Raw genomic sequence first — 57,061 nt, 5'->3', positions numbered from 1 at the left:
CTAGAGCTTTGAGTTGTCCTTCCAAGGAAATTCGCTGCGACGTTATGGAAACAAGTTCCGCAGCCGCGGATGAGTAGTCCTGCTCAGCGTCTCGTAAAGGCTGCTCCATCGCCGCTAGATCAATTTCGGCGGCGGTGATAGCCGCGCGCTGATGTTCGATCGCCTCGCCGGCATGCGGGTCGTTTGTGGGTCGATGCCCCTTTTCAATGGGACTGCCGCAAACGGGGCATGTGTTCATGTAAAGTTTGGCAACGACACGCTCCGTTGCTTCAGGGGTTTGCGTGCCACACACTAAGCAACCAGCGCCCGCCTCGAAATGGGCCAAAAGATACCGCGCTGGGCTGTCCAGTTGCGGAAAGAATGATTCATAGAAGCTGTTCAGCTGCGTGGCCAGGGCTGAGCGACCATCGTGGATCTCTTGTCGGCGGTTTTCTATTTGCTCGCGTAGTTGGTCGCGCGTCTGGGCCGACTCATTCTTACGGGCCACAAGTGCTTTCATGTCCTTGCCGCGCTCCTCGATCAACTGGACGAGCCTTTCGAGTTGACCGCCTTCAATGGTGCTCGTCTGCTTATTGAACTCCTTACGCCGCTTGTAAACGACTGCATGAACGTTACGGTACTCACTGTCCTTGCTAAGCAGTTCGTTAAACAGTTCGACATACTGCCCACGGCGTTCGCCTAGTTCGTCGACTAAAATTCCCAATACGTCGCCCTGCGCCGCTGCATCCCAAACAAGACTGCGTCGATCCTCTAGATAGAACACGATGTAGCGCAGCAAGAACACGAAGTCCTCGAATGAGGACAGGCCCGATGCGGTCATCACTTGCTCGCGATAGGCTGCCTCCATTTCGACGCCGCGCGATGCAGGAAATGGCTGTTGGTCTACAGAAAGCTCAACCACATCTAGGTTCGCTAACGACCGCGTCACTTCGAAGTGGTGATCGCCTAAAGTGAACCAGATGGTTACCTGCGCATTGACCGCATCATCAGGTGCCCGCTTGCGAAACCAGAACCGGTCTACTGGAACAATCCGGCGTCGTTTGTCGCCTAATTCGTCATCCCCAGGGACATCTACGGCGCCCGAAAGGGCGCGAAGTAGCATGGTCAGCAAGGTCGTTTTACCAAGACCATTAATACCGACGATGACGTTGACGCCCGGGACAAAGCAGTGATCCAGTCCAGGCTGTGCGTCGGTGCCAGCGTATAGAGCGAAATTTGAAACCTTAACCCGCTGAAGGACCGGAAAGTTGATCATTTGGGAGTGTTGAGATACGTCACGGCGATGTTGTGATCGCGCTGCTCGAACAAGGCCAACATGTCGGGACACAGGCCTTTTTCCACTCGCAGCTCATTGATGTTCGATGTCGGTATGCACAAAGGGTATAGCGGTTGCGGTATTGAGCGCTAGGTCCGCAGTGAGTGTGTAGGGCCGCTAGTTCTAGTCGGTTGAAATCGTATTTGGCGGCGCCACTGATCGTCCATCGTGATTGGTTCTGAGCCCTGTCTGTGAAGCCCCGAAATAGAAGCCAATGATCAGTGTGACCATGGGGGGAATAATTTTGACACAAGCATCAAAAATTACCTTGCCAGGAGATTCGGTCGAGGGCGGCGTCGCGTCGGGTCCCAAAGCGTACAGAATCGCTGCGAGCATAAATATGAACGCTAGAAAAGCAAGAACAGAAGCAGCAAAGTACATTTTGCTCTTCTCTATTTCTTTCATGGTACCCACTGCAAACATGCCTCGGGCGACGTAAGCAGCTAGCACACTTATCACTATAAGGGTTACCAAAAACAAGATTTCTCGCGACATAGCTTCCTGCCCGTTGGTCAAAGATGTACGTTGTGAAAAATCGTAACTGTCATCCTGTTGGATGGCAACTGAATATTTGCACTCTAGCGTTCACAGCTTATGCCAGCTCCTGAGGCCTTTGGGGCCAGCGCCTAACGCACCCAATAGCAGCAAGTTTCGGCCGCAGGCTGCAAGCGGCCTTGTGGCTTTTGCCAGCCGCATTGCGCTGGACCGAAACGGTTTTTCATTGAACCCACTTCAAGGAGGACAGCACTTCATGGGAATGGGGACCTGATGACAGGTAGGAGGGCGCGGGGGCTTGACGCCTTGGTTGATGGCACGGAGTTAGGCAATGATGCCGGCTATGTACTTGACCCTGCGCGATATGGCTGCGACGGGGCATGGGGTGTTTCGTTGGCTCGCCTGAGGCTGCGGTCGCGTCGGCATTGCTGCGGTGAGAATATGGCAATGAAAAGGCCGCGCCCTGTGAGGAGCGCGGCCTTGATATGCGATGACCCGCCAAGTGGGCCGGGGCATGAACAATCAATACCCCAACGTCTTCCCATCCGGATTCCGCGGATCCGAGTACCCATACAGCGCCCCACCGCGCAGCTGAATCGTCTGCGTGCGCCCCATCGACGGCTTCACCGCGATGTTGTGCCCGCGCTGCTTGAGCAGTGCCAGGGTGTCGGGCGACAGGCCCTTTTCCACACGCAGTTCATCAGGCGTCCACTGGTGGTGCACACGCGGTGCAGCAGCAGCTTCAGCAGGGTTCATGCCGAAGTCAATGGTGTTCACCACCGTCTGCAGCACCGTGGTGATGATGCGCGCGCCGCCGGGGCTGCCGGTCACCAGGGTGGGCTTGCCGTCCTTGAGCACCAGGGTGGGCGTCATGGAAGACAGGGGGCGCTTCTTGGCGGCCACGGCGTTGGCGTCGCCGCCGACCAGGCCGTAGGCGTTGGCCACGCCGGGCTTGGCCGAGAAGTCGTCCATCTCGTTGTTGAGCAGGATGCCCGTGCCCTTGGCGACGATGCCGCTGCCGAAGTTGGTGTTCAGCGTGTAGGTCACGGCCACGGCGTTGCCGGCCTTGTCCACCACGGAGTAGTGGGTGGTCTGGTCGCTCTCATACGGCTGGGGCTGGCCGGGCTTGATGCTCTTGCCGCTGCGCGCGGTGTTGGCGTCGATGCCCTTGGCCAGCGATTCGGCGTAGCGCTTGGAGGTCAGGCCCTTGAGGGGGATCTTCACAAAGTCCGGGTCGCCCAGGTACTCGGCGCGGTCGGCATACGCCAGCTTCATGCTCTCGGCCATGTAGTGGATGGTCTGGGCGCTGTTGGGGCCCCACTGGGCCAGGGGCAGGGGCTCCAGCATGTTCAAAATCTGCACCAGGTGCGGGCCGCCGGAGGAGGGTGGCGGCATGGTCACGATCTCATGGCCGCGGTAGGTGCCGCGCGTGGGCACGCGCTCGGCCACCTTGTACTCGCGCAGGTCCTGCAGCGTGAGGGCGCCGGCGTGCGGTGCCATCTCGGCGGCGATCTTCTGGGCGATCTCGCCTTCGTAAAACGCCTTGGCGCCCTGCTGGCCGATGAGGCGCATGGACTGGGCCAGGTCTTTCTGTACCAGCGCGTCGCCCACCTTCAGGGGCGCGCCGTTCTTCCAGAAGATGGCCTGGGTGGCGGGCCACTTGCCCATGTTCTTCTTTTCCTGGTCCAGGATCTTGGCCAGGGTTTCGCTCACGGGGAAGCCTTTGTCCGCCAGCTCGATGGCGGGGGCGATCACGCGCGACAGGGGCAGGGTGCCCCAGGTCTTGAGCGCATGCTCCATGCCGGCCACGGTGCCGGGCACGCCCACGGCGTAGTGGGTGTACAGCGACTTGCCGTCCACCACGTTGCCCTTGGCATCGAGGTACATGTCGCGCGTGGCCTTGTTGGGCGCCACTTCGCGGAAGTCCAGGGCCACGCTCTTGCCGGTCTTGGCGTCGTGCACCATCATGAATCCGCCGCCGCCCAGGTTGCCCGCATTGGGCAGGGCCACGGCCAGCGCAAAGCCGATGGCCACGGCCGCGTCCACCGCGTTGCCGCCGGCTTTCAGGATATCCAGGCCGATCTGCGAGGCCAGCTCCTGCTCGGTGGCGACCATGCCGTTGCGCGCCACCACGGGGTGGAACACGTCCATGTCGAAGTCATAGGCGGCGCTGGCGGCCTGGGCCGCTGCCGTCTGCTGTACTGCCGGGGCGGATGCCGGGACGGCAGTTACGGCCGTCGGGGCGCTGCCGCAGGCGGTCAGGCTGGCCAGGGCCAGCGCGACGCTGCTGGCCAGCAAGGTGTGGCGGATGCTCATTGGGTAGGTGCTCCTCTGTTATCAGTCTTTTGGGTGTGCCCGTCCGGGTGTCGGAATGACAAACGGGCGCATCCCTGGTGGAATGCGCCCGCAGCAAGTGTAGGTCGGGTCGGCATGGCGGTTGGACTCCGCGCCATGCCGATCTGTAAGCGAGTTATGCGAGCAAGTCCTTCAAGGTGCGCGCAATCACCTTGGTCGCGCGGCGCAGGTCCTGCAGGTCCAGGCGCTCGTCGGCGCGCTTGGCGTGCGATTCGAGCACGGTGCGCGGGCCGGCGCCGTAGATCACGCCGGGAATGCCGCGCTCCACGTACAGGCGCACGTCGGTGTACAGGGGCGTGCCCAGGGCCGGCTCGGGCTCGCCCAGCAACTCTTGCGCGTGCTTCTGGATGGCATCGACCAGCGGCTTGTTGCCGGCCAGCGGCGTCATGGCGTTGGCCAGCAGCAGGCGGCGGATGTCGACCGAGATGCCGGCGCGCTCAGCCGCTGCCTGCTCGATCACGCGGCGGATGTTGGCTTCCACCTCCACCGGGTTCTCCTCGGGGATCATGCGGCGGTCGAGCTTGAACGTGACCTTGCCGGGCACCACGTTGGTGTTGGTGCCACCCTCGATGCGGCCCACGTTGAGGTACGGGTGCTTGATGCCGGCCACGTTGGAGGTGACCTTGAGGTATTCCTGGTTCTGCGCATACAGCGCGTTCCGGATGTGCACGGCGCCCTGGTGCGCGTCCACGCCGGTGTGGGGCACGGCAGCGTGCGCCATCTTGCCGTGCACCGTCACCTCCATCTGCAGGCAGCCGTTGTGGGCGGTGACCACCTCGTACGAGAAGCCGGCCGCGATCATCAGGTCCGGTTTGGTCAGGCCCTTTTGCAGCAGCCAGCCGGGGCCCAGTTCGCCGCCAAACTCTTCGTCGTAGGTGAAGTGCAGTTCCACGGCGCCCCGGGCGGGCTTGGCCACGGCCTCCAGCGCGCGCACGGCATAGGTGAAGCTGGCGAAATCGCTCTTGCTCACGGCAGTGGCGCGGCCATACATCTTGCCGTCCACGATCTCGGCGCCGTAGGGGTCGTGCGTCCAGCCCTCGCCCGGGGGCACCACGTCGCCGTGGGCGTTCAGGGCAATGGTGGGGCCCTGGCCCTCGTTGCCGTACTTGCGTCGCACGATCAGGTTGGTGATGGACTCCATGCCGTAGGCCTGCACGTCGGCGGCGGGCACGGCGTGCTTCTCGGCCTCGTAGCCAAAGTCACGGAGCAGCTCGGCCGTGCGTTCGGCGTGGGGCGCGTTGTTGCCCGGGGGCGTGGCGGTGGGCACGCGCACCAGGGCCTGCAGAAAGCGCACTTCCTCGTCGAAGTGCTGGTCGATCCACGCATCCAGGGCGGCGTAGTCGGTCGTTGGGGTGGTGGTCATGCGGGGGTTTCCTCGGAGAGCTGTTGCAGCACGTGCGTGAAAGCGTCCACGGCCAGCTGCATGTCGTTGTTGGTGGTGGATTCGAGCGGGTTGTGGCTGATGCCGGCGTTCAGGCCGCGCACGAAGAGCATGGCCTGGGGCATGATCTCGTGCAGCTTCATCGCATCGTGCCCGGCGCCGCTGGGCATGCGGAACACGGGCACGCCCAGGGCGTCCACCGCGCGTTCCCAGCGCTGCTGCCAGGCCGGGGCGCTGGGGGCAGCGGCGGCGCGCATGGATTCCTCCAGCGTGTAGCGCATGCCGCGGCGCGCGGCGATGCGGGCCAGCTCGTCCAGCACGTCCTTGACCATGGCGTCGCGCTGCGGGTCGGTGGGGGCGCGCAGGTCCAGGCTGAACTGGCAGCGCCCCGGCACCACGTTGATGGAGCCGCCGGGCACGTTGAGCAGGCCGATGGTGCCCACCGAGTCGCCGTCCTTGGCGGCGCGCTGCTCGATGTACAGGGCCAGCTCGGCCACAGCCACGGCGGCATCGCGGCGGCGGTCCATGGGGGTGGTGCCGGCATGGCTGGCCATGCCGATCATCTCGCCCACGTAGCGCACGCCGCCGTTGATGGAGGTGACCACGCCCAGGGGCAGGTCCAGCTCGTTGAGCACCGGGCCCTGCTCGATGTGCACCTCGATGAAGCCCAGGTACTGCGCCGGGTCGCGCTGCAGCTTGGGGATGTCGTCGATGCACAGGCCGGCATGCTGCATGGCCTCGCGCATGGTCACGCCGTCGGCGTCCTTCTGGTCCAGCCAGGCGTGGTTGAAGTGGCCGATGAGCGCGCCCGATCCCAGGAAGGTGGCCTTGTAGCGCTGGCCTTCTTCTTCGGCAAAGCCGATGACCTCGATACCGAAGGGCAGGCGCTTGCCCGCGCGGTGCAGCTCGCGCACGCAGGCCATGGGCACGAAGATGCCCAGGCGCCCGTCGTACTTGCCGCCGTTGCGCACCGTGTCGTAGTGCGAGCCGGTCATCAGGTACTTGCCCTGTGCCGAGCCAGCAGCAGGGTGGTAACGCCCCACCACGTTGCCCACGGCATCGATCTCGACCTCGTCGAAACCGCAGTCGCGCATCCAGTGGCTGATGCGCTGGGCGCAGGCGCGGTGCGCGTCGGTCAGGTAGGTGACGGTGAGCTGGCCCTTTTCGGCAAAGCCGGGGTCCGAGTGCTGGGCCAGGTTCTCCTGCCAGTCCCACACGTCGTTGCCCAGCACGGGCTCGGCGTCGAACTTGTCGTTCAGGCGGATCTCGGCGATGCGGTGGATGTTGCGCAGCGCCTCGGCCTGCTCGAAGGCGGGGTGGTTGTCCAGTCGGCGCGCAAAGGTGGCAATGATCTCCTGCCGTGGCAGGCCCGCGCCGCGCGGCCCGCGCACCGCCAGGATGAAGGGAAAGCCGAAGCGCGCGTTGTAGTCCGCATTGAGCTGCTGGATGCGCGCGAACTCCTCGGGCGTGCACTGGGCCAAGCCCGCCTTGCTCTGCTCGTTGGTCGACTCGGCCGTGAGGCTGTTGGCCACCATGGCCTTGCCGGCCAGCTCCGGGTGGGCGCGGATCAGGGCCAGTTGCGCATCCTGCGGGGCATTGCGCACGGCCTGGGCCAGCGCGTGGCGCAGGTGCGCCAGCGAGCGGAAGGGGCGCTGGGCCAGCGCCTGCTCTGCGATCCAGGGCGAGTGCTCGTACACGCCGTCCAGCCACTGCAGGGCCTCGGCCGGGCTGGCCGCGTTGAGTTGGGTGATGGTGAGTGCCATGGTGGTCAGGCCTTGCTGGTGGCGGGGGTGGTGTCGTTGAAGGTGTGCACCTGGGCCCAGTGGCGCGCAATGTCCACGCGGCGCGCCACCCACACCTTGTCGTGCTGGGCGATGTGGTCCAGAAAGCGCTGCAGCGCCGTGATGCGGCCGGGGCGGCCGAGCAGGCGGCAGTGCATGCCGATGCTCATCATCTTGGGCGCGTTGTCGCCATCGGGGTCGCCTTCGGCGTACAGGGCGTCGAAGGTGTCCTTGAGGTACTGGTAGAACGGGTCGGCGTGCGAGTAGCCCTGGGGCAGGGCAAAGCGCATGTCGTTGCAGTCCAGCGTGTAGGGCACGATGAGCTGGGGCGCCACGCTGCCATCGGTGCGCTGCACCTTCATCCAGAAGGGCAGGTCGTCGCCGTAATAGTCGCTGTCGTATTCGAAGCCGCCGAAGTCGGCCACCAGGCGGTGGGTGTTGGGGCTGTCGCGCCCGGTGTACCAGCCGGTGGCGCGCTGGCCGGTCATGCGCTCGATGATGGCCATGGCCTCGGCCATGTGGGCGCGCTCCACCTCTTCGGGCACGTTCTGGTAGTGGATCCACTTGAGGCCGTGGCAGGCGATCTCGTGGCCGGCCTGCACGAAGGCCTGGGTCAACTCGGGGTGGCGCTGCAGCGCCGTCGATACGCCGAACACCGTGAGCGGCAGTTGGCGCTTGTCGAACTCGCGCAGGATGCGCCACACGCCGGCCCGCGAGCCATATTCGTAGATGCCCTCCATGCTCATATGGCGCTCGGGGTAGCTGGCGGGGTTGAACATTTCCGAGAGGAACTGCTCCGATCCCGCATCACCGTGCAGGGTGGCGTTCTCGCCGCCCTCTTCGTAGTTGAGCACGAACTGCACGGCAATGCGTGCCTGGCCCGGCCACTGGGCATGGGGCGTGTGGCGGCCGTAGCCGACGAGGTCGCGGGGATAGGGGCGGGTGGCGTCGTAGATCATGGGCGAAAAAGGCAGTGTCAGTTGCCTTGGGTGGCGGTGACGGGCGCGAGCGCCATGGCCAGGTCGCTGGCAGGGCGCTTGCGGTCGAAGGTGAGGCTGGCCTCGACGTGCTCGAGGTGCGACTGCATGAGGGCCACGGCCTGGTCTTCGTCGCGCGCAGCCAGCGCGGTGACGATCTCGCCGTGTTCTTCATGCGAATGTTCTGCGGCGCTGGCCGACTGGTACATCAGCGTGATCAGCGCGCAGCGCGAGATCAGATCGCCCAGCAAGTGGGCCAGCACCTCGTTGCCCATGAGCTCGGCCATGCGCACGTGGAAGTCGCCCAGCAGCTCGGTGCGGCTGCTGGCGTCGGCCGTGCCCATGGCGGCCTTCTCGCTGGCCACATGGGCGCGCAGGGCCTTGATCTTGGCGGGCGTGACGCTGCGCACGAAGGCGCGGGTCATCTCGGTCTCGAGCATGCGGCGCACGGCGAACACCTGGCGTGCCTCCTCGACCGAGGGGGTGGAGACAAAGGCGCCGCGCGCGGGCTCCAGCGTGACCAGCTTGTTCTGGGCCATCTGGAACAGCGCCTGGCGCACCAGCGTGCGCGAAACCCCGAAATGGTCGGCCAGCTTCTGCTCGGCCAGCTTGGTGCCCGGCTGCAGGCGGTGTTCGACGATGGCGCGGGTCAACGCCTCGACGATGGCACTGGTGGATGAAGATTCCATGGCGACATGATAGGAGGATTGGCGAAAAGTGTATACACTTTTAGTCTACAGATTGCATTTTTTCGGTCACCACCCTTTCAGGAGAATCCCTATGGGCTTGAGCACGCATGTTCTGGACACCATGAATGGCTGTCCCGCCGCCGGCATGGAAGTGGCGCTGTATTCCACCCACGGCGACGCCGCCACGCTGATCAAGCGCCTGGTGCTCAACCACGACGGGCGCACCGACGCGCCGCTGTTCGACAACGCCAGCCTGCGCGCCGGCACCTACCGGCTGCGCTTCGATGTGGCGGGGTATTTCAAAGCCAAGGGCGTAGCTTTGCCCGAGCCGAACTTTTTGAACCAGGTGAGCCTGGACTTCGGCATTGCACACGAAGACCAGCACTACCACGTGCCCCTGCTGGTGAGCCCGTGGAGCTACTCCACTTACAGGGGCTCGTAGGCCTTACAACTGGCCTTCAGTGAGGGTATCGAGTTGGAACTTGCCGCTCTTGTCCCACAGCCAGGTCTCGGTGTAGGTCACCTTGCCCAGGCGCGTGGGCACCGGGTAGGGGGCCGCGGCGCGCACCGTGCGCTCGATCTCCTTGACCACCTCGGGCGCATGGCGCGGCGCGCGCAGCCAGTTCACGCGCGTGACCTTGCCGGTGCGGTCGATGTCCACCTCGATCACGCCGATGGCGTAGAGCTGCGGCGGCAGCTTGCCCTTGAAGATGCGCTCGGCGTTCAGCCCGTAGAGGTGGGTGGCGCCGTCTTGCCGGTAGGCGCGGGGCGTGGCGGCCGCCGATGGGCGGGCCGAGCCGGCAGTGGCCGGCACGGGGCCCTTGACGCCCTGGATGTCCGGGGTGGTGGGAGGGCGGGTCTCCGGCGTGGCTGGCGCGGGCGTGGGTTCTGGCGCAGACTTGCAGGCAGCGATCAGGGCGGCACCAGCGGCCATGATGCCTGCCAGCAGCCAGTGGCGGCTTTTGCCGGGGCGGTGGTTGGGCGGTGTATCGGACATGGTGGGCTGGTGTAAGGAAAGGACGGCGGCAGTGGAAAGCTACTTGCGTTTGTTGCTGGAGGGCCTTGCGGCCGAACCGGCATGCCTGGTGACCGTGGAGTCTACCCAAGGCTCCGTGCCGCGTGAATCGGGCGCGTGGATGGCCGTGTTCGCGGGCAGGTTGGTCGGCACCATCGGCGGCGGCCACCTGGAGCACCAGGCCATTGCCGAGGCGCGCCGCCGCCTGGCGGACCCCGGCGCCGCCAATGACCCGGCGCCCATGCGCTTTGCCTTGGGCCCGGCGCTCGGCCAGTGCTGCGGGGGCGTGGTGTTCCTCGAATTCGAATGCGTGGCCGCGCAGAACGCGCCCGCTTTGGCCCGGCGCCTCACGGCCGATCTGCACCCCGTGGCCCTGTTTGGCGGCGGCCATGTCGGCCATGCCCTGGCGCGTGTGCTGGCACCTTTGCCCTTTGCGCTGACCTGGATCGACAGCCGCGACGGGATCTTTCCCGACGCGCCTCCCCCCAATGTGCACTGCGAGCATTCCGAGCCCGTGCAGATGGCCGTGCCCCTGCTGGCGCCCGGCTCGCGCGTGCTCATCATGAGCTTCAGCCACGCCGAGGACCTGGACGTGGTGGCCGCCTGCCTCAAGCGCCAGCGCGAGCGGGGCGATCTGCCCTTCATCGGCCTCATCGGCAGCAAGACCAAGTGGGCCACCTTCACCAGCCGGCTTACGGCACGCGGCTTCAGCCCGCGCGAACTGGCGCGCGTGACCTGCCCCCTCGGCGTGCCCTGCATCCCGGGCAAGGAGCCCGAGGTGATTGCGGTGGCCGTGGCGGCACAACTCTTGCAATCAGTGGCGGCAGTCCAGGTGGCGGCAATCCCACAGCAAGGGTATTCCCAGGCCTGATTCGATCATTGCTGGACTGGAATTGAAAACAGTTTTTGCATACACTTTCACCCGGGACATTGCCGGCCGTTGCGGCACCGGTCCCATGGGTCGCAGCGGTGCCCCGGCAAGCCTGGCTTGCCATGGTGCGCGACCCCATCTTCTGCTCAGAGCGCCCGCAGTGGTGAGCAGGTTGTTCAGGCGGTGTGTCCCCCCACGCCGCCGAGGTTGAGAAAAAAATGGAACACTACCTTCTCGACTGGGCCAACCTGCTCTTGCGCTGGGTCCACGTCATCACCGCCATCGCCTGGGTTGGCTCCTCCTTCTACTTCGTCTTCCTGGACAGCAGCCTCACGCCGCCCGAGGACGAAGACCTCAAGAAGCAGGGCGTGAGCGGCGAGCTCTGGGCCGTGCACGGCGGCGGCTTCTACCACCCGGTCAAGTTCGCCGTCTCCCCGCCCGAGCTGCCCAAGCACCTGCACTGGTTCTATTGGGAGAGCTACAGCACCTGGCTCAGCGGCTTTGCGCTGTTCACCTTGTCCTATCTGTGGAGCGCGGGCACCTACCTGATCGACAAGTCGCGCATGGACTGGGCACCGCCCGCAGCCATCGGCGCGGCGCTGGCCTTCCTGGTCGTGTTCTGGCTGCTGTATGACGGCATCTGCCGCATCTTCGGGCAGAAGAAGAACGGCGACGCCATCGTCGGCGGCCTGGTGCTGGTGCTGGTGTGCATCGCCTCGTGGCTGGCCTGCCACCTGTTCGCCGGGCGCGCGGCCTTCCTGCTGGTGGGCGCGATGATCGCCACCTCGATGAGCGCCAACGTGTTCTTCTGGATCATCCCGGGCCAGCGCACCGTGGTGCGGCAGATCCGCACAGGGCAGAACGTGGACCCGATCCACGGCAAGCGCGGCAAGCAGCGCAGCGTGCACAACACCTACTTCACGCTGCCGGTGATCTTCGCAATGCTGAGCAACCACTACAGCTTCCTGTGGAGCCATGCGCAGAACTGGCTGGTGCTCATCGTCATGATGTTCGCGGGCGCCGCCATCCGCCAGTTCTTCGTGATGCGCCACGGCTACAAGCTCGGCCGCAACCCCAATCCGCTGCCCTATGCCTTGGTGGGCGTGGCGGCCCTGGTGGGCGCCATCGTCTGGATGAAGCCCGCACCGGCACCTGCCCCCGAGCCTGTGGCTGCTGCCAAGCCCGCCGCCACCACGGCCACCCCCGCTGCACCGGCAACGGCCCCCGCGTCGGGCGTTGCAGCCACCCCTGCTGCGGCCGCTGCCCCAGCGGCGGCCCCGGCCAACGACTTCGCTGCCGTGCAGTCCGTGCTGGAGCAACGCTGCTATCTGTGCCATGGCGCCCAGGTGCAGATGAAGAACCTGCGCCTGGATTCGCCGGCCTCGGTCAAGCAGCATGCCCAGGCGGTCTACCAGCAGGTGGTGGTGCAAAAGCTCATGCCCATGAACAACGCCACGCAGATGACCGACGCCGAGCGCGCCCTGATCGGCCGCTGGTTCCAGGACGGCGCAAAGACCCCTTGATGAATGAGGCGCCGCCTGGGGCGGCGCTGGATCAGGCCGCCAGCACGCTTTGCAGCGCACGCAGGGCGTTGTGCGGCGGGCCCGGCAGTTCGCCGCCATGCAGCACCACGCCGGTGGATGCCAATTTGGCCTCATGCTTGGCCACAGCCGCCAGGTTGGCCACCTCTTCGGCATGGCGGTACATGCCGGGCTGTATGCGCACCGCGCCGATGGCCAGCGTGGTGCAGGGGAAGAAGCGGCGCACGCCGTGCCGGTCTTCCGAATGGATGCCGCCCATGGCGCGCGCGCCTTCGTCGAACAGGGTGAGCGCCTCGCGCGCGAACTCGTCCACGATGTTCTTGCAGCGCTGCAGCCAGTTGCTGCTCTGGAAGATCAGCATGAAATCGTCGCCCCCCACATGGCCCACGAAGTCGCGGCGTGCGTCGCAGTGCGTGGTGGCCAGGCGCGCCACCAGGCGGATCATCTGGTCGCCGCGCCAGTAGCCGTAGTGGTCGTTGAAGGGCTTGAAATTGTTCAGGTCCGCATAGCAGGCCACGAACTCGGTTCCGCTCTCCAGCAGGCGCTGCATGTGCATGCTGATGGGGATGTTGCCGGGCAGAAAGGTCAGCGGGTTGGCATGTCGCGCGGCCTCGATGCGCGTCTCGGTCACCGCGCGCACCAGCTGGTCGCCGGTGCCCAGGCCCACGTAGCGGCCGTTGTCGGTGACGATGTAGCCATCGCTCAGGTAGCGCTGGTCCTGCGAGGTGAGGATGCCCACGAGCTGGTCCACGTCGCAGTCGAGTTCCACCACGCGTGGCGTGTTGTTGGCAAAGCCGACGCAGGGCTTGCGGCCATGCACTTCGCGGAAGTACAGCGTGGCGTAATGGTTCATGAACTGCTGGCGGTTGATCAGCGCCACAGGGCGCGTGCCATCCACCACCGCCAGCGCATGCAGGTCGGGGCGCCCCTGCAGCACGGCGGCCACCTCGTCGTTGCTGGTGGCGGGCGCCACCGTGGGCGCCTGCACCACCATCAGGCTGCGCAGGATGCCCGGGCGCGCGGTCTGGCCCAGGTGCGGCAGCACGGCCACGCGGCGGTCCTGCAGCACATCGAGCGCCGGGCCATCAATGGCCTCGCGCGGGTTGCGCGCGGGGCGCCCCAGCACCCAGCCCTGGCCGTAGGGGATGGCCAGGTCGCGCAGGGCGCGCAGGTCGTCGCGCGTCTCGATGCCCTCGGCGATCAGCGTGGTGCCGAACACGTCGGCAATGCCCTTGATGGCCTGCAGCATCTGCAGGTTCTCGGGGTGGTCGCTGATGTCGTGGATGAAGTAGCGGTCGATCTTCACGAAGTCGGGCTTGACCTCGGACCACAGGCGCAGGCTGGAACGCCCGTCGCCGAAATCGTCGAGCGCCAGGCGCGCGCCGCAGGCATGTACCTCGCGGATGGCCTCGCGCAGCGCGGGCATGTCGGTCACGCGCTCGTGCTCCGTGATCTCGAACACCAGCATGCGCGCGCTCACGCCGAAGGCGCGCACCGTCTCGCCCAGGCGGCGCTCGCCGCACAGGGCCACGGCATGCACCAGGGCATCGGCGCTGATGTTCACGAACAGCCGGCCGGGCGCACCATGGTCGCCCCAGTTGGAGAGGGCCGTGAACACGCACACCAGCTCGAAGTCCTGCAGCAGGCGCTCGCGCCGGGCGGTCTCCAGCAGCACGTCGGGCGTGTGCAGGGCCGAGCCCTCGGGGCCGCGGATCAGCGCCTCATGGGCAAAGATGCTGCCCTCGCGCAGGTCGCCCAGGGGTTGGAAGACGCAGTGCAGCCCGCCCTCGCGCATGAGCTTCGCCAGCGCTCCCGATCCCAGCCGCGCCGCAGGCGACAGCAGCGCCAGCATGCGGTCGAGACGTTCTTGCTTGGGATGCACCATGGTTGCAATTTGTCACTTCTAGGGGGCTCACGATACTGGCCGGCCGTGACAAGTGCGTTACAGCGGGCCGGCGCCCTCCGGCGCGCCCTTGAGCAACGCACAATGTGCGCATGGCTGAACCATCTTCCTCCCCCCTTTCCTCACCGGCCGGTGGACTGCCGGATTTCCACGCCGACCCGCGCGGCTTTTTGCGCGGGCTGTTCGACACCGCGGTGCGCAGCGCCCAGCCGCTGCATGGGATGCGCGCCTGGCTGCCGGCGCCACCGCGCGGGCGCACCCTGGTGCTGGGCGGCGGCAAGGCCGGGGGCGCCATGGCCCAGGCGCTCGAAGCGCTGTGGCCGCAGGACGCGCCGCTGTCCGGCCTGGTGGTCACGCGCTACGGCCATATCCCGCCCCGGCCCGAAGGGCTGGCGCAGCGCATCGAGGTGGTCGAGGCCGCGCACCCCGTGCCCGATGCCGCTGGCGAGGCCGCCGCGCAGCGCCTGCTGGACCTGGCCGCCGGCCTCACGGCCGATGACCTGGTGCTGTGCCTGATCTCGGGCGGCGGCTCCTCGCTGCTCACCCTGCCGGGCGAAGGCATCACCCTCGAAGACAAGCAGCGCATCAACCGCGCCCTGCTCGAGAGCGGTGCCGACATCGCCGAGATGAACTGCGTGCGCAAGCACCTCTCGCGCATCAAGGGCGGGCGGCTGGCGGCGGCCTGCGCCCCGGCGCGCGTGGTCACGCTGACCATCAGCGACGAGCCGGGCGACGACCCCTCGGTCATCGCCAGCGGCCCCACCGTGCCCGATGCCACCACCTGCGCCGAGGCGCTGGCCATCCTCACGCGCTACGGCATCGACTTGCCGCACCAGACCCTGCAGGCCCTGCGCGACGGCGCGCTCGAGACGCCCAAGCCCGGCGATGCGGTGTTCCAAGGCCATTCCGTGCATTTGGTGGCCACGCCCTGGCAGGCGCGGGAGGCCGCGGCCGCGGCAGCGCGTGCGGCGGGTGTGGACGCGGTCATCCTCTCCGACGAGATCGAAGGCGAGTCGCGCGAGGTGGGCAAGGTGCACGCGGCCATGGCGCGCTCGGTGGCGCGCCGGGGCCAGCCGTTCACGAAGCCCTGCGTCATCCTCTCCGGTGGCGAAACCACGGTCACGGTGCGCCCGCGCGCGCCCGACGCACCGCGCGGCCGGGGTGGCCGCGCCGGTGAGTTCTGCCTGGGCCTGGCCAAGGCGCTGCAGGGCGAACCCTCGGTCTGGGCGCTGGCCGCCGATACCGACGGCATCGACGGTGTCGAGAACAACGCGGGCGCCTTCGTTGGGCCCGACACCCTGCAACGCGCCCATGCGGCGGGCGCCGAAATCGAGGACGCCCTGCAGCGCAACGATGCCTGGAGCTACTTCGCGGCCCTGGGCGACCTGCTGGTCACCGGGCCCACGCACACCAATGTGAATGACTTCCGGGCGATCCTGGTGGTGTAGCGTGCCGGGTCCGCCTGCGCGGCCCCGGCGTCAGAACCGGTGGCGAATGCCCAGACCAAAGCTGTTGCCGGTGGTGCGCGCCGTGATGCGGTCGTTCATCAGCATGGCATAGACGTCGGTGCGCTTTGACAGGAAGTGGTCGTAGCCCAGCGTGAAGGTCTTGCGCGACACGTCGGTGGCCGACATCTCGGTCTTGGCCCACGATGCCAGCACCTTGCCGGTGCTGAACACTGGAACGGACACACCCAGCTGCAAGGTCTTGGCCTTGTTGCTGGTGTTGTCGGCCTTGGCCTGGCCGTAGCTGGCGAAGGCCTTGGCCACGCTGAAGTCATAAGCGCCGCCCAGCATCCAGTCGCTCTTGGTGGTGCCCAGGTAGGTATTGGGCACGGCGGGGTTGCTGATCTGGTCGCGCTCGTAGAAGCCGGTCAGCGTCAGCGGGCCGTTGAAGTAAAGCGCATTCAGGCCCACGTTCTTCTTGCCGTTGTCGCCCGCGATCTCGCCGATCTGGTAGTGCGCATTCAGCGTGAGTCCGCCCAGGCTGGGCGTGCTGTAGATGATCTCGTTGGACCAGCCGGTGTCCGATGGCGTGGTCGCCGTCCAGCCGGTGCCGTTGAACAGCGGCACGTTCATGTGCAGGATCAGCGGCGCAAAGGTGAACGAGTCGCCCAGCGGGTTGGACAGGATCGAGGGCAGGAAGTTGGGCGCCAGGCCCCGGCCCACGGTCACCGTGCCGAAGCCGCCCGACAGGCCCACATTGGCATCGCGCGAGAAGAAGGTGTCGTTGACGAAGCGGCCCTGCACGCCGCTGTCCACCTTGATGAACGAGGTCAGCGCGAAGTTGGCCTTGAGGCCGCCGCCGAGGTCTTCCGTGCCCTTGACGCCGAACCACGAGGTGGTCATGCCGCCGCTGTTGACCACCGACGCACGGCCGGCGTCGCCGGCATTGCGCATGGAACCGACGAAGACATCGGTCAGGCCCATCAACTGGACCGAGCTCTGGGCCTGGGCGGCACCGGTGGCGCACAGCAGGGCGCCGCCGAGCGAAAGAGCCATCAGGTTTGTTTTCATTGTGTACTCCTGGGGGTGAGGGAAAGCCGGGGTGCCCGGCGCTTCGAATGCAGCTTCGCCAAGGGTGCACCTTGGTGCACGGGCGAAAGCAGCGGCGAGGACTTCGCAAGTTCCATGCCCTGGCGGATACAGGTGCTTACAGAGACCGGACGGGGCTGACCGGGGTGGCTTGCCTGGGATGGTTTTGATCTTGCTCAATGCACACCGGGCCCTGCCGCGGCACAGTTCGAGGCATGCTGCCCTCTTCGCTTTTCTCGCTGCCTGCACAGGTCCAGATCGCCGCAGCCGGTGACGTGCTGCGCCACCGCCACCAGACCCTGGCCACCGTGGCGCACCTGGAGCGCGGCCGTGTGCTGCTGGGGGTGTGCGAGCAAGGCCAGATGCGCCACCAGCTGGGCGTGGTGGAGGGGCCCTTCTGGCTGGACGCCGCATCGGCGCTGCTGGGCGAGCCCTGCGCGGTGGACATGGTGGCGCAGACCCAGGTGCACCTGCGCCATCTGCCGGTGGAGGTGTTCCGCAGCAGTTGCGAGGCGCTGCCTGCCGGGGTGCAGGCCCTGCTGCGCAACATGGCCACCGGTTACCTGCAGCAGTCGGGCCTGGCCGTGAGCCGCCTGGCGCAGGACGCGCAGGCGCGCTGCGCCCAGTGGCTGCTGCAGAACGCCGAGCCTGACACGGGCGGCGCCATGAGCGTCACCCTGCACCAGCGCAAGCGCCTGATCGCCGCGCAATTGGGCATCGCCCCCGAAACCTTCTCGCGCGTGATGCGCCACCTGCGCGAGCACGGCCTCGTGGCCGGCACCGGCAATGTGCTCAGGCTGCCCCAGCCCATGGCCCTGCAGTCGGTCGCTGGCGGCTGAGCCGCCCGCACGGCGGGTTCCCGCCGCGCCCGCAAGAGGTTCCCCCTTTCGGGTGAACTAGGGTTTTCCTCGGCGGGACCTGAGGGTTCCACCCAAGCCCGGGCGCGTGGGGGCTGCGTATATTTATCGGGAAACCCTGTTGTTTCCCACAGCCCATGCCCGCCCCGTTCGCCGTTCACACCTGCAGCCCTCCAGAGTGGGACAGCGCATGACCCCTCCTGCGAACCCTGTCGCTGCTGCGCAAGAGCCGGCCTTCAGCCTGCCGGGCTCGCTGGTGCTGCGGCTGATGGCGGTGGCGGCGCTGGTGGTGGTGCTGGCCAGTGCGGCGTCGGTGTGGCTGGTCTCGCGTGCGGCCGGCCAGGAGGCCATGCGCCGTGTGGTCGGCCAGCAGACGGACGAGGTGGAGGTGGTGGCCCGGCTCCTGGCCAGCAAGATCGAGCAAAGCCAGAAGGTGTTGCGCACGGTGGCCCAGGGCATCACCCCGGCCATGCTCGAATCGCCCTCGTCGCTCGATTGGCTGCTGCAGCAGGGGCTGCCCGCGGTGGGCTTCTTCGACGCGCTGCACGTGGCGCGCAAGGACGGGGAATTGCGCCTGAACATCCGCTCGGGCCAGTTGGTCAAGGCGGCCGACCTGGACCCGGCCGAGCGCGATGCCTTGCGCCGCACGCTGATCGACGGCAAGCCCCAGGTCTCGGAGCTGATCGCCGGGCGCACCAGCAACGCGCGCATCATGTTCACCTTGCCGCTGCACAGCGAGGAGGGGGCCGTGCTGGGCGTGGTCGCGGGGGCGCTCAAGCTGCAGTCGCAGGGCCTGCTGCCGCAGTCCATGGCGCTGCCGGCGCGCGACGACTCGCGCCTGGTCGTGTTCACGCGCGACGGCACCATCCTCTCGCACACCGACCCGGCGCGCATCATGGGCCAGGTGCGCGACGAGCCGGGCCTGGCGCCCGTGTTCGCCCAGTGGCTGCGCAGCGCCCAGCCCGTGGTGGGGCGCGGCACCACCGAGGTGCAGCCCGATCACATCGTGAGCGTGGCCGGCATGCCGCTGCCCCAGTGGTTCGTGGCCCGGGTCAGCAACTCCAAGGCGCTGCTGGAGCCGCTGCAGGGGGCGCAGCGCGAGGCCTGGTGGCTGGCCGCCGCGGTGATCGCCCTGGGCGTGCTGCTGCTGGCCGTGGCCATGGCCTGGATGGCGCAGCCCCTGGCCCAGCTGTGCCGTGGCGCGCTGCAGCTGCTGCGCCATGTGCAGCAGCCGCGGCAGGGTAGCCGGGACACCATCGAGTGGCCCACGGGCCGGGGCGAGGTGGGCACCCTGGTGCGCGTGTTCGACGGGCTGGCGCAGCAAAAGCGCCAGCAGGACCACCTGCACACACTGCTCCATGGCCAGTTCCAGGCCATTCTGGCCAACGCCTCGGTGGGCATCGTCATCACGCGCCATGGCGTGCTCGAGGTGGTGGGGCGCCAGGCCTGCCTGATGCTGGGATATGCCGAGAGCGAGCTGCAGGGCCGGCCGGCGCGCACGCTGTACGGATCGGACGCCGACTACGCGCGCCTGGGCGAGCGCGTGCAATCGGCCTTCGCGGCGCACGGCACCTTCGATGGCGACGTGTGCTTCGTGCGCAAGGACGGCAGCCCCGTCTGGGCGCGCGTGCAGGGCCGCAAGGTGGATTCCGAGGCGCTGGGCGGCGGCACCGTGTGGATGTTGGAAGACATCACAGCCGCGCGCGAAGCCCAGTACCAGCAGGCCTGGGAGCTCACGCACGATGCCCTCACGCAGCTGCACAACCGCTCGGCCTTCGACCACCGGCTGGCCCTGCTGTTGGCCGAGCGCTCGGCCCGCACGCCCCCCCTCGATACTGCATCGGCCGACCAAGCGCCCGACGACGGGGTGGTGCTGTTCCTGGACCTCGACCACTTCACGCTGGTCAACGACGTGGCCGGCCACGACGCGGGCGACGACGTGCTGCGCCACGTGGCCCGGCTCATCGAGACCCAGGTGCGCCAGGTGGGCTGGTCCGCGCGCCTGGGCGGTGATGAGTTCGCAGTGGTGCTGCCCGGCTGCCCCCTGGCGCGCGGCCAGGCCGTGGCCGAGCAGCTGCGCGCCACGGTGCAGGCCTGGGAGCCGTCCTACCAGGGGCGCAGCTTCACGCTGGGCGTCAGCATAGGCCTGGTGGTGCTCGATGCCCACCTGCACGACGTGGCCTCGGTGCTGTACGCGGCCGACATGGCCTGCTACGACGCCAAGCGCGCCGGGCGCAACCGGGTCGAAACCCGGCATGCGCGCGACATGACCTCCTCGGGCCGCATGGCTTTGGGGCCGTATTGAGGCCCCTCAGCCGCTGACCTTGCCCAGCGCGCGCAGCACGTTCTCGGCCGTGGCCGGGGCTGTCAGCCGCACGGGGGCCTGCGCGTTCTCGCCCGCCTCGCGCCCAGCAGCCACGGCATTGCGCAGGGCCTCGTAGACGCTGATGGCCAGCATGAATGGCGGCTCGCCCACGGCCTTGCTGCCGCCCACGTTGTCCTCGCGGTTGGCCTCGGGCCACAGGTTCACGCGGAAATGCGCAGGGATGTCGCCCGTGGCCGGGATCTTGTAGGTGCTGGGGGCGTGCGTGGCCAGGTAGCCCTTGTCGTTCCACACCAGTTGCTCGGTGGTGAGCCAGCCCATGCCCTGCACGAAGCCGCCTTCGATCTGGCCGATGTCGATGGCCGGGTTGATGCTGTGGCCCACGTCGTGCAGGATGTCCACGGCGATCACGCGGCTCTCGCCGGTCAGGGTGTCGATCACCACCTCGCTGCAGGCCGCGCCGTACGAGAAGTAGTAGAACGGCCGGCCCGTGAGCGTGGTCTTGTCGTAGTGGATCTTGGGCGTGCGGTAGAAACCATCGCTCCACAGCTGGATGCGGTTGGCGTACGCCTCCTTGACCACGTCGTCGAAGGCGCGCACCTTCTTGGGAGAGATCACCTGCCCGCCCGCGAACTGGATCGCGCCCGCGCCGCAGCCATCGAGCCCGCAGACATAGGCCGCCAGGTTGTCGCGCCCATGGCGCGCCGCGAACTGGGCCGCACGGCCATTCAGGTCGGTGCCGCTGGAAGCAGCGGTGGCGCTGGCATTGGGCACCTTGCTGGTGTCGCTGGCCGTCACCAGCACGCGCTGCAGCGGCACGCCCAGCTCGTCGGCCACGATCTGCGCCACCTTGGTATGCAGGCCCTGGCCCATTTCAGTGCCGCCATGGTTCACCTGCACGCTGCCGTCGGTGTACACGTGCACCAGCGCACCAGCCTGGTTGAACAGCGTGGCCGTGAAGCTGATGCCGAACTTGACCGGCGTGATCGCCAGGCCCCGCTTGAGCACCGGGCTGGTGGCGTTCCAGGCCGCGATGGCGGCCTGGCGCTGGCGGTAGTTGGCGTCGCGCTCCAGCTGGGGCATGAGCTCGTGCAGGATGTTGTCCTCCACGGTCATCTGGTAGTGGGTCACGTTGCGGCCCTCGCTCGCATCGCGGCCGTAGAGGTTGCGCAGGCGCACGTCCTGCGCGTCCAGTCCCAGGGCGCGCGCGATGTCGCCCAGGATGGCCTCGATCACGACCACGCCCTGCGGCCCGCCGAAGCCGCGGAAGGCGGTGTGGCTCTGGGTATTGGTCTTGCAGCGGTACGAGGCGATGTCCACGTCGCTCAGGTAGTAGGCGTTGTCGCTGTGGAACACCGCCCGGTCGGCCACGGGGCCCGACAGGTCGGCCGAGAAGCCGCAGTTGGCCGCCATGTGCAGCTTCAGCCCGGTGATGCGGCCCGTGCCGTCGAAGCCCACGTCGTAGCGGTAGGCGAACGGGTGGCGCTTGCCGGTGACCATGAAGTCCTCGTCCCGGTCCAGGCGCAGCTTGATGGGGCGGCCCAGCTTGTGCGCCGCCACCGCGGCCCACACGGCCAGGTGCCCGGCCTGCGTCTCCTTGCCGCCAAAGCCCCCGCCCATGCGCCGGCACTCCACGCGCACCGCATGGTTGTCGATGCCCAGGGCATGCGATACCCAGTGCTGCACCTCGCCCGGGTGCTGGGTGCTCGAGTACACCCACCACTGGCGCTGCTCCAGCGGCATGGCATAGGCGATCTGGCCTTCGAGGTAGAAATGCTCCTGCCCACCGACCTCGAACGTGCCTTCCAGCCGGTGCTGCGAGCCGGCCAGGCCGGCCGCCGCATCGCCACGGCGCACGAACACCGGCGGCAGCACATAGCTCTCGGCCGCCAGCGCATCCTGCACCGAAAGGATGGCCGGCAGCGGCGTGATGTCGAGCTTCACCGCGCGCACCGCGCGGCGCGCCTGCATCACCGTGTCGGCCACCACCAGGCCGATCACCTGGCCGATGTGCTGCACCGTGTCCATGGCAAACACCGGCTCGTCGTGGGCAAAGGCGGCCAGCATCTTGTCGCCTGGCACGTCGGCCGCCAGCACCACGCCGCGCACGCCGGGCAGGGCCAGTGCGGCGCTCGCGTCCACGCCGTTCAGGCGGCCGTGGGCCACGGTGGAGAGGATGGGCGCCGCGTACAGCGTGCCCTTGATCTCGGGCAGGTCGTCGATGTAATGGGCCAAGCCCGCCACCTGGGCGCGCGCGCTTTCGTGGATGTGCGAGTGCCCCATGGCGCGCAGGCCGGCGCTGGCCGGCAGCGGGGCGGGTATGGCCTCGGGCGGCACCTCCACGGGCTGGTCGGCCCGTGCGTCGGCCTCCACCACCACGGGGTCGTCCACCGCGTCGCGGCTCAGGGGAAGGGTGTCACGCTGGTTCATACGGCGGCCTCCAGTCGGAAGTTCTCCACGCTCACCGCCTCCTGGCCCAGGCTCTCCAGCCAGAAGCGCTGCAGCAGGCTGGCCAACACGGTGCGGCGGTAGGCGCCGCTGGCGCGCATGTCGGAGATGGGGCTGAACTCGGCCTGCAGGGCGTCGGCGGCCTGCTTCACGGTCTGGGACGACCAGGGCTGGCCGGTGAGGGCAGCCTCTGTCTGCCGCGCCCGAGCCGGCGTGGCGGCCACGCCGCCCGCGCCAATGCTGGCGCGGCGCACCACGCCGGCCTCGATGTCGAGGTTCACCACCAGGCACACGGCCGATATGTCGTCGTCAAAGCGCTTGGAAATCTTGTAGGCGCGCAAGGCCTCGGTCACCCCGGGGCGTGGCACGATGATGCGCACCAGCAACTCGTCCGGCGCCATCACGTTCTGGCGGTAGCCGGTGTACAGGTCTTCCAGGGGCAAGCTGCGCTCGCCGCGCACGCTGGCCAGCACGATCTGCGCGCGCAGCGCGATCAGGAGCGGCATCGAATCCCCGATGGGCGAGCCATTGGCCACGTTGCCGCCCAGCGTGCCCGAGTTGCGTACCGGCAGCCCGGCGAAGCGCGTGGCAAAGCTGTGCAAGTGGGGCCATTGGCGCACGAGCGCCGCAAACGCATCGGTCAGCGACACCGCTGCCCCGATGCGTATCTGGTGTTCGTCTTCAGCAAGCTGCAGCAGCTCGGCTGCGCGCGTCACGTCCAGCACCTGGGCGTACTGCTTGTGCATCTTGGTGACCCACAGCCCCACGTCGGTGCAGCCGGCCACCACCTGGGCGCCGGGGTGCGCGGCGCGCGCGGCCAGCAGGGCGGGCAGGGTGGTCGGGGCCAGGTAGGCCGTGCCGTCGCCCGCCGGGGCCTGCAGCTGCGCCAGTTGGCGCAGCAGTTGTGCTTCGTCCACAGCCACGGGGGGCAGGGCGGCCATCTGCTGGGCCGCGTCGAGGATGGGGCGGTAGCCCGTGCAGCGGCACAGGTTGCCCGAGAGTTCCTCCTGCGCCAGTGCGCGTGTGATGGGCTGGCCGTGGCACACATGGTTCTGGTACATGCCGAACAGGCTCATCACGAAGCCCGGCGTGCAGAAGCCGCACTGCGAGCCATGGCACTGCACCATGGCCTCTTGCGCCGGGTGCAGCGTGATGGATTTGTCCTCCGGCGCTGCCGGGCCGGCGGGGCGGATCAGCGGGTCCTCGGCCAGGTCTTCCACGGTCCACAGTGCCATGCCGTCCACCGAATGCGCCAGGCGGATGCAGCTGTTCACGGCGCTGTAGTGCAGCTTGCCGTCGCGCTCTTCGCCCAGTACCACCGTGCAGGCACCGCAGTCGCCCTCGCCGCAGCCCTCCTTGGTGCCCGTGCAGCCCAGGTCCTCGCGCAGCACTTCGAGCAGCGTGCGGTCGGGCGGTACATCGTGCAGCGCCGCGGTCTGGCCGCGGCGGATGAAGCGGAGAGGTCGGTGGGTCATCATCGTCATGCGTTGGGTGCTCAAAACGGACAACTCTTCGTACCCAGAGCGTATGCGCGCCTGCGAGGGAACGCATATGCCGGAGCGTATAACGGGGATGCCTGCCGCGCTATGGGGCGGCTCGGCTCGGCCTCTGCTGGATACACTGCCGCAGCCCCATTGTTCACCGTTTTGTCCTGCCTGCAACCGCCCATGCCCGCTGCCATGCCCCCCCGCAAATCCGCCGCTGCAAAGGCCATGCCTGCCGCCACCCTGGACCAGCCGGTCTATGAGGCCGTGCTCGACGCCGTGATGCATGGCCGGCTGCGCCCAGGCGAGCGCCTGGGCGAGCCCGCGCTGTGCGAGCGCTTTGCCGTGAGCCGCACCGTGGTGCGCCAGGCCCTGCACCGGCTGGCCGAGCTGCGCATTTTGGACATCGTGCCCAACAAGGGGGCCACCGTGGCCCGCCCCGGCCCGAAGGAGACGCGCGACATCTTCGCCGCGCGGCGCGTGGTCGAGGCCGGTATCGTGCGCATGGTGGCCGCGCGCATCACGCATGGCGAGGTGCAGCGTCTCACGCAGCGCCTGCGCGCCGAGCACGAGGCCCTGCACCAGCAGGACCATGCGCGCTGGGTGGCACTGGCGGGCGGCTTCCACCTGGCGCTGGCAGAGCTGTCGGGCAATGCCGAGCTGCAGCGCATCCTGACCGAGCTGATGACGCGCTGCTCGCTCATCGTCGCGCTGTACGAGGCGCCCGGCGAAGCCACCTGTGAGCACGAGGAGCACGAACAGCTGGTCGAGTGGCTGGCCCTGCGCGATGGCGACGCCGCCGCCGCCGCCATGGACCGCCATCTGCTGGCGCTGGAGGCCCGCCTGCGCCTGCCGTCGGATGGATGAAATCGTATACGTTTCATATCTAAATAAACTTTCTTAGGATAATTTGGTTAAAATTTTGTATACGATTTTTCATAAGACGGGCCATGGACATCGATTTCGCGCAGCTGGACGCCTACCAGCGCTACAAGCTCATGGCCAGCCTGATCGTGCCGCGCCCGATCGCGCTCATCACCACGCTGGGCGCGGACGGCACGGTGAACGCGGCGCCATTCAGCATGTTCAACATGCTGGGCGAAGACCCGCCAGTGGTCATGGTCAGCATCAACCGCCTCAAGGACGGCCTGCTCAAGGACACGGCGGCCAACATCCTGCGCAGCGGCGAGTTCGTGGTGCACATCACCGACGAGGCCATGGCCGCGCAGATGCATGCCTGCGGCGACAGCCTGCCCCCCGATGAAAGCGAGCTGGCGCACGCCGGGCTCACGCCCGTGCCCTCGCGCAGCGTGGCGCCGCCGCGCATCGCCGAGGCGCCCGTGGCCTTCGAATGCGTGCTGCACGAGACGCTGGAGACCGCCAGCCGCTACGTCTTCATCGGCCGCGTGCAATGGCTCGCCGTGCGCGACGGCCTGGTGGACACCGAGCGCTGGCGCGTGCGCCTGCAGGACTTCCACCCCGTGGGGCGCTTCGGCGCGAGCTTCTACGTGAAGACCGGCGAGCGCTTTGCCATCGGCGCCGAGGCGCCTGCGCAGGCGCGCAGCACGGCCATCGACGAGATATGAGCCCGACCGTGTTCAGCGATCAGGACCATGCCGCCATGCAGCAGGCCATCGCGGCCTCGCGCCAGGCGCTGGCTGCGGGCGACAACCCGTTCGGTGCCACGCTGGCATCGCCCCGCGGTGAGGTGCTGTTCACCGCCCGCAACAACCAGAACACCACGCAGGACTGCACGGGCCACGCCGAGATGGTGCTGGTGCGCGAAGCATCGGCTGCACTCGGTGCCGGGGCCCTGCGTGGCGCCACCGTGTTCGCCAGCGGTGAGCCCTGCGCCATGTGTGCCGGCGCCATGTTCTGGGCCGGCATCGCGCGAGTGGTGTACGCCGCGAGCCAGGACGATATTGCGCAGACGCTGAGTGGGCCGCAACTGGCCACGCCCTGCGCCGAGTTGCTGGCACAGGCGCGCCCACCCGTGGCCGTGCAAGGCGGCCTGCTGCGCGACGAAGCCGCGGCTGCATTGCGCGGAGCCTGACCCCGGGCCTGCGGGCCTGCACAGGGATTTCCAGGGGCACGCCGCAGCGGGTGTGCGGTGTACAGTGCGCCGACACTTTTTCGCCCACCCCACAGCGCCCCACAGCCCCCACCGCGCAGCGCATCGCATCCCATCGCGCAGGGCGGCATACGTGATGGCGTATGACAAGAATGCAGGCCCCTGTATGCGAGACCACGCCCTTTTCGACAAGATAGACCTCCATCTCATAAGGGTCTTGCACACCGTGTTGACTGAACGCAGCGTATCGAGGGCAGCCATCCGCCTGGGCATGCACCAGCCGGCGGTGTCGGCCGCGCTCAAGCGGCTGCGCGACCTGGCCGGCGATCCGTTGCTGGTGCGTTCGGGCGCCAGCATGATGCCCACCGACGCCGCACTGCGCATGGTGGAGCCCGCGGGCGCCATCCTGCGTTCGGCCGAGGCCCTGTTCTCCGATGCGCGCGGCTTCGATCCGCGCACCGCCACCCGCACCTTCCGCGTGGCGGCCCATGACTACCTGGACCCGCTGTTTTTGCCCCAGCTGGTGGCGCGCATCAAGGTCGAGGCACCGCTGTGCCCGATCGAGATCCTGCCCCTGTCGGGCGACACGCACTACCACGCGCACCTGGCGCAGGGCGATGTGGACGTGGTCATCGGCAACTGGCCGCAGCCCCCGGACGACCTGCACATGGGCCGCCTGTTCGGCGACGAGGTGGTGTGCCTCGTGAACCGCGACCATCCCGCGGTACGCCGTGGCTGGGACGCCGAGAGCTGGCTGGCCGCCGAGCACATCGCACCCACGCCCACCCACCCCGGCGCGCGCGGCGTGATCGACGTGCACCTCGACGGCCTGGGCCTGGCCCGCAACATCACCGCGCGCTGCGCGCATTTCAGTGCCATCCCGCCCATCGTGGCATCGAGCTTGCTTGTGATGACCACCGGGCGCCAGTTCTGCGAGCGCTATGTGGACCACCTGCCGCTGGCCATCCTGCCGAGCCCGGTGGAGTTCCCGCGCCTCATGTACTACCAGCTGTGGCATGCCCGCACGCACCACTCGGCCGCTGCCGTGTGGCTGCGCGAATGCGTGAAAGGCGTGGCTGCGTCGCTACGAAAAGAATAGCTTTGCAGTCATGCTGAACAAGCGATGGCAGGCAGTTTTATCCCTATAACGACCCACCAAACTGAGAGACAATCCCCCGCATGAGTTCACCACCTCTTTCCAATGCCCCGGGCGTGGCGCCCCGGCTGCAGCTCACAGGCATCACCAAGCGCTATCCCGCCGTGGTGGCCAACAGCGGCGTCTCCCTCACGGTGCAGCCTGGCGAGATCCATGCCGTGCTGGGCGAGAACGGCGCGGGCAAGTCCACGCTGATGAAGATCATCTACGGCTCGGTCAAGCCCGACGAGGGCAGCGTGCACTTCAACGGCCAGGCCGTGCAGGTGCGCAACCCGCAGGAAGCGCGGGCCCTGGGCATCGCCATGGTGTTCCAGCACTTCAGCCTGTTCGATACCCTCACGGTGGCCGAGAACGTCTGGCTCGGCCTGGACAAGAGCCAGGCCCTGGCCGAGGTGACCGAGCGCATCCGTGCCAAGGCGGCGGAGTACGGCCTCGATATCGACCCGCTGCGCCCGGTGCACACGCTCAGCGTGGGCGAGATGCAGCGCGTGGAGATCATCCGTGCGCTGCTCACCAACCCCAAGGTGCTGATCCTGGACGAGCCCACCTCGGTGCTCACGCCCCAGGCGGTGGAAAAGCTGTTCGTGGTGCTGCGCAAGCTCGCCTCCGAGGGCTGCAGCATCCTCTACATCAGCCACAAGCTGCACGAGATCCGCGCGCTGTGCACCGCCTGCACCGTGCTGCGCGGCGGCAAGGTCACGGGCGTGTGCAACCCGGCCGAGGAATCGAATGCCTCGCTCTCGCGCCTGATGATCGGCGCCGAGCCGCTGGCGCTCATGCACCGCGAGGTGCAGACCGGTGCCACCGTGCTCAGCGTGCAGGGCCTGTCGCTGCCGCGCGCCGACCAGTTCGGCGTGGACCTGGTGGACCTGTCCTTCGTGGTGCGGGCCGGCGAGGTGGTCGGCATTGCCGGTGTCTCGGGCAATGGGCAAAAGGAACTGCTCTACGCCCTGTCGGGCGAGGACCAGCGCGCCGCGCCCGCCAGCATCCAGGTCGCGGGGCAGAACGCGGGCCGCATGGGCCCGGCCCGGCGGCGTGCGCTGGGCCTGCATTTCGTGCCCGAGGAGCGCCTGGGCCGCGGCGCCGTGCCCACCATGGGCCTGGCGCACAACCTGCTGCTCACGCGCACCAACTCGGTGGCGCGCAGCGGCTGGATCAAGGTGGGTGCGCTCGAAGCGCATGCGCGCGTCCTCATCGAACGCTTCAACGTGAAGGCTGGCGGCCCGCATTCGCCGGCCAAGTCGCTGGCGGGCGGCAACCTGCAGAAATTCATCGTCGGCCGCGAGATCGATGCGAAACCGCGGCTGCTCATCGTCTCGCAACCCACCTGGGGTGTGGACGTGGGCGCGGCCGCGCAGATCCGGGGCTCCATCCTGGCGCTGCGCGATGCCGGCTGTGCCGTGCTGGTGGTCAGTGAGGAGCTGGACGAATTGTTCGAGATCTGCGATCGGCTGCATGTGGTGGCCAAGGGCCACCTGTCGCCTTCGGTGCCGCGCGCCGAAGCCACGGTGGAGCGCATCGGCGAATGGATGAGCGGCCTGTGGCATGCCGATGTGCAGGCCCACCTGGCGCAGGCAGAACGGGCTTCGGCCGTGGGAGGGCTGCAGCATGCTTAAGCTTGAACCCCGCCCCCAGGCCTCGCGGCTGTGGACCTTCGGCTCGCCGCTGCTGGCGCTGGCCTTCACCGTGCTGATCGGGATCCTCCTTTTTGCCGCCCTGGGCAAGGACCCCGTGCGCGCACTGCAGATCTTCTTCTGGGAGCCGATCAAGACGCCCTACGCCATCGGCGAACTCCTGGTCAAGGCCACGCCGCTGCTGCTCATCGCGCTGGGCCTGGCCGTGTGCTTTCGCTCCACCGTCTGGAACATCGGTGCCGAGGGGCAATTCGTCATCGGCGCCGTGGTCGCGGGCGGCGTGGCCCTCATGGCCGACAAGACCACCGGCCCCTGGATCGTGCCGGCCATCCTGGTGGCCGGCGTGCTTGGCGGCATGGCCTGGGCCGGGCTCACCGCGTTGCTGCGTGACAAGTTCAACGCCAGCGAGATCCTGGTCAGCCTGATGCTGGTCTATGTCGCCACGCTGGTGCTGGGCTACCTGGTCTACGGGCCGTGGAAGGACCCGATGGGCTACAACTTCCCGCAGACCAAGACCTTCGAGCGCGTGACGCAGATCCCGCGCCTGATGCAGGGCTCGCGTGTGTCCATCGGCCTGCTGCTGGCCCTGGCTGGTGCGGCCGCGCTCTGGGTCTTCCTGTTCCGCACGCGGGCCGGCTTTGCCCAGCAGGTGGGCGGTCTGGCACCAGCCGCGGCGCGCTACGCGGGCTTCTCCTCGCGCCGGGCGCTGTGGGTGGCACTGCTGATCTCCGGCGGGGCCGCCGGCCTGGCCGGCGCGCTCGAAGTGGCCGGCCCCATCGGCCAGCTCACGCCCTATGTGCCGGCGGGCTACGGCTTCGCGGCCATCATCGTCGCCTTCGTCGGGCGGCTGCACCCGGTGGGCATGGTGCTCTCGGCCATCCTGATGAGCATGTTCTACATCGGCGGTGAACTCGCGCAATCGCGCCTGGGCCTGCCCAAGTCGCTCACCGGCGTGTTCCAGGGCCTGCTGCTGTTTACGCTGCTGGCCTGCGACACGCTGATCGCCTACCGCGTGCGCTGGGTGGGTGCCAAGGGAGCCGCAGCATGAGCCACTCCCCCTCCACCACTTTCCCGACCCACAAGGAGGCTTGAGACATGGAATCCTATGCATTGCTCCTGGGCTCCACGCTGAGCGCGGGCACCGTCCTGGCCATCGCGGCCCTGGGCCTGTTGATCAACGAGAAGGCCGGCGTCGTCAACCTCGGGGCCGAGGGCATGATGCTCTGCGCCGCGATTGCCGGCTTTGCCACCGTGGTGCACACCGGCAACAGCTGGCTGGGCTTTGCGGCCGGCATGGCCGCCGGTGCCGTGCTGGCCGCCATCTTCGGCGTGCTGGTGATCTGGCTCAACACCAACCAGTACGCCACGGGCCTGGCGCTCAGCCTCTTCGGCGTGGGCTTCTCGGCCTTCCTGGGCATCAGCTACGTGCAGGCCAAGCTGCCCGAGATGCCCAAGTACGCCATCCCCGGCCTGGCCGACATCCCCCTGCTCGGCCCCGCGCTGTTCCAGCAGCACCCGGTGGTCTACCTCACCATGCTGCTGGTGGCCGCGCTGATCTGGTTCCTGTACCGCTCGCGCGCCGGCCTGGTGCTGCGCTCGGTGGGCGAGTCGCCCGAGTCGGCCCATGCCCTGGGCTACCCGGTGCGCCGCATCCGCCTGGCCGCCGTGGTGGCCGGCGGCGCGCTGTGCGGCTTGTCGGGGGCCTACATCTCCACCGTCTACACGCCCCTGTGGGTCGAGGGCATGGTGGCCGGTCGCGGCTGGATCGCGCTGGCGCTGACCACCTTCGCCACCTGGCGCCCGGCGCGCGTGCTGCTCGGCGCCTACCTGTTCGGCGGCGTGACCATGCTGCAGTTCCACCTGCAGGCCACGGGCGTGCAACTGGCCAGCCCGTTGCTGAGCATGCTGCCCTACGTGGCCACCATCGTGGTGCTGGCCCTGATCTCGCGCAATCCGGCCTGGATCCGCATCAACATGCCGGCATCGCTGGGCAAGCCTTTCTATCCCGGTTCATGACGGTGGATGCCGGGGTGGGGGGCGCCAGCAGGTGCCCCGGCTTGGATCTTGCATCCGGCTCCCCGGCGCGTCCCGTTGAAAACCTTTGGTTACCGCCCGGTAGATCGCCCCATAATCACCGTCTTCGTCCCCAACCTTGCAAACTCCTTCTTCTTATAAGGAACCGACATGACTGATCTGCAGAAACGCTCCATGCTCAAGATGGCTGCGCTGACCGCCGTTGCGGCCGCCGCGCTGGCGGGCTGTGGCAAGAAGGAAGAGCCGGCACCGGCGCCTGCTGCCGCGCCGGCCCCGGCGCCCGTGGCATCGGCCCCCGCGCCCAAGCCCGAGCCGCTGAAGATCGCGTTCGCCTACGTCGGCCCGGTGGGCGACGGCGGCTGGTCCTTCGCCCATGACAACGGCCGCAAGGCCATCGAGAAGGAATTCGGCGACAAGGTCGTGACCAGCTTCGTCGAGAGCGTGCCCGAGTCCGCCGACGCCGAGCGCGTGCTGCGCGACCTGGCCGGCCAGGGCAACAAGCTGATCTTCGTCACCACCTTCGGCTACATGGAGTCGATCCAGAAGATCGCCCCCGACTTCAAGGACGTGAAGTTCGAGCACGCCACCGGCTACAAGACCGCCGACAACGTGCGCACCTACGACAGCCGCACCTACGAAGGCGCCTACATGGCCGGCGTGATCGCCGGCGCCATGACCAAGAGCAACACGCTGGGCGTAGTGGGCTCGGTGCCGATCCCCGAAGTGATCCGCAACATCAACAGCTTCACGCTGGGAGCGCAATCGGTCAACCCCAAGGTCAAGACCAAGGTGGTCTGGGTCAACGAATGGTTCAGCCCACCCAAGGAAACCGAAGCCGCGACCTCGCTGATCAACGGCGGCGCCGACGTGCTGTTCCAGAACACCGACTCGCCCGCCGTGCTCAAGACCGCCCAGGAAAAGGGCAAGCGCGCCTTCGGCTGGGACAGCGACATGACCGCCTACGGCCCCAAGGCCCACCTGGCATCGGCCGTGATCAACTGGGGCCCGTACTACATCAAGGCCACCAAGGACGCGCTGGAAGGCACCTGGGCCACGGGCCAGAGCTGGTGGGGCGTGAAGGAAGGCGCGATCGACATCGTCTCCATCGCCGAAGACGTGCCTGCAGACACCAAGGCCAAGGTGGAAGCGGTCAAGAAGGGCCTGGCCGACGGCAGCTTCCAGATCTGGAAGGGCCCCATCGTGGGCCAGGACGGCAAGGAAGTGGTCGCCAAGGACACCGTGGCCGACGACAAGTTCCTGAGCGGCGTGAACTTCTACGTCAAGGGCGTGGAAGGCAAGATCCCCGGCGCCGAAAAGAAGTAAGCCAACAACCCGCCAAGCAGCCCGCGGCCCTGTGCCGGCGGGTGCCGCCGCAACAAAGGGCCGCTCCGTGCGGCCCTTTTCTTTTCAAAAGCGCCACAGTCGGTGCATCATGCCTGCATTACGACGCGCGGACGAATCCGCCCTGGAGCCCACACGATGTTCAAAGTCCCACCCATCCCCGCGGCCCGCATTCCCGAGCTCCTGCGCGCCATGCCCAAGGCCGAGTTGCACATCCACATCGAGGGATCGCTGGAGCCCGAGCTGATCTTCGCGCTGGCAGAGCGCAATGGCCTCAGCCTGCCGTACCCGAGCGTGGAGGCGCTGCGCAGCGCCTATGCCTTCACCAACCTGCAGAGCTTTCTCGACATCTACTACGCGGGCGCCAGCGTGCTGTTGCACGAGCAGGACTTCTACGACATGGCGCGCGCCTACCTGGTGCGTGCCGCGGCCGACAACGTGCTGCACACCGAACTCTTCTTCGACCCGCAGACCCATACCGAGCGCGGCGTGGCCATGGAAACGGCGATCAACGGCCTGCACCGCGCCTGCGTGGATGCGAAGGCGGACCTCGGGATCAGCGCCACGCTGATCCTGTGCTTCCTGCGGCACCTGAGCGAAGAGTCGGCCTTCGAGACCCTGGAGCAGGCCCAGCCCTTCCTGGGCAAGATCGTCGGCGTGGGCCTCGATAGCAGCGAGGTCGGCAACCCCCCCGAGAAGTTCGCGCGCGTGTTCGCGCGCTGCCGAGAGCTGGGCCTGCACCTCGTGGCCCACGCGGGCGAGGAGGGGCCGCCTGCCTACATCTGGAGCGCCCTGGACGTGCTCAAGGTCGAGCGCATCGACCACGGCGTGCAGGCCGTGCACGACGCCGCCTTGATGCAGCGCCTGGCGCAGGACCGCATCGCGCTCACCGTCTGCCCGCTGTCCAACCAGAAGCTGTGCGTGTTCCCCAACCTCGCCGACCACAACTTGGCGAAACTGCTCGATGCGGGCCTGGCCGCCACCGTCAACTCCGACGACCCGGCCTACTTCGGCGGCTACATCAACGACAACTTCACCGAGGTGTTCGCCGCCACCGGCATGACGGTGCGCCATGCCTACCAGTTGGCGTTCAACAGCTTCGAAGCCAGCTTTGCTGGCAACGCCGACAAGCGCGTGTGGGAGCACAAGCTCAAGGAGCGCTTCGAGCGCTTCATGGAGCACGACTACTGATCCGGGGCGCAGGCACCACAGGGGTGCAAAAATTCAGGGTAAACCCTATAATTCAACTTTATGTAAGCATTCGTTGGCTCCCGTGAGGTGCTGGCACTGCTGAATGCGGCCCCTGGGGGCCGTATTTTTTTGCGCAACCCACGCCCCTTCCTGGCCGGAGCCTTCCCCATGTTTCTCAATCAGCTGTCCATCGGCAAGCGCCTGACCCTGGTGCTCGGTGTGATTCTTGCCCTGTTCCTGCTCAGTTCCAACGTGGCCGTGGTCCGTCTGGGCCAACTGGGCACCGAGATCGACACCATGGTCAACGACAACATCCAGGTCGAGCGTGCCGGTGCCGACTGGCTGCGCCACACCACCTCGGGTGTGCAGCGCGCCGCCGCCATCGCCAAGAGCAGCGATGCATCGCTGATTGCCTACTTTGCGCCCGCCACGGCCGCATCGATCAGCCAGACCAACGAGCTGCAGAAGTTCATCGAATCGAAGATGGACACGCGCGCCGAGAAGGAACTGTTCACCAAGGTGGGTGAATTGCGCAAGGCCTACCTGGCCGCCCGCGAAGAGGTGAGCAAATTCAAGCAGGCCGGCGATGCCGAGAATGCAGGCAAGGTGTTCACGGAGCGGTTCGAGCCCACGTCGCGCGACTACCTGGCCGGCGTGCAGCAGCTGGTCGATGCCCAGCGCGCCGACCTGGATGCCGCAGGCACGCGCGCCGAGGAACTGCGCTCGCAGACCACCATGCTGCTCTATGTGTGCACAGCCGTCTCCCTGGTGCTCGGTGCCCTGCTGGCCTGGCTGCTGGCTGCCAGCATCACGCGCCCGCTGCGCAAGGCCGAGGCGATTGCCGAGTCCATCGCCAACATGGACCTGACCGGCAGCCCCCAGGCCAGCTATGCCAACGACGAAACCGGCCACCTGCTGCGCTCGCTCGACGCCATGCGCAGCGCGCTGCACGGCTCGCTGCAGCAGGTGCGCGGCGTGGTGGACAGCATCTCCACGGCCAGCGCGCAGATCGCCGTCGGCAACCAGGACCTGAGCGCGCGCACCGAGCAGACCGCCAGCAACCTGGAGGAGACGGCCGCCTCCATGGAAGAGCTCACCAGCACCGTGCGCCAGAGCGCCGACTCGGCCGTGCAGGCCAACCAGATGGCCGCATCGGCCGCCCAGGTGGCGCAGCGCGGCGGCGAGGTCGTGGCCCAGGTGGTGAGCACCATGGACGCGATCAACGCCAGCAGCAAGAAGATCAGCGACATCATCGGCACCATCGATGGCATCGCCTTCCAGACCCACATCCTGGCACTGAACGCGGCGGTGGACGCGGCGCGTGCGGGCGAACAGGGCCGCGGCTTAGCCGGCGTGGCCAGCGACGTGCGCAGCCTGGCGCAGCGCAGCGCCGAGGCGGCCAAGGAGATCAAGACCCTGATCGGCCAGTCGGTCGAGAAGGTGGAATCGGGTGCCGCCCTGGTGCAGAACGCGGGCAGCACCATGGACGAGATCGTCAGCTCCGTGCGCCGCGTGACCGACATCATCGGCGAGATCAGCGCCGCGGCCTCGGAGCAGAGCCAGGGCATCGGCCAGGTCAACGTGGCCGTGAACCAGCTCGACCAGATGACGCAGCAGAACGCGGCGCTGGTGGAAGAGTCCACGGCCGCGGCCGAGAGCCTGAAGGACCAGGCCGCCCGCCTGGCGGACGTGGTGGGGGCCTTCCGCCTGGGTGCTGCCACCGGCACATTGCGCCTGCATTGAGCGCCAAAAAACGCGCAACTGGTTACAATGATCGCCCGCAAAGGCTGCTGTCCCGGCAGCCTTTTGCTTTTTCTGTCTCGGGACCATGTAGAGGACTACCATGTATAAAAACCTCGCCACCGCACTGCGTGCGGTCTGTGTGAGTGCGCTGTTCGGCGCCGTTTCCATCTCCCCCGCCTTGTCCCAATCCAGCAAGAACGCGCCTGCAGCCGCCGGCGCGGCGCCCGTCAAGGCCGGCTTTGTCTATGTCTCGCCCATTACCGAGGCCGGCTGGACGAAGCAGCACGACGAGGGCCGCAAGGCCGTGGAAGCGGCGCTGGGCAAGGACGTCAAGACCAGCTTCGTCGAGAACGTGGCCGAGGGCGCCGACGCCGAACGCGTGATCCGCGACCTGGCGGCCACGGGGCACCAGATCATCTTCACGCCGAGCTTCGGCTACATGGAGCCGACGCTCAAGGTCGCGCAGGACTACCCGAACGTGAAGTTCGAGTCCATCACCGGCTACAAGACCGCCGCCAACGTGGCCGCCGCCAACGCGCGCTACTACGAGGGCCGCTACCTCGCCGGCATCGCCGCCGGCCGCATGAGCAAGACCGGCGTGGCCGGCTACGTGGCGGGCTTTCCCATCCCCGAGGTGCTGCAGGGCCTGAACGCCTTCACCCTGGGCATGCGCTCGGTCAACCCCAAGGCGACGGTCAAGGTGGTGTGGCTCAACGTCTGGTTCGATCCGCCCAAGGAGCGCGACGCCGCCATGGTGCTGTTCAACCAGGACGTGGACGTGATCGCCTTCCACGCCGGCTCCACCGCCGTGATGGCCGCGGCCCAGGAGCGCGGCAAGATGGCCGTGGCCTACCATTCCGACATGCGCAGTGCCGGACCCGACGCACAGATCGTTGCCGTCACCCACCAATGGGGCAAGTACTACACCGAGCGCGTGCGCGCGGTGCAGGCCGGCACCTGGAAGAGCGGCACCTTGTGGGGGGGCGTGCGCGAAGGCCTGATCCGCGTGGGCGACTTCGGCCCCAAGGTGCCCAGGGCCGTGCAGGAGGAAGTGCTGGCCGCGCAGAAGGCCGTGGGCGCGGGCACGCTGCACCCGTTCCGCGCCGGCAAGGCGCCCGTGCGCGACAACGAAGGCCGCGAGGTCATCGCGGCCGGCCAGGTGCTCGGCGACGAGCAGATCCTCAAGATGAACTGGCTTGCCGAAGGCGTGCAGGGCAAACTCAGCCACTAGAGATAGAGAACAACCCCCTGAGTCGCTTCGCGCCTTCCCCCTTCTCTCGAATTGCTGCGCAATTCGGGAAGGGGGACGCCTCCAGTGCGGCGGGGCGGCCCTTGCACGGAGGCCCTCGCCTTGGCCGCGCGCTTGCTACGGTTGTTGGCGTTGTGGCGCTTTGGTGAAACCAGCGCACTGACGAGTCTCGCATACCCACTATAGGCACAAGAATATGCAGCGGGTGGCCGCTACCGCTAAGCTCGCGCCCATGCATGTCTACCGTTCTGCCCTATTGCGTTTTGCCGACGACGGCTCGGCCCTGTACGACGAAGATGGCCTGCTGGCCATTGCCCCCGATGGTGCCGGCCGCCAGCGCGTGGTGGCCTCGGGGGCCTGGAATGCCCTGGCCCTTGAATACCGGCAGGGGGTGGTCGAGCACCTGCCGGGCCGACTCATCGCGCCGGGCTTCGTCGACATGCACATCCACTTCCCGCAGACGGACGTGATCGGTGCCCCGGCCGCGGGCCTCCTGCCCTGGCTGGAGAACTACACCTTCCCGCACGAGTCGCGCTTCGTCGACCCGGCGTATGGTGCCCAGGTGGCCGGCTTCTTCGTCGATGAACTGCTGCGCAATGGCGTGACCACGGCGCTGACGTTTGCCACCTCGCACCCGGCCAGCGTGGACGCGCTGTTCACCGAAGCCCAGCGCCAGCAGCTGCGCCTGATCACCGGCAAGGTGCTGCAGGACCGCCATTCGCCCGACGGCGTGCGCGACCAGACCGAGCAGAGCCTCATCGACACCGAGGCGCTGATCCGCCGCTGGCACGGCGTGGACCGCCTGGGCTATGCCATCACGCCGCGCTTTGCACCCACCAGCACGCACGAACAGCTGAGCGGTGCGGGCGAGCTGGCAGCGCGCCACCCCGACGTGTGGATCCAGTCGCACGTGGCCGAGAACCTCGACGAAGTGCGCTGGGCGCGCGAGCTGTTCCCGGCCTCGCGCAGCTACCTGGGCGTGTACGGCGACTACGGCCTGATGCGCGAGCGCGCCGTGTACGCCCACTGCATCCATTTCGACGACGATGACCGTGCGCTGATGCGCGACACCGGCACCGTGGCCGCCGTCAGCCCGACGAGCAACCTGTTTCTGGGCAGCGGCTTCTTCGACTACGCGGGCGCCGACCGCGTGGGTTTTGGCTATGGCCTGGCCAGCGACGTGGGCGGCGGCACCAGCTTCAGCCCGTTTCGCACCATGCTGGCCGCCTACTACGTGGGGCGCGAGGGCCAGACCAAGCAGGGCCTGAGCCTGTCGCCCCAGCAGCTGTGGTGGCAGCACACGGCCGGAGCCGCCAAAGCCCTGGGCCTCGGTGGTGCGGTGGGCAACCTGCAGCCGGGCTGCGAAGGGGATTTCGTGGTCATCAACCCCGCCGCCACACCGCTGCTGGCGCGCAAGACCGCCCAGGCGCGCAACCTGGACGAACTGCTGTTCGCGATGATCGTGCTGGGCGACGACCGCCTGGTCGAGCGCACGGTGATCAGCCAGGCCCTCAGCGATTGAGTTTTTTCTCGCGGATGTAGCGCGCCAGGCCGCAGTAGCCGTCCTTGAACAGGATGTCGCTCTCGACCTTGGCGGGCAGCAGCTTTTCCTTGAGCTCGGCCGCGGCCTGGTTGCCCTGCGAGCGGCGCACGAAGCCGATGGCTTCCTCAAACTTCGACACCTCGCTGCGGCATGCGTCCTGCGCCTGTTTGGCTGCGGACGAATCGCTGGCCAACTGGGCTCGCGCGGCGCCACAGGCCAGCAGGGTCGCCGTGAAGGCCAGGGAGGTCAAGACTTGGATGGTGGGGTGCATGGCATCGATGGTCTAGGGATGCAGCGTGGTTAGCAAGAAGCATGCAAAACCTGCATGTCAGGACTGTGATTGCGGGACAAGCTTCTAAAATGCGCGCAGGAGTAAGTCAATGAGCATCAAAAGCGACAAATGGATCCGCCGCATGGCGGCCGAGCACGGCATGATCGAACCCTTCGAGCCCGGCCAGGTGCGCGAGGCCGAGGGCCGCAAGATCATCAGCTACGGCACCAGCAGCTATGGCTACGACATCCGCTGCGCGCCCGAATTCAAGGTGTTCACCAACATCCACAGCACCGTGGTGGACCCCAAGCACTTCGACGAGAAGAGCTTCGTCGACTTCCATGGCGACAGCTGCATCATCCCACCCAACAGCTTTGCGCTGGCGCGCACCATGGAATATTTCCGCATTCCGCGCAACGTGCTCACCATCTGCCTGGGCAAGAGCACCTATGCGCGCTGCGGCATCATCGTCAACGTCACGCCCTTCGAGCCCGAGTGGGAAGGCTATGTGACGCTGGAGTTCTCCAACACCACGCCGCTGCCCGCGCGCATCTACGCGGGCGAAGGCTGCGCACAGGTGCTGTTCTTCGAAAGCGATCCCGACGATGTCTGCGAAGTCTCCTACAAGGACCGGGGCGGCAAGTACCAGGGCCAGGTCGGGGTCACCTTGCCCAAGGCCTGAGCGTTTCCCGGGCGAGCGTGCCGCCCGTGGTCCTGTCCTACAGGGCCAGTGCACTTCGGCTGAAGTGCAAACGTTGGTAAGTTTCCTAGCATGGATGCACGCCTGTGGATGTCCGCGGGTCTGTGTGAAGGAGTCCAACATGATCGACTTTGTTGAACCGTCCGCACCCCGCACCACGGCGGGTGCCGACCTGCCCACCCTGTCTGCCGCCCGCCACGACCACACTGGTGAGGCGGATATCCACTACTGGCCCTGCGAAGTGCTGGATGCCTTCATCCTGCAGATGGCCAAGCGCGGCCACTGCGTCAACACGGCCATGATGCTCGGCCACCCGCCCTATGCGCGGGAACAGCTGGCCACGGCGCGCAAGCACCATGATGGCGAACTCGACCAACTTGCCGACCGCCTGGGGGACTATTTCAGCGCCGGGCCGGGTTTCGGCTCCGCGCACACCCTGTTGCGCCCCTGGCCCTTGGCTGCGTAGAGAGCTGCGTCGCTGCGGCGCAGCAGTTCGAGCGCACTGTCCGGCGCATCGCGCAGGCTGGCAATGCCGGCGCTGACCGTGATGCGCCCCACCAGCGGGTCTTCCTGCGCTGCCATGCCGTCCACGATGGACTGGGCGATGGCAAGCGCATCCTCCGCTGCGGTGTCGGGCAGCACCACGGCAAACTCCTCGCCGCCGAGCCGCGCGATCACGTCGGAGGCGCGCAGGCGCTGCTGCAGCGTCTGCGCCAGGCGCCGCAGCACCTCGTCGCCCGCCTCATGCCCGAAGCGGTCGTTCACGCCCTGGAAGTGGTCCACGTCCAGTGAGACCACGCTCAGCGGCCGGCCGCTGCGCCGTGCCAGGGCCAGCGCAAACTCCATCCGGCTGTCGAAGCCCCGGCGGTTGAGCAGGCCGGTGAGCGCATCGGTACGCGCCTGCAGGTCCAGGGCGCGGTTGGCGGCCTGCAGCTCCAGCGTGCGCAGGCGCACCTGGTCTTCCATGGCCCCTTTGGCTGCGATCAGGCGCTCCGTCATGCTGCTCAGGGCCGAAGACAGCTGGTGCACCTCGCGGTTGTGGGTGACGAGCGGGATCGTGGCTCCAGGCTTTCCCGACTCGACGCGGCTGGCGGCATCGGCCAGGGCGTAGAGGTCTTCGCTCAGGCGGCGCGCCGCGAACCATGCCAGGGCGGCGGCGAGGGCCGCGGCGAGCAGGCCGATCACCAGGGCCATGCGCACCGCGCGTTTGGCGTCCGCGAAGGCGATCTCCACCGGGTCGCGGGCCACGATGTGCCAGCCCAGGTCGCTGGCCGCATTGCGCGCTTCCATGCGCACGCTCGCGGTGAGGTAGTCCCGGCCATCGGCCCAGAGCACCACGCTCGCGGGGCGCGTGCCCGATTCGCGCGTGGCCACGGTCAGTGGCACGGGCAGGCGCTGGCCGGCGGCTTCGAGCTGGCGCCGGTACTGCGGGGGCGAGAAGATGAGCTGGCCCGTGCGGTCGAAGACGAACAGGTCCACCGAGGTACCCTGAATGCCGATCGGCGCCAGGCTTTCGAGCACCTCGCGCGTCCACTCCCAACTGCCGTGCAGGCCCAGCACGCCCACCGTGCCGTGCGCGTTGCGGATGGGGGCAGAAAAGTCCACGAAACGGTGTGGCTCCCCCGAGGCGGTGGGCTGCAGCAGCTTTTCGAGCAGCTTGGCCGGGTGCACGTCGCCCACATGCAGCCCTGCCAGCCCGGCGACGAACCAGGGCCGCTCGCGCACATCCTGGCCTTCCAGCAGGCCCTGGGTGGCCGCCCGCACCACGCCCTGTGCATCGGCCACGCCGATCCACAGGCTGTGCGGGTCGACTGCCTGGCTGCGCGCCAGCAGCTGGCGCACCTCCAGCGATTCGAGGCCGCGCTCCCAGATGCCCGGCGCTTCGGCCAGCACCTGCACCACGCGGCTGCGTTCGAACAGGCCCTGGGCCAGCTGCCGGCTGGCGTTGTCGGCGACGTGGTGCAGGGCCTGGCTGGCATCGCGCTGCACGCGGCGCTTGAGCAGTTCGCCAAACCCCACGGACAGCAGCACGGCCAGACCGACCACCAGCAACGCGAACACCAGCGAGATCTGCGTGCGCAGGCTCTGGCCGCGGAATCGGGTGGGGTGGGTCATGGTATTGGGCCTGGCTGGGAATGTGCCTCCGCTCCCCGACTCCCGTCAATGCCCCGCTGGCGCGCTGCGGGCAGAGCGCAACACCAGGCGGGCGGCCGCCAGGTCCCAGCCGGCCCAGCCGCAGCTCTTGAACAGCACCGGGCCCCTGCGGGCGCTCAGGCCGCCGTCTTCCCGCACCACATCGCGCAGCGTGGGCAGGCGCGCCACGTCGATCCCTGCCTGCAGCAGGTCGCCGGCCTCGTGCACCGCATCGGCCGTGTCCACCACCACCGTGCCCTGCTGCACCATCCCCTGGCACAGCGCAGGCGACAGCTCCGCCATGGCAGGGGTGTAGGCGCCTACCGCTGCCACGAAGGCATCGGGACGCGGCCGGGCACCCAGCACCAGCGCCGTGCCCGGTGTGCATGCGGCCACCAGCGGGCAGTGCGCCAGGGCTGCGTCGGCGTCCTGCACCACGCGGGCCTGGGCGCCCAGCGTGCGTGCGGCCTGCGCCAGGGCCTCGGCGCTGGCTGCACTGCGCGACGCCACCCAGACCTCGCGCACACCGAGCACCTCGACGAAGGCCTGCACGTGGGCCAGGCCCTGCACGCCCGCGCCTACCACCAGCAGCGGGCCCTGCGGCACCGGCGCCAGGCGCTGCGCCGCCAGCAGCGAGACGGCCGCCGTGCGCCGGGCCGTGACGGTGGGGCCGTCCAGCACCATGCGGCGCTCGCCGCTGGCCACGTCGAACACCACCACGTCGCCCTGGATGGTGGGCTGGCCGCGCGCCGCGTTGCCCGGGGTCAGGGTGATCAGCTTGGCCATGGCCACCGTGCGGTCGCTGGCCGGCATCACGAACAGGCGCGCGCCGCCCGCCAGCGGCAGCACGCTGCGCGCAGGCACCTCGATGCCATCGTCGCGCAACAGGGCCGCGATCTCGTCGGCCAGCGCCGCCCAGGGCAGCAGGGCGGCCGTGGCCTCGGGGCCGAGCAGGGGGGATGGGGTGGAAGGCGCTGTGGAATGCATGCGCCGACTGTACACAGCCTGGGTGCGTTTCAGGCACCGGGCCTGCCCGGGGCTCAGTGGGTGGCGCCGGCCCCGAGCGCGATGTCCTGCCGTGCCAGCACGGCCGCCCACAGGGCCGTGTGCAGGCCGCGCACGGCGTCGCGCAGGGGCAGGCTCGGCGTGCCCAGGCCAGGCAGCCAGGGCACGTGCACGAAGCCGCCGCGCATGCCGGCCGCGCCCTCGGTGGCCAGCAGGTGCATGAGGCCGTAGAGCACGTGGTTGCAGACGAAGGTTCCGGCGGTCTGCGATACCTCGCACGGCACGCCCGCACGCTGCACCGCCCGCAGCATGGCCTTGATGGGCAGGCTGGCGAAGTAGGCCGCCGGGCCGTCCGGCACGATGGCATGGTCGATGGGTTGCGCGCCCCGGTTGTCGGGGATGCGCGCGTCGTCCACATTGATGCCGATGCGCTCGATCGACAGCGCCGCCCGGCCGCCGGCCTGGCCCAGGCACACGGTGAGGGCCGGGCGCAGTTGGCGGTGCAGGGCGGAAAGGCGTTCCAGCGCCTGGCCGAACACGGTGGGCAGTTGCGCCGAGACCACGGTATGCCCGCCGATGCTCTGGCCCTGCAGCGCCTGCGCCAGCAGCCAGCTGGGGTTGACGGCATCGCCGCCGAAGGGGTCGAAGCCCGTGAGCAGGATGACGGGGTTGCTGGCGCCCGAGGGCAGGTGGTGGGGGTGGGGCAGCATGGGGCAGGGCGGTGTGGGGAAAACTGCCTGCATGGTAGCGCGCCGGTTTCCTACCTGCATTGGGCAGCCGGGAGGGCCGGGCGCGCGTAACATGCTGCCCATTGCCCCCACCGGTTCAGGGGGTGCTGGAGAACGTGCGATGAAATGGGAAGGCAATCGGGAATCCGACAACGTGGAGGACCGCCGGGACGAGGGTGGCGGTGGGGGCGGCGGTTCGCCCATCTTCGGTGGCCGCAGCATCGGCATCGGCACCATCGTCATTGCCCTGGTGGGCGGCTGGGTGCTGGGCATCAACCCGCTCACCATCCTGGGCCTGCTCAGCGGCGGCGGGCCGCCCGCGCAGGTGCAGCAGCAACCGCAGGGGCCGGCACACCGCCCGCCCGGCGACGACACCATGGCGCGCTTCGTCTCCACCGTGCTGGCCGACACCGAGGACGTGTGGCAGGGCGTGTTCCGCCAGGGCGGCGGCACCTACCAGGAACCTCGGCTGGTGCTGTTCCGCGGCTCCACCCCCACGGCCTGCGGTGCCGGCCAGGCGGCCATGGGCCCGTTCTACTGTCCGGCGGACCAGAAGGTCTACATCGACCTGGGCTTTTATGAAACCCTCAAGAACCGCCTGGGCGCGCCCGGCGATTTCGCGCAGGCCTATGTGATCGCGCACGAGGTCGGCCACCATGTGCAGAACCTGCTGGGCATCAGCGGCAAGATGGACCAGATGCGCGGCCGTGTGAGCAAGACCGAGTACAACGCCTTGTCCGTGCGCCTGGAGCTGCAGGCGGACTGCTTTGCCGGCGTCTGGGCCCACCATGCGCAGGCCGCCCGCAAGATCCTGGAGCAGGGCGATGTGGAAGAGGCCATGAACGCCGCCGCCAAGATCGGCGACGACGCCCTGCAGCGCGCTGGCGGCGGCCGGGTGGTGCCCGAGAGCTTCACCCATGGCAGCAGCGCCCAGCGCCAGCGCTGGTTCAACAATGGCCTGCAGAACGGCAGCGTCAAGGGCTGTGACACCTTTTCCGCGCGCAGCCTGTGATGGGCGCTGAGCCGCCCTCCGCTGCGCTGGGCCGGGGCACGGCCGGCGCCAGGCCCGCAGTGTCGCCGCCCTCGGGCGCGGCAGCTGCCTGGTCGGCCGCTGCCGTCACCGTCCCGCATGCCGTGGGCCTGGGGTTGCTGGCCTTCGCGCCGCTGGCGGGCAGCTACTCGTTGGCGGCCCTGGCGCTGTGGTCGGCCGCCTTGCCCGGCCTGCTGCTCACGGTGCTGACGCCGCGCCCGGGCGTGGTCTACGCGCCCACCACCGTGGTGGCCCTGCTGTTCGCTGCCGTGCTGGCCACGGCCCATGGCGCGGCCGGCAGCCTGGGCCTCTCGGCGCGCCAGGTGCTGGCCGTGAGCGGTGCCACGGTGGCCCTGGCCTTCGGTTTCCAGTGGTTGCTGGGCGTGCTGCGCCTGGCTTCGGTGGCGCGCTTTTTGCCGATTTCGGTGACCCATGGTTTTGCTGCGGGCGTGGGCCTGTCCATGGTGGTGGGCCAGTTGCGCAATGGCCTGGGGGCCGGCGCGGGCTGGGGCTGGGACCTGCGCACAGCCTGGCACGCCGTGGCCGCCCTGGCGGTGGTGGGCCTGGCGGTGCTGCTGCGCCGGCGCTGGCCGCGCATGCCGGGCCTCCTTACGGCCGTGGTGCTGGTGGCGCTGGCCGTGGCCGTGGCAGGTCTGTGGGGCCTGGGCATGGACACTGTGTTCGCACCGGCCGTCCGCCAGAGCGCCTTTGCCGGGCCGCTGTGGCCTGACTTCACGGGCATCCCCTGGCTGGTGCTGGCGCAGCGGCATGGCTCGGCGCTGGTGGTGCTGGCCCTGCTGATGGCACTGGTCAACAGCCTGGAGATCCTGGTCTTCAACCAGGAGCTGGAGCTCGACCACGGCCTGCGCGGCAACCCCAACCAGGCGCTGCGGCGCGAGAGCCTGCTGGGCGTGCTGTGCGGCCTGGCGGGCATGATCCCGGCGTCCACCAGCGCTTCGCGCTCGCGCATCGTGCTGGCGCAGGCGGGGCCATCGGCCAGTGCGCCGCGCTGGCATGCCGGCATCATGCTGGCCGTGGCGCTCACGGGGGCCTGGTGGCTGCACTGGGTGCCCATGGCCTGCCTGGCCGGCGGACTGGTGCTGGCGGGGCTGATGCAAGTGCCCGCCCTGCTGTGGTCGCCGGGCTATGCGCGCCGTTCCCGCGTGACCTGGGCGCAAAGCTGGCTGGTGGCCCTGGTGTTCGCCGTCGTGGGCGGCGTGGGGGCGCTGGTGGCCGGGCTGGTGGTGGCCACGTTCGTGCTGCTGCACGACTCGGCCGCCAAGGTGCTGCGCCACGTGCGGCTGGACGGGCAGCTGCGGTCGCGCCGCTTGCGCCGCGCCGGCTCCGACATCTGGCTGGCGCCGCGCATGAACCAGGTGGCGGTGTTCGAGCTGCAGGGCGTGATGTCCTTCGGCGTGGCCGCGCACCTGGCCGAACAGGTGCGGTTGCTGCTGCAGCCGCGCCACCGCTGGGTGGTGCTGGACGCCAGCCGCGTGCCGGCCTGGGACAGCACGGCGCTGGCGCAGCTGCGGGCCCTGGTGCGTGACCTCGGGCAGCAGGGCATCGCCTGCGCCGTGGCGGCACTCGACCGGGTGGCCGCCGAGAACGTGGGCGAGGGCGTGCGCAGCTTCGCCGATGGCGACCGGGCCCTGGAATGGGCCGAGGCCGCTATCCTGGCCGAGCGGCCCGAGAACGAACGGCCCATCTATCCCGAGCAGGACATCCTTGGCGAGATCGGCGAAGGCATTCCCGCCGATGCACGGGTGGCGCTCGAGGCCGTGCTCGAGCCCCTGCCCGTGGCGGCCCATGGCGTGGTGTTCAACGCCGGCGACGCCGACCGCGACCTGCTGGTGGTGCAGTCGGGCCACATCACCCTGGTGACCCAGTGGCCGCCCGAGCGCGGGCTGCGCCTGGCCACCGTGGGGCCGGGCATGGCGTTCGGCGAGATGGCCTTCCTCAACGGCGCGGCGCGCACCGCCAGCGCCGGGGCCGAACTGGGGCCGGCGCAGGCGGTACGGCTGTCGCGGGCGCATTTCGATGCCTGGGGACGCCAGTACCCCGAGGCTGCGCTCACGGTGATGAACAACATCGCCCAGATCGGCGCGCGGCGCCTGGCGGTCACCACGCGCCAGTTGCGCGCGGTGCTGGAGTAATTCCTCCAAAATTACCATCTGCAGCTTGATGGTTATTGCTTTGGCGCTATCGAAATAAAAGCAGCCAAGCCAGTCTTCTTGCCGCATCGCTCCGTGAATTCACCCTTGCTTACCACCCCCATGGTGTGTTTGGGCCGCCAGTGCGACAATAGAAGGCTAAATGACAAGTTCTTTTTCCAATCTTTCGCTGGCCGAGCCGCTGGCGCGTGCCGTGGCCGAAATGGGCTACGAGTCCATGACGCCCATCCAGGCCCAGGCCATTCCGGTGGTGCGCACCGGCCAGGACGAGATGGGAGCCGCCCAGACCGGCACCGGCAAAACGGCCGCGTTTTCGTTGCCGCTGCTGCAGCGCCTGCTCAAGCACGAGAGCAGTTCCACCTCGCCCGCCCGCCACCCGGTGCGCGCCCTGGTGCTGCTGCCCACGCGCGAACTGGCCGACCAGGTCGCCCAGCAGATCGCGCTGTACGCCAAGTACACCAAGCTGCGCAGCACCGTGGTGTTCGGCGGCATGGACATGAAGCCCCAGACCATCGAGCTCAAGAAGGGCGTCGAGGTGCTGGTGGCCACGCCAGGCCGCCTGCTGGATCACATCGAGGCCAAGAACGCGGTGCTCAACCAGGTCGAGTACGTGGTGCTCGACGAGGCCGACCGCATGCTGGACATCGGCTTCCTGCCCGATCTGCAGCGCATCCTGTCCTACCTGCCCAAGCAGCGCACCACGCTGCTGTTCTCGGCCACGTTCTCGCCCGAGATCAAGCGCCTGGCCGGCAGTTACCTGCAGAACCCCGTCACCATCGAGGTAGCACGCCCCAACGAGACGGCCTCCACGGTGGAGCAGCGCTTCTACAGCGCCAATGACGACGATAAGCGCCGTGCCATCCACCAGGTGCTCAAGACCCGGGGCCTGAAGCAGGCCTTCATCTTCGTCAACAGCAAGCTCGGCTGCGCACGCCTGGCCCGCAGCCTGGAGCGCGAAGGCCTCAAGACCGCAGCCCTGCACGGCGACAAGAGCCAGGACGAGCGCCTGAAGGCCCTGGAAGCCTTCAAGAAGGGCGAAGTCGACCTGCTGGTGTGCACCGACGTGGCCGCGCGTGGCCTGGACATCAAGGACGTACCCGCGGTGTTCAACTTCGACGTGCCCTTCAACGCTGAGGACTACGTGCACCGCATCGGCCGCACCGGCCGTGCCGGCGCCTCGGGTCTGGCCGTCACCCTGGTGTCGGGCAGCGATGCCCGCCGGGTGGCCGATATCGAGAAGCTCATCAAGAAGAAGATTGAGCTCGAAGCCATCGAGTACGACGAAGACCAGCCCCGCGGCCGCATCAACGACGGGCGCCGTGCCTGGCGCGAAGCCGGCGAGACCGGCGATGGCCGCGACGGCATCCCGTCCGGCCCGCGCCGTGAGCGCGAGCGCGAATACCGGGGCGGGCGCGAATCCCGCGAGCCGCGCGAGCAGCACCGGGGCTTCCGCCCGGCGGTGGCCTCGCGCGATCCCTTCTTCGAGAAGCCTTACGAAGCCAGCGCTGTCGGTGAGAACGCGCCCGCATGGGAAGCCTCGCGCGCGGCAGGCCCGCGCAGCAGCGTGTCGGCCAACATCAAGCCCAAGCGCAAGGTCGCTGCGCTGTTCAAGGCCGCTGTTACCTCCTGACGGCCAGTCCGCGCGAGGCTTCGCGCTCCCGCTGGCAGCCAGGGGCCTTCACCCTGGTTTTTGGGCCTGTTCGCAGTGCACCTGCAGCAGCTCGCGGTCGGCCAGCGTGGTGCCAAAGCGCATTGCGGAGAGGCAGCCGCCCCAGACACAGCCCGTGTCCAGCGCCAGGGTGTCGCTGCGGTCGAGCAAGCCCAGTGTTGACCAGTGGCCAAAGGCCACCAGGCTGCCCGCCGCCTTCCTGTCGGGAACGTCGAACCAGGGCATCAGGCCTTCAGGTGCGTTGCCTGCGCTTTCGCTGCTCTCGAAATCCATCACCCCGCCCAGTGAGCAAAAGCGCAGCCGCGTCATCGCGTTGACGATGGTGCGCAGCCGGTCCATGCCCGTGAGCGCCGGGTCCCAGCGGTCCGGCCCGTTGCCGTACATCTGGTGCAGGAAATCCGGCAGCCCCGGGCCGCGCAGCACCTGCTGCACCTCGTCCGCCAGCGCCAGCGCCTCGTCCACCGTCCAGGCGGGCAGCAGGCCGGCATGCACCATGGCCAGGCGCTCCCCTGCATGGGTGTGCGTGCGCATCAGCGGCTGCTGGCGCAGCCAGGCCAGCATCGCCTGGCGATCATCCGCCTGCAGCACCGCCTCCAGGGTGTCCTTGCGCGAGGGCTTGCGTGCCCCGTGCGCCGCTGCCAGCAAGTGCAGGTCGTGGTTGCCCAGCAGTGGGCGCAGCGCGTCGCCCGCGTCCATGCAGCGCCGGAGCACGGCTGCCGATTCCGGTCCCCGGTTCACCAGGTCTCCCAGCAGGTAGACGGTGTCGCGGCTCGCGGAAAAGCCGATCTCGTCCAGAAGGCGCCCGAGGGCGCTGTCGCAGCCCTGGATGTCGCCTATGCAGTAAAGTGCCATCGTGTTCCCATTCGTAGAACCATGGATTTTCTGCTGATTGCGCTGCTCACGCTGCTCAATGGCGTGTTTGCCATGTCCGAGCTGGCCCTGGCTTCAAGCCGCAAGTCGCGCCTGGTGGCCCTGGCGGCCGAGGGGGACAAGGGCGCGCAGGCCGCGCTTGAGCTGCTGGACAACCCGACCCAGTTCCTGTCCTCGGTGCAGGTGGGCATCACTTCCATCGGCATGCTCAATGGCATCATCGGCGAGGCCGCCTTCAGCGACGACCTCGCGCGCTGGCTGCAGATGCTGGGCGCGCCCGAGCGCGCCGCCGGCATCACCGCCACGGCGCTGGTGGTCACGGTCATCACCTTCATCACCATCGTCTTCGGCGAACTGGTGCCCAAGCGCATCGGCCAGCTCTACCCCGAGACCGTGGCCCGCTTCGTCGCACGGCCCATGGCCGGCGTGGCGATGGTGGCCAAGCCCTTCGTGCGCCTGCTGGCGCTGTCCACCCAGGGGGTGCTGGGCCTGCTGCGCATCGACAACAACGCCGGCCGCGCCGTGACCGAAGAGGAGATCGTGGCCAGCCTGGAGGAAGGGCGCGATGCCGGTGTGATCGAGCACCACGAGCACCAGATGGTGCGCAACGTGTTCCGCCTGGACGACCGGCCGCTGATTTCGCTGATGGTGCCCCGCACCGACGTGCAGTGGCTGGACGCCCGGCTCTCCGTGGGCGAGGCCTTGCAGAAGGCGGGCACCGGCGGCGGCCATGGTGCCCACTCCTGGTACCCGGTGTGCCGGGGCTCGCTCGACGAGGTGGTGGGCCTGGTCAGCGTGGCGCGCCTGCTGGAGCTGGGCCTGCAGGCACCAGGCCCGATCGAGCAGCATGCGCTGCCCGCCGCCTTCCTGCCCGAGACCCTGAGCGGCATGGAACTGCTCGAGCAGTTCCGCGCGCGCTCGGGCCGCATGGTCTTCGTGGTCGACGAATACGGCGTGGTGCAGGGCATCATGACGCCGCGCGACCTGCTGGAGGCCATCACCGGAGAACTGCAGCCGGGCGCAGCCACCGATGCCTGGGCCACGCAGCGCGAAGACGGCCTGTGGCTGCTGGACGGCCTGATGCCGGTCACCGAACTCAAGGCGCGCCTGGATATTCGCGATTTACCCGGGGAGGAGCGGGGCCGTTACAACACGCTGGCGGGTTTGCTGATGGCCGAATCGGGCCGTCTGCCGGCAGTGGGCGAGCGCATTGCCTGTGCGGGCTGGATATTCGAGGTGCTCGGCCTGGAGGGCAAGAGAATCGACCGGGTATTGGCGCAAATGGACCTGCCCGAGCGGTCCGGTTGATTACCTGGGGAAACGCATTTATTTTGAACGGGATGCGGTTTCAACGACTTGTCACGAATTTTTTGCCAAACCCAGCAAAGTCTGCCCATTATTCCTATAATGGGGCTTCCTTTGTCCACCCAGCAGTAACACACACCATGACAACCAGCTACAAAGAACTCCTCAAGCAACGCGATGCCCTGGAACAGCAAATCGGCGAAGCGCGCAAGCGCGAACTCTCCGACGCCGTGTCGCAGGTGCGTGCTCTGGTGGCGGAGTTCGGCCTGACCGCGCAGGACGTGTTCCCCAGCGGCCGCGCCCGTAGCGCCAGTGCGGGCACCAAGGTGGCGCCCAAGTACCGCGACCCCTCCACCGGCCAGACCTGGACCGGCCGTGGCAAGGCACCCAAATGGATTCAAAACGAGAACCGCGAGAAATTCGCCATTTGAGCGACTGAATGATCGCCTGAATCGATGGCGTGGCAGTGCCGTGCCGCAGCGCATGAAAAAAAAGCCCGCGGTTGCGGGCTTTTTGCATTGAACCCGGCCATGGCGCAGGCCGGGTGGCCAGATGAAACCGTGTTGGCGCTCACTACTGCCCGCTGGAGGCCGCAGCGATTTCGCGCAATACCTGGGCGGTGAATTCGTCGGCCGGAAAGAATGACTCCACGGCCAGTTCCTGCAGGGTCACATCCACCGGGGTTCCAAATATGGTGGTGGTGCTGATAAAGGAAAGCGTGCCCTGCGCACTTTGAAAGCAGAAGGGCATTACCACGCCCAGCATTTCCCCGTCGAGCACCATGGAACCTGATTCATCGGGCGCGGGGTATTCGAGCAGCTCGGCCTGCAGGGCGACCAGCACCGGGTCGGCCGTGGCCTGTATCTGCTGGCGCAGGCGCTCGAACAGGTGGGCCCGCCATTGGGCCAGGTTGGCGATGTGCGGCGCCAGGCCATTGGGGTGCAGGCTCAGGCGGAACACATTCACCGTGCCTTCCAGCAGTTCGGGGCTCACATGGCTGGCCAGCAGCGCCTGCGCCGCGCGGTTGGTGGCCACCACGTTCCAGCAACGGTCCAGCGCCAGCGCGGGGCAGGGCTCATGGCCCTTGAGCACCAGCTCCACCGCCCGGCGCGCGGCGGCCAGGGCCGGATCGTCCAGGGCGCGCTCGCGGTACATGGGGGCATAGCCGGCGGCCACCAGCAGGGCATTGCGCTCGCGCAGCGGAATCGCCAGGCGCTCGCACAGGCGCAGCACCATCTCGCGGCTGGGGTTGGTGCGGCCGGTCTCCATGAAGCTCACGTGGCGCGTGGAGATGTCCGCCTCATCGGCCAACTCCAGCTGGCTCAGGTGGCGCTGCTGGCGCCAGGTGCGCAGGTGGTCCCCGAACGAGGCAGGGCCTGCGCGGTGGCCTGCGGCCGCAGGCCGGTGGGGCAGGGAGGGGCGGGGGGCGTGGTGTGTGCTGCTCATGCCCCGCATCCTAGAGGCATATCGCATGCGGGCCATTACCTTGCATGTCATCGACGCGGTGCGCGCCCGCCGCGACCATGGAGGCTCTTTCAACCGCAAAGCCCAAGGAGTTCACCATGATGTCCGTTCTGTCCTCTCCCTCGTTCCTGCGTGCTGTGGTCTGGTTCGATGCCGCCACCGGCGTGTTGCTTGCCGCACTGCACCTGGCGCTGACCGATACCCTGGCGCAGTGGCTCGGCTTGCCGTCGGGTCTGGTCTCGGCCAGTGGCCTGGCTCTCATCGCCTATGCGCTCCTGGCCGGGGTGATCGCCAGCCAGCGCAGCACGCCCCGCGGCCTGCTGTGGGTGTTGATCGCGGGCAATGCGGCATGGGCCTTCGCAAGCCTGGCGCTGCTGCTGTCCTCGGCCGTCGCGCCCACCGTGTGGGGCCAAGCCTACCTGGTGGTGCATGTGGTATCGGTGGGCCTGCTGGCCGAGTTGCAATGGTTCGGCATGCGCCGCCTGCCATCGATGGCCGTGGCCTGACGCGCCCTGGCCGCATGGCGGGTGCGCAGTCTGGCCGTGAGAGGGGTCCTGCGGGGCCCCTTTGGGGGTGTAGGCGGGCACCGCTTCCTGTTGCTTGCATACCCACACCGTTTCATTCGCCACCGGGGGCTGACAGAATAGGCCTTGTCGCATCACAGGAGTCAGCCATGGCCACATCGACCAAGTCGTCGCCCCAGCCCGCCCGCCACGCGTTTGCCAACACGCTCAAGAACTTCAAGACCGCGTCCGGCAAGACCGGGCAGTTCTATTCGCTCCCTGCGCTCGCCAAGGAGTTTCCCTCGATCAACCGCCTGCCGGTATCCATCCGCATCGTGCTCGAATCGGTGCTGCGCAACTGCGATGGGCGCAAGGTCACGGCCGAGCATGTGCGCCAGTTGGCGCACTGGGGCCCCACGGCCGAGCGCAAGGACGAGATCCCCTTCGTCGTTTCGCGCGTCGTGCTGCAGGACTTCACCGGCGTGCCGTTGCTGGCCGACCTGGCCGCCATGCGCAGCGTGGCCGCCAGGCTGGGCAAGAACCCCAAGAAGATCGAGCCCCTGGTGCCGGTGGACCTGGTGGTGGACCACTCCATCATGGTCGATTACTACGGCAAGAAGAATTCGCTCGACCTCAACATGAAGCTTGAGTTCCAGCGCAACCGCGAGCGCTACGAGTTCATGAAATGGGGCATGCAGGCCTTCAGCACCTTCGGCGTGGTGCCGCCGGGCTTCGGCATCGTGCACCAGGTGAACCTGGAATACCTGGCCCGCGGCGTGCACAAGACCAAGGCCGGCGTGTACTACCCCGACACCCTGGTCGGCACCGACAGCCACACCACCATGATCAACGGCATTGGCGTGGTTGGCTGGGGCGTGGGCGGCATCGAGGCCGAGGCCGCCATGCTCGGCCAGCCCGTGTACTTCCTCACGCCCGACGTGGTGGGCTTCGAGCTCAAAGGCCAGCTGCGCGAGGGCGTCACCGCCACCGACCTGGTGCTCACCGTGACCGAGATCCTGCGCCAGCACAAGGTGGTGGGCAAGTTCGTCGAGTTCTTCGGCGAGGGCACGCGCACCCTGGCGCTGCCCGACCGTGCCACCATCGGCAACATGGCGCCCGAATATGGCGCCACCATGGGCTTCTTCCCGGTGGACGAGAAGACCATCGACTACTTCCAGGGCACGGGCCGCACCAAGGCCGAGATCGAAGCCTTCGAAGCCTATTTCAAGGCCCAGGGCCTGTTCGGCGTGCCGCTGGCCGGCGAGGTCGACTACACCAAGGTCGTCTCGCTCGACCTCGGGACCGTCACCCCCAGCCTGGCCGGCCCCAAGCGCCCGCAGGACCGCATCGAGCTGGGCAAGGTCAGCAGCCAGTTCGTCGACCTGTTCAGCAAGCCCAATGCCGAGAACGGCTTCAACCGCCCGGCCGAGCTGCTGCACACGCGCCACCACATCCACCGCGGCCAGGACGTGGTGCAGGAAGCCGCGCCCAAGGACAAGCCCGCGCCCGCCGGCGCGCCGCGCTCCATGGCCGAGATGGAGGGCAACAAGCCCGCCCTGGCCACGGCCCATGCCGACGCGGCCGCGGCCATGCCCACCAAGGGCGCCGACCCGACGGTGGGCAACGGCGACGTGCTGATCGCCGCCATCACCAGCTGCACCAACACCTCCAACCCCAGCGTGCTGCTGGCCGCCGGCCTGCTGGCCAAGAAGGCGGTGGAGGCCGGGCTCAAGGTCAAGCCGCACATCAAGACCTCGCTCGCTCCCGGCTCGCGCATCGTCACCGACTACCTCACCGAAACCGGCCTGCTGCCCTACCTGGAAAAGCTCGGCTTTGCACTGGCCGGCTACGGCTGCACCACCTGCATCGGCAACGCCGGCGACCTCACGCCCGAGCTCAACGAGGCCATCACCGGCAACGACCTCATCTGCGCCGCCGTGCTCTCGGGCAACCGCAACTTCGAGGCGCGCATCCACCCCAACCTCAAGGCCAACTTCCTGGCCAGTCCGCCGCTGGTCGTGGCCTACGCCATTGCCGGCACGGTGCTCAAGGACCTGATGACCGAGCCCGTGGGCAAGGGCAAGGGCGGGCGCGACATCTACCTGGGCGACATCTGGCCGAGCAGCGAAGAGGTGCACCAGCTCATGAAGTTCGCGATGAACGGCAAGGCCTTCCGCGAGAACTACGCCAAGGTGAGCACCGACCCCGGCAAGCTGTGGGAGAAGATCAAGGGCGTGAGCGGCAACGCCTACACCTGGCCTGCCAGCACCTACATTGCCGAGCCACCCTTCTTCGCCAGCTTCGCGCTGGAGCAGGGCGCCGCGACGGCCGCCGAAGTGCATGGCGCGCGCATCATGGCGCTGTTCGGTGACTCCATCACGACCGACCACATCTCGCCCGCGGGCTCCATCAAGGCCACCTCGCCGGCCGGCCAGTGGCTGCAGCTCAACGGCGTGCAGAAGGCCGACTTCAACAGCTATGGCGCGCGCCGCGGTAACCACGATGTGATGATGCGCGGCACCTTTGCCAACGTGCGCATCAAGAACCTCATGATCCCGCCCACCGCCGATGGCTCGCGCGAGGAGGGTGGCGTCACGCTGTTCCAGAACGAGGGGCCGCTGCAGGGCGAGAAGATGTTCATCTTCGACGCCGCCATGCAGTACATGGCGCAGAAGACGCCCACGGTGATCTTTGCCGGTGAAGAGTACGGCACCGGCTCCAGCCGCGACTGGGCTGCCAAGGGAACGCAGCTGCTGGGCATCAAGGCCGTGGTGGCGCGCAGCTTCGAGCGCATCCACCGTTCCAACCTGGTGGGCATGGGCGTGCTGCCCCTGCAGTTCAAGGGTACGGACTCCTGGGAGTCCCTGGGCCTCACGGGTGAGGAGACCATCAATGTGCTGCCCGATCCGGCGCTCACGCCCCAGAGCGATGCCACGCTGGTGATCCGCCGGGCCGACGGCTCCAGCCAGGAAGTGACGGTGACGCTGCGCATCGACACGCCCATCGAGGTGGACTACTACCAGGCCGGCGGCAACCTGCCCTTCGTGCTGCGCCAGCTGCTCGAGGGCTGAACGCTGGGAGGTGAGCGCGGCACGGGAGCCCGTGCCCACCTGCCGGACCGCTGCCCGGGTGGCGCGGCGGCGGCCATTGTGGTGACCATGCCGCGCGTGTTTCGCCCGATAGTCGTTTGCGCTTACAGCCCGATACACTGGTGAGGTGCAGCTGACGCCCTACCTCCCACAGCGCCTATGACATCCCCGGTCCACCGTTCCCAGCGGACGCTTGCCGCGCAGGCCCCTGCCGTCACGGTGGTGCTTGTCGTGGTGGTGCTGGCGCTGGTGATGGTGTCGCTCGGCGGCATCCTGGGCGAGGGCGCGGACCGCCAGCACGGGCTGGAGCCCTTCATGGAGCTGGTGGCCATCCTGCTGGAGCTGCTGGTGGTCTCGGTATCCCTGCACGTGCTCGAAGAGCAGGGCCAAGGCCGTGCGAACGTGCTGGTCGCCGGTTTCGGCGTCGCGGCGGTCTGCAATTTCCTGCATGGCGTGCTGGCCCATGCCACCCCGCAGCCGGCTGCTCCAGTGGTGGCAGACATGGCGCTGTGGCTGGGCGCCTGGGTGCGGGTGGCCGAATGCGCCGCCCTGCTGCTCACGGCGCTGCGTTTCTCCCTGCCCGGGCCTGCCCGGCTGTGGGCGGTGGCGGCGGGCGCATTTTCGCTGCTGCTGGTGTGGGCGGCCGTGGGGCCGCTGCCGCGGGTCTTTTCCCAGGCCTCGGGCGGCATGCTGCCGGCGCTGATGGCTGCCGTGCTGTGTGCGGGCCTGGTGGTGGCGGCGGTGCGCCTGCACGGCGGGGCACTGGCGGGAGGTGACCACCGCACGCGCGAGCGCCTGCTGGCCTGGGCTGCGGCCACCTTCGCGCTGGCGGAGCTGCTGGTGGGCCTGAGCGGCGTGGAGCGCTTCGGCTGGGCCGACATGCTGGCCGACGGCGTGCGCGTGGTGGGCTACGCCCTGCTGTACCAGGCCGTGTTCGTGGCCGGCATGCGCCAACCCTTCGACCGCCTGCACCAGGCCGAGGCCCAGCTGCGCGAAAGCGAGACCCGGCTGCAGCTGCTGGGCCGCAACCTGCCGCTGAGCGTGCTCTACCAGGTGGTGCGCGAGGCCGATGGCCGCATGCACTTCGTGCACATCGGCGACGCCATCGAGCGCCTGAACGGCTTGCACGCCGAGGACGTGCTGCGCGACCCCCAGGTGCTGTACCAGCAGATCCTGCCCGAAGACCTGGCTGCGCTGGAGGAGGCAAGGGAGCGCTCGCTGCGCAGCATGGAGCCCATGGAGGCGACTTTCCGCATGCGCATCGCCTCGGGCGCGGTGCGCTGGATCCACCTGAGCTCATCGCCCAGGCCGCTCGAGGGTGGGGGCGTGATCTGGGACGGTGTGCAGAGCGACATCACCACCGAGCGCGAGGCCGAGCAGGCGGCCCATGCGCACGAGGTGCAGATGGCCAACATGCTGCGCCAGGTGCCCGGCGGCGTGGCCCGGCTGGACCGCGACCACCGCGTGCTCTACGTGAACGAGCAGCAGGCGCGCTGGCTGCACCGCACCCCCGCCGAGCTGCAGGGCCAGCTGCTGCAGGACGTGATTCCGGCGGCCGTGATGGCGCGCATGCAGCCCCAGCTGCACAAGGCCTTTGCCGGGGAGACGGCGGTCTTTGAAAACCGCATCGACGGCCTCGATGGTGCGCAGTACCGCCACACCACGCTGGTGCCCGAGTCCATCCCCGGGCAGGGCGTGACGGCGGTGGTGGTGTTCGCCTACGACCTGACCGAGCTCAAGCGCATCGAGATGGAACTGGCGCAGCAGAAGGCCCACCTGGCGCGCGTGGTGAACGCCATACCGGACATGGTCTTCCTCAAGGATGCGGACGGGGTCTACATCTCCTGCAATCCGGTGTTCGAGCGCTTTGCCGGCAAGCCCGAGCGCGAGATCATCGGCTGCACCGACTACGACCTCTCGCCCGCAGCCGATGCCGAGCAGTTCCGGGCCTATGACCGGCGTGCCATGCAGGCCTGGCAGCCCCTGGTCTATGAAGAACAGCTGACCTTTGCCGAAGACGGCTACCAGGGGTATTTCGAAACCATCAAGACCCCCATCCGTGACCTGCACGGCCGCGTCACCGGCATCCTGGGCGTGTGCCGCGACATCACCGACCGCAAGCGCGCAGAACAGGAGATCGAACGCCTGGCGTTCTACGACGCGCTCACCGGCCTGCCCAACCGGCGCCTGCT

Annotated in this window: 46 protein-coding genes (1 of these 46 cut by a window edge); 28 read left to right on the top strand and 18 right to left on the bottom strand. The window is 68.1% G+C overall.

The genetic code is table 11. The annotated features are described in order from the left end of the window. The 7 genes from ACK59X_RS26300 to ACK59X_RS26270 all read right to left on the bottom strand — a co-directional run. Positions 1-1,255: the 5' portion of an AAA family ATPase gene (locus ACK59X_RS26300; protein ID WP_409961471.1), read on the bottom strand. The gene continues 818 nt to the left of window position 1, outside the view; 1,255 of the gene's 2,073 nt are visible here — the first part of the coding sequence; it begins with the start codon at positions 1,253-1,255; its stop codon lies off the left edge, out of view. Positions 1,256-1,438: 183 nt separating this feature from the next. Then, positions 1,439-1,720: a hypothetical protein gene (locus ACK59X_RS26295; RefSeq protein ID WP_409961469.1), complete on the bottom strand. Its 282-nt coding sequence runs from the start codon at positions 1,718-1,720 to the stop codon at positions 1,439-1,441. A gap of 612 nt (positions 1,721-2,332) precedes the next feature. Next, positions 2,333-4,126 (bottom strand): gamma-glutamyltransferase, encoded by a 1,794-nt coding sequence (gene ggt, locus ACK59X_RS26290; protein WP_409961468.1) that lies wholly within the window; start codon positions 4,124-4,126, stop codon positions 2,333-2,335. Positions 4,127-4,280: 154 nt separating this feature from the next. Next, complete coding sequence (locus ACK59X_RS26285; protein ID WP_409961466.1) at positions 4,281-5,528, bottom strand: M20 family metallopeptidase; 1,248 nt, start codon at positions 5,526-5,528, stop codon at positions 4,281-4,283. Further along, complete coding sequence (gene uraD / locus ACK59X_RS26280) at positions 5,525-7,309, bottom strand: 2-oxo-4-hydroxy-4-carboxy-5-ureidoimidazoline decarboxylase (RefSeq protein ID WP_409961464.1); 1,785 nt, start codon at positions 7,307-7,309, stop codon at positions 5,525-5,527. The genes ACK59X_RS26285 and uraD overlap by 4 nt, the downstream gene beginning before the upstream one ends. 5 nt (positions 7,310-7,314) lie before the next feature. Next, positions 7,315-8,286, bottom strand: coding sequence for an allantoinase PuuE (gene puuE / locus ACK59X_RS26275; RefSeq protein ID WP_409961462.1), 972 nt, complete (start codon positions 8,284-8,286; stop codon positions 7,315-7,317). Between the two features lie 17 nt (positions 8,287-8,303). Next, positions 8,304-8,993 (bottom strand): GntR family transcriptional regulator, encoded by a 690-nt coding sequence (locus tag ACK59X_RS26270; RefSeq protein WP_409961461.1) that lies wholly within the window; start codon positions 8,991-8,993, stop codon positions 8,304-8,306. Between the two features lie 91 nt (positions 8,994-9,084). On the opposite strand from ACK59X_RS26270, the gene uraH reads away from it, so the two are divergent. Continuing rightward, positions 9,085-9,435, top strand: coding sequence for a hydroxyisourate hydrolase (gene uraH / locus ACK59X_RS26265; protein WP_409961459.1), 351 nt, complete (start codon positions 9,085-9,087; stop codon positions 9,433-9,435). A 3-nt stretch (positions 9,436-9,438) separates the two neighbouring features. Here uraH and ACK59X_RS26260 read toward each other — a convergent pair whose 3' ends face one another. Continuing rightward, entirely contained in the window at positions 9,439-9,990 is a 552-nt protein-coding gene (locus ACK59X_RS26260; RefSeq protein ID WP_409961457.1) for an energy transducer TonB, read from the bottom strand. Between ACK59X_RS26260 and xdhC the strand changes: the two genes are divergently transcribed. Together xdhC and ACK59X_RS26250 are read left to right on the top strand one after the other, a co-directional pair. Next, complete coding sequence (gene xdhC / locus ACK59X_RS26255) at positions 9,989-10,879, top strand: xanthine dehydrogenase accessory protein XdhC (protein ID WP_409961456.1); 891 nt, start codon at positions 9,989-9,991, stop codon at positions 10,877-10,879. The genes ACK59X_RS26260 and xdhC overlap by 2 nt on opposite strands. A gap of 218 nt (positions 10,880-11,097) precedes the next feature. Continuing rightward, positions 11,098-12,402, top strand: coding sequence for a urate hydroxylase PuuD (locus ACK59X_RS26250; protein ID WP_409961455.1), 1,305 nt, complete (start codon positions 11,098-11,100; stop codon positions 12,400-12,402). 31 nt (positions 12,403-12,433) lie between these two features. Here the strand turns inward: ACK59X_RS26250 and ACK59X_RS26245 are convergent, their stop codons facing one another. Further along, on the bottom strand, positions 12,434-14,305 hold the full coding sequence (locus ACK59X_RS26245) for an EAL domain-containing protein (RefSeq protein WP_409961453.1): 1,872 nt from the start codon (positions 14,303-14,305) through the stop codon (positions 12,434-12,436). Positions 14,306-14,415: 110 nt separating this feature from the next. On the opposite strand from ACK59X_RS26245, the gene ACK59X_RS26240 reads away from it, so the two are divergent. Beyond that, positions 14,416-15,771: a glycerate kinase gene (locus ACK59X_RS26240; protein WP_409961452.1), complete on the top strand. Its 1,356-nt coding sequence runs from the start codon at positions 14,416-14,418 to the stop codon at positions 15,769-15,771. 30 nt (positions 15,772-15,801) lie between these two features. Here ACK59X_RS26240 and ACK59X_RS26235 read toward each other — a convergent pair whose 3' ends face one another. After that, a complete protein-coding gene (locus ACK59X_RS26235) occupies positions 15,802-16,839 on the bottom strand; it encodes a porin (RefSeq protein ID WP_409961450.1) in 1,038 nt (345 codons plus the stop codon). Positions 16,840-17,072: 233 nt separating this feature from the next. Here ACK59X_RS26235 and ACK59X_RS26230 point away from each other — a divergent pair, with 233 nt between their 5' ends. After that, positions 17,073-17,696: a Crp/Fnr family transcriptional regulator gene (locus tag ACK59X_RS26230; RefSeq protein WP_409961449.1), complete on the top strand. Its 624-nt coding sequence runs from the start codon at positions 17,073-17,075 to the stop codon at positions 17,694-17,696. 208 nt (positions 17,697-17,904) lie between these two features. After that, positions 17,905-20,019, top strand: coding sequence for a diguanylate cyclase domain-containing protein (locus tag ACK59X_RS26225; RefSeq protein ID WP_409961447.1), 2,115 nt, complete (start codon positions 17,905-17,907; stop codon positions 20,017-20,019). A gap of 6 nt (positions 20,020-20,025) precedes the next feature. On the opposite strand, the gene xdhB is transcribed toward ACK59X_RS26225, so the two are convergent. Next, complete coding sequence (xdhB, locus tag ACK59X_RS26220; RefSeq protein WP_409961445.1) at positions 20,026-22,467, bottom strand: xanthine dehydrogenase molybdopterin binding subunit; 2,442 nt, start codon at positions 22,465-22,467, stop codon at positions 20,026-20,028. Beyond that, positions 22,464-23,963 (bottom strand): xanthine dehydrogenase small subunit, encoded by a 1,500-nt coding sequence (gene xdhA, locus ACK59X_RS26215; protein ID WP_409961503.1) that lies wholly within the window; start codon positions 23,961-23,963, stop codon positions 22,464-22,466. Before xdhA ends, xdhB begins: the two co-directional genes overlap by 4 nt. Positions 23,964-24,164: 201 nt before the next feature. On the opposite strand from xdhA, the gene ACK59X_RS26210 reads away from it, so the two are divergent. The 12 genes from ACK59X_RS26210 (at position 24,165) to guaD (ending at position 37,910) form a co-directional block, all read left to right on the top strand. Continuing rightward, positions 24,165-24,836, top strand: a complete 672-nt coding sequence (locus ACK59X_RS26210) for a GntR family transcriptional regulator (protein WP_409961444.1) — start codon at positions 24,165-24,167, stop codon at positions 24,834-24,836. Positions 24,837-24,919: 83 nt separating this feature from the next. Further along, positions 24,920-25,555 carry a flavin reductase family protein gene (locus ACK59X_RS26205; protein WP_409961442.1) on the top strand — a complete coding sequence of 212 codons (636 nt, stop codon included), beginning with the start codon at positions 24,920-24,922 and terminating at the stop codon, positions 25,553-25,555. Then, positions 25,552-26,022, top strand: a complete 471-nt coding sequence (locus ACK59X_RS26200) for a nucleoside deaminase (RefSeq protein ID WP_409961441.1) — start codon at positions 25,552-25,554, stop codon at positions 26,020-26,022. Before ACK59X_RS26205 ends, ACK59X_RS26200 begins: the two co-directional genes overlap by 4 nt. A 184-nt stretch (positions 26,023-26,206) precedes the next feature. After that, complete coding sequence (locus tag ACK59X_RS26195; RefSeq protein ID WP_409961440.1) at positions 26,207-27,139, top strand: LysR family transcriptional regulator; 933 nt, start codon at positions 26,207-26,209, stop codon at positions 27,137-27,139. Between the two features lie 80 nt (positions 27,140-27,219). Next, positions 27,220-28,812 carry an ABC transporter ATP-binding protein gene (locus ACK59X_RS26190; protein WP_409961438.1) on the top strand — a complete coding sequence of 531 codons (1,593 nt, stop codon included), beginning with the start codon at positions 27,220-27,222 and terminating at the stop codon, positions 28,810-28,812. Continuing rightward, the gene (locus ACK59X_RS26185) at positions 28,805-29,878 is read left to right on the top strand and encodes an ABC transporter permease (RefSeq protein ID WP_409961436.1); all 1,074 of its coding nucleotides are present in this window, start codon (positions 28,805-28,807) and stop codon (positions 29,876-29,878) included. Before ACK59X_RS26190 ends, ACK59X_RS26185 begins: the two co-directional genes overlap by 8 nt. Before the next feature lie 47 nt (positions 29,879-29,925). Next, entirely contained in the window at positions 29,926-30,846 is a 921-nt protein-coding gene (locus ACK59X_RS26180; protein WP_409961434.1) for an ABC transporter permease, read from the top strand. Positions 30,847-31,014: 168 nt separating this feature from the next. Next, positions 31,015-32,187 (top strand): BMP family ABC transporter substrate-binding protein, encoded by a 1,173-nt coding sequence (locus ACK59X_RS26175; RefSeq protein WP_409961432.1) that lies wholly within the window; start codon positions 31,015-31,017, stop codon positions 32,185-32,187. Between the two features lie 156 nt (positions 32,188-32,343). Then, on the top strand, positions 32,344-33,396 hold the full coding sequence (locus ACK59X_RS26170; protein WP_409961431.1) for an adenosine deaminase: 1,053 nt from the start codon (positions 32,344-32,346) through the stop codon (positions 33,394-33,396). Between the two features lie 168 nt (positions 33,397-33,564). After that, positions 33,565-35,139, top strand: coding sequence for a methyl-accepting chemotaxis protein (locus tag ACK59X_RS26165; protein ID WP_409961429.1), 1,575 nt, complete (start codon positions 33,565-33,567; stop codon positions 35,137-35,139). Between the two features lie 100 nt (positions 35,140-35,239). Then, complete coding sequence (locus tag ACK59X_RS26160) at positions 35,240-36,370, top strand: BMP family ABC transporter substrate-binding protein (RefSeq protein ID WP_409961428.1); 1,131 nt, start codon at positions 35,240-35,242, stop codon at positions 36,368-36,370. A gap of 250 nt (positions 36,371-36,620) precedes the next feature. After that, on the top strand, positions 36,621-37,910 hold the full coding sequence (gene guaD, locus ACK59X_RS26155; protein WP_409961502.1) for a guanine deaminase: 1,290 nt from the start codon (positions 36,621-36,623) through the stop codon (positions 37,908-37,910). Here the strand turns inward: guaD and ACK59X_RS26150 are convergent. Then, positions 37,900-38,202: a hypothetical protein gene (locus ACK59X_RS26150; protein ID WP_409961426.1), complete on the bottom strand. Its 303-nt coding sequence runs from the start codon at positions 38,200-38,202 to the stop codon at positions 37,900-37,902. The two genes, guaD and ACK59X_RS26150, sit on opposite strands and share 11 nt — an antisense overlap. A 109-nt stretch (positions 38,203-38,311) precedes the next feature. Here ACK59X_RS26150 and dcd point away from each other — a divergent pair, with 109 nt between their 5' ends. Together dcd and ACK59X_RS26140 are read left to right on the top strand one after the other, a co-directional pair. Continuing rightward, positions 38,312-38,884 carry a dCTP deaminase gene (gene dcd, locus ACK59X_RS26145; protein ID WP_409961424.1) on the top strand — a complete coding sequence of 191 codons (573 nt, stop codon included), beginning with the start codon at positions 38,312-38,314 and terminating at the stop codon, positions 38,882-38,884. 139 nt (positions 38,885-39,023) lie between these two features. Further along, positions 39,024-39,368 (top strand): hypothetical protein, encoded by a 345-nt coding sequence (locus ACK59X_RS26140; protein ID WP_409961422.1) that lies wholly within the window; start codon positions 39,024-39,026, stop codon positions 39,366-39,368. Here the strand turns inward: ACK59X_RS26140 and ACK59X_RS26135 are convergent. From ACK59X_RS26135 to pcp, 3 genes are read right to left on the bottom strand one after another with little or no spacing between them, the layout of a single operon-like run. After that, positions 39,299-41,017 (bottom strand): diguanylate cyclase, encoded by a 1,719-nt coding sequence (locus tag ACK59X_RS26135; protein ID WP_409961420.1) that lies wholly within the window; start codon positions 41,015-41,017, stop codon positions 39,299-39,301. The genes ACK59X_RS26140 and ACK59X_RS26135 overlap by 70 nt on opposite strands. Before the next feature lie 45 nt (positions 41,018-41,062). Beyond that, the gene (locus ACK59X_RS26130; protein ID WP_409961418.1) at positions 41,063-42,022 is read right to left on the bottom strand and encodes a delta(1)-pyrroline-2-carboxylate reductase family protein; all 960 of its coding nucleotides are present in this window, start codon (positions 42,020-42,022) and stop codon (positions 41,063-41,065) included. A gap of 53 nt (positions 42,023-42,075) precedes the next feature. Then, positions 42,076-42,750: a pyroglutamyl-peptidase I gene (gene pcp / locus ACK59X_RS26125; RefSeq protein WP_409961416.1), complete on the bottom strand. Its 675-nt coding sequence runs from the start codon at positions 42,748-42,750 to the stop codon at positions 42,076-42,078. 139 nt (positions 42,751-42,889) lie between these two features. Between pcp and ACK59X_RS26120 the strand changes: the two genes are divergently transcribed. From ACK59X_RS26120 to ACK59X_RS26110, 3 genes are all read left to right on the top strand, one after another. Next, on the top strand, positions 42,890-43,780 hold the full coding sequence (locus ACK59X_RS26120) for a neutral zinc metallopeptidase (RefSeq protein ID WP_409961414.1): 891 nt from the start codon (positions 42,890-42,892) through the stop codon (positions 43,778-43,780). Further along, entirely contained in the window at positions 43,780-45,951 is a 2,172-nt protein-coding gene (locus ACK59X_RS26115; RefSeq protein WP_409961413.1) for a SulP family inorganic anion transporter, read from the top strand. The genes ACK59X_RS26120 and ACK59X_RS26115 overlap by 1 nt, the downstream gene beginning before the upstream one ends. Before the next feature lie 160 nt (positions 45,952-46,111). Continuing rightward, the gene (locus ACK59X_RS26110; protein WP_409961412.1) at positions 46,112-47,599 is read left to right on the top strand and encodes a DEAD/DEAH box helicase; all 1,488 of its coding nucleotides are present in this window, start codon (positions 46,112-46,114) and stop codon (positions 47,597-47,599) included. 48 nt (positions 47,600-47,647) lie between these two features. Here ACK59X_RS26110 and ACK59X_RS26105 read toward each other — a convergent pair whose 3' ends face one another. Then, entirely contained in the window at positions 47,648-48,490 is an 843-nt protein-coding gene (locus ACK59X_RS26105) for a symmetrical bis(5'-nucleosyl)-tetraphosphatase (RefSeq protein WP_409961411.1), read from the bottom strand. Positions 48,491-48,511: 21 nt separating this feature from the next. On the opposite strand from ACK59X_RS26105, the gene ACK59X_RS26100 reads away from it, so the two are divergent. Together ACK59X_RS26100 and ACK59X_RS26095 are read left to right on the top strand one after the other, a co-directional pair. Continuing rightward, positions 48,512-49,816: a hemolysin family protein gene (locus ACK59X_RS26100; RefSeq protein WP_409961409.1), complete on the top strand. Its 1,305-nt coding sequence runs from the start codon at positions 48,512-48,514 to the stop codon at positions 49,814-49,816. A gap of 137 nt (positions 49,817-49,953) precedes the next feature. Beyond that, complete coding sequence (locus ACK59X_RS26095; protein ID WP_057201395.1) at positions 49,954-50,244, top strand: H-NS family nucleoid-associated regulatory protein; 291 nt, start codon at positions 49,954-49,956, stop codon at positions 50,242-50,244. Positions 50,245-50,386: 142 nt separating this feature from the next. On the opposite strand, the gene ACK59X_RS26090 is transcribed toward ACK59X_RS26095, so the two are convergent. Further along, positions 50,387-51,259 (bottom strand): helix-turn-helix domain-containing protein, encoded by an 873-nt coding sequence (locus tag ACK59X_RS26090; RefSeq protein ID WP_409961406.1) that lies wholly within the window; start codon positions 51,257-51,259, stop codon positions 50,387-50,389. A 116-nt stretch (positions 51,260-51,375) separates the two neighbouring features. On the opposite strand from ACK59X_RS26090, the gene ACK59X_RS26085 reads away from it, so the two are divergent. The 3 genes from ACK59X_RS26085 to ACK59X_RS26075 all read left to right on the top strand — a co-directional run. Continuing rightward, positions 51,376-51,783, top strand: coding sequence for a hypothetical protein (locus ACK59X_RS26085; RefSeq protein WP_409961405.1), 408 nt, complete (start codon positions 51,376-51,378; stop codon positions 51,781-51,783). 167 nt (positions 51,784-51,950) lie between these two features. Continuing rightward, positions 51,951-54,851, top strand: coding sequence for an aconitate hydratase (locus ACK59X_RS26080; RefSeq protein ID WP_409961403.1), 2,901 nt, complete (start codon positions 51,951-51,953; stop codon positions 54,849-54,851). Positions 54,852-55,028: 177 nt separating this feature from the next. After that, positions 55,029-57,061 (top strand): PAS domain-containing protein (locus ACK59X_RS26075; protein ID WP_409961402.1); only part of this gene is annotated, 2,033 nt, incomplete at its 3' end.

It is taken from the genome of Acidovorax sp. (assembly GCF_046339755.1).
Classification (GTDB): domain Bacteria; phylum Pseudomonadota; class Gammaproteobacteria; order Burkholderiales; family Burkholderiaceae_C; genus Acidovorax.
This window is presented reverse-complemented; position numbering and strand designations above follow the sequence as displayed.

What these genes read in the sequence shown, in the direction of transcription:
- ACK59X_RS26295 (WP_409961469.1), bottom strand. Translation starts at nt 1,720, where the DNA reads ATGAAAGAAATAGAGAAGAGCAAAATGTACTTTGCTGCTTCTGTTCTT.
- ggt (WP_409961468.1), bottom strand. Translation starts at nt 4,126, where the DNA reads ATGAGCATCCGCCACACCTTGCTGGCCAGCAGCGTCGCGCTGGCCCTG.
- ACK59X_RS26285 (WP_409961466.1), bottom strand. Translation starts at nt 5,528, where the DNA reads ATGACCACCACCCCAACGACCGACTACGCCGCCCTGGATGCGTGGATC.
- uraD (WP_409961464.1), bottom strand. Translation starts at nt 7,309, where the DNA reads ATGGCACTCACCATCACCCAACTCAACGCGGCCAGCCCGGCCGAGGCC.
- puuE (WP_409961462.1), bottom strand. Translation starts at nt 8,286, where the DNA reads ATGATCTACGACGCCACCCGCCCCTATCCCCGCGACCTCGTCGGCTAC.
- ACK59X_RS26270 (WP_409961461.1), bottom strand. Translation starts at nt 8,993, where the DNA reads ATGGAATCTTCATCCACCAGTGCCATCGTCGAGGCGTTGACCCGCGCC.
- uraH (WP_409961459.1), top strand. Translation starts at nt 9,085, where the DNA reads ATGGGCTTGAGCACGCATGTTCTGGACACCATGAATGGCTGTCCCGCC.
- xdhC (WP_409961456.1), top strand. Translation starts at nt 9,989, where the DNA reads ATGGTGGGCTGGTGTAAGGAAAGGACGGCGGCAGTGGAAAGCTACTTG.
- ACK59X_RS26260 (WP_409961457.1), bottom strand. Translation starts at nt 9,990, where the DNA reads ATGTCCGATACACCGCCCAACCACCGCCCCGGCAAAAGCCGCCACTGG.
- ACK59X_RS26250 (WP_409961455.1), top strand. Translation starts at nt 11,098, where the DNA reads ATGGAACACTACCTTCTCGACTGGGCCAACCTGCTCTTGCGCTGGGTC.
- ACK59X_RS26245 (WP_409961453.1), bottom strand. Translation starts at nt 14,305, where the DNA reads ATGGTGCATCCCAAGCAAGAACGTCTCGACCGCATGCTGGCGCTGCTG.
- ACK59X_RS26240 (WP_409961452.1), top strand. Translation starts at nt 14,416, where the DNA reads ATGGCTGAACCATCTTCCTCCCCCCTTTCCTCACCGGCCGGTGGACTG.
- ACK59X_RS26235 (WP_409961450.1), bottom strand. Translation starts at nt 16,839, where the DNA reads ATGAAAACAAACCTGATGGCTCTTTCGCTCGGCGGCGCCCTGCTGTGC.
- ACK59X_RS26230 (WP_409961449.1), top strand. Translation starts at nt 17,073, where the DNA reads ATGCTGCCCTCTTCGCTTTTCTCGCTGCCTGCACAGGTCCAGATCGCC.
- ACK59X_RS26225 (WP_409961447.1), top strand. Translation starts at nt 17,905, where the DNA reads ATGACCCCTCCTGCGAACCCTGTCGCTGCTGCGCAAGAGCCGGCCTTC.
- xdhB (WP_409961445.1), bottom strand. Translation starts at nt 22,467, where the DNA reads ATGAACCAGCGTGACACCCTTCCCCTGAGCCGCGACGCGGTGGACGAC.
- xdhA (WP_409961503.1), bottom strand. Translation starts at nt 23,963, where the DNA reads ATGATGACCCACCGACCTCTCCGCTTCATCCGCCGCGGCCAGACCGCG.
- ACK59X_RS26210 (WP_409961444.1), top strand. Translation starts at nt 24,165, where the DNA reads ATGCCCCCCCGCAAATCCGCCGCTGCAAAGGCCATGCCTGCCGCCACC.
- ACK59X_RS26205 (WP_409961442.1), top strand. Translation starts at nt 24,920, where the DNA reads ATGGACATCGATTTCGCGCAGCTGGACGCCTACCAGCGCTACAAGCTC.
- ACK59X_RS26200 (WP_409961441.1), top strand. Translation starts at nt 25,552, where the DNA reads ATGAGCCCGACCGTGTTCAGCGATCAGGACCATGCCGCCATGCAGCAG.
- ACK59X_RS26195 (WP_409961440.1), top strand. Translation starts at nt 26,207, where the DNA reads ATGCGAGACCACGCCCTTTTCGACAAGATAGACCTCCATCTCATAAGG.
- ACK59X_RS26190 (WP_409961438.1), top strand. Translation starts at nt 27,220, where the DNA reads ATGAGTTCACCACCTCTTTCCAATGCCCCGGGCGTGGCGCCCCGGCTG.
- ACK59X_RS26185 (WP_409961436.1), top strand. Translation starts at nt 28,805, where the DNA reads ATGCTTAAGCTTGAACCCCGCCCCCAGGCCTCGCGGCTGTGGACCTTC.
- ACK59X_RS26180 (WP_409961434.1), top strand. Translation starts at nt 29,926, where the DNA reads ATGGAATCCTATGCATTGCTCCTGGGCTCCACGCTGAGCGCGGGCACC.
- ACK59X_RS26175 (WP_409961432.1), top strand. Translation starts at nt 31,015, where the DNA reads ATGACTGATCTGCAGAAACGCTCCATGCTCAAGATGGCTGCGCTGACC.
- ACK59X_RS26170 (WP_409961431.1), top strand. Translation starts at nt 32,344, where the DNA reads ATGTTCAAAGTCCCACCCATCCCCGCGGCCCGCATTCCCGAGCTCCTG.
- ACK59X_RS26165 (WP_409961429.1), top strand. Translation starts at nt 33,565, where the DNA reads ATGTTTCTCAATCAGCTGTCCATCGGCAAGCGCCTGACCCTGGTGCTC.
- ACK59X_RS26160 (WP_409961428.1), top strand. Translation starts at nt 35,240, where the DNA reads ATGTATAAAAACCTCGCCACCGCACTGCGTGCGGTCTGTGTGAGTGCG.
- guaD (WP_409961502.1), top strand. Translation starts at nt 36,621, where the DNA reads ATGCATGTCTACCGTTCTGCCCTATTGCGTTTTGCCGACGACGGCTCG.
- ACK59X_RS26150 (WP_409961426.1), bottom strand. Translation starts at nt 38,202, where the DNA reads ATGCACCCCACCATCCAAGTCTTGACCTCCCTGGCCTTCACGGCGACC.
- dcd (WP_409961424.1), top strand. Translation starts at nt 38,312, where the DNA reads ATGAGCATCAAAAGCGACAAATGGATCCGCCGCATGGCGGCCGAGCAC.
- ACK59X_RS26140 (WP_409961422.1), top strand. Translation starts at nt 39,024, where the DNA reads ATGATCGACTTTGTTGAACCGTCCGCACCCCGCACCACGGCGGGTGCC.
- ACK59X_RS26135 (WP_409961420.1), bottom strand. Translation starts at nt 41,017, where the DNA reads ATGACCCACCCCACCCGATTCCGCGGCCAGAGCCTGCGCACGCAGATC.
- ACK59X_RS26130 (WP_409961418.1), bottom strand. Translation starts at nt 42,022, where the DNA reads ATGCATTCCACAGCGCCTTCCACCCCATCCCCCCTGCTCGGCCCCGAG.
- pcp (WP_409961416.1), bottom strand. Translation starts at nt 42,750, where the DNA reads ATGCTGCCCCACCCCCACCACCTGCCCTCGGGCGCCAGCAACCCCGTC.
- ACK59X_RS26120 (WP_409961414.1), top strand. Translation starts at nt 42,890, where the DNA reads ATGAAATGGGAAGGCAATCGGGAATCCGACAACGTGGAGGACCGCCGG.
- ACK59X_RS26115 (WP_409961413.1), top strand. Translation starts at nt 43,780, where the DNA reads ATGGGCGCTGAGCCGCCCTCCGCTGCGCTGGGCCGGGGCACGGCCGGC.
- ACK59X_RS26110 (WP_409961412.1), top strand. Translation starts at nt 46,112, where the DNA reads ATGACAAGTTCTTTTTCCAATCTTTCGCTGGCCGAGCCGCTGGCGCGT.
- ACK59X_RS26105 (WP_409961411.1), bottom strand. Translation starts at nt 48,490, where the DNA reads ATGGCACTTTACTGCATAGGCGACATCCAGGGCTGCGACAGCGCCCTC.
- ACK59X_RS26100 (WP_409961409.1), top strand. Translation starts at nt 48,512, where the DNA reads ATGGATTTTCTGCTGATTGCGCTGCTCACGCTGCTCAATGGCGTGTTT.
- ACK59X_RS26095 (WP_057201395.1), top strand. Translation starts at nt 49,954, where the DNA reads ATGACAACCAGCTACAAAGAACTCCTCAAGCAACGCGATGCCCTGGAA.
- ACK59X_RS26090 (WP_409961406.1), bottom strand. Translation starts at nt 51,259, where the DNA reads ATGAGCAGCACACACCACGCCCCCCGCCCCTCCCTGCCCCACCGGCCT.
- ACK59X_RS26085 (WP_409961405.1), top strand. Translation starts at nt 51,376, where the DNA reads ATGATGTCCGTTCTGTCCTCTCCCTCGTTCCTGCGTGCTGTGGTCTGG.
- ACK59X_RS26080 (WP_409961403.1), top strand. Translation starts at nt 51,951, where the DNA reads ATGGCCACATCGACCAAGTCGTCGCCCCAGCCCGCCCGCCACGCGTTT.